Annotated in this window: 50 protein-coding genes (2 of these 50 cut by a window edge); 26 read left to right on the forward strand and 24 right to left on the reverse strand. The window is 70.9% G+C overall.

Annotation, left to right across the window (positions count from 1 at the left end; genetic code table 11):
- From BN4251_RS14465 to BN4251_RS14505, 9 genes are all read left to right on the forward strand, one after another.
- A protein-coding gene (locus BN4251_RS14465) for a helix-turn-helix transcriptional regulator (RefSeq protein WP_087485742.1) crosses the window boundary here: on the forward strand, positions 1-131 show its 3' portion. The gene continues 124 nt to the left of window position 1, outside the view; only the last 131 of its 255 coding nucleotides appear in the window; the start codon falls outside the window, past its left edge; it ends in the stop codon at positions 129-131.
- Positions 132-210: 79 nt separating this feature from the next.
- Positions 211-390: an HNH endonuclease gene (locus BN4251_RS18065; RefSeq protein ID WP_281255322.1), complete on the forward strand. Its 180-nt coding sequence runs from the start codon at positions 211-213 to the stop codon at positions 388-390.
- Between the two features lie 92 nt (positions 391-482).
- On the forward strand, positions 483-2615 hold the full coding sequence (locus tag BN4251_RS14475; RefSeq protein ID WP_140398450.1) for a terminase large subunit: 2133 nt from the start codon (positions 483-485) through the stop codon (positions 2613-2615).
- A gap of 90 nt (positions 2616-2705) precedes the next feature.
- Positions 2706-3890, forward strand: a complete 1185-nt coding sequence (locus BN4251_RS14480) for a phage portal protein (RefSeq protein ID WP_170931976.1) — start codon at positions 2706-2708, stop codon at positions 3888-3890.
- The gene (locus BN4251_RS14485) at positions 3887-5533 is read left to right on the forward strand and encodes an HK97 family phage prohead protease (protein ID WP_087485746.1); all 1647 of its coding nucleotides are present in this window, start codon (positions 3887-3889) and stop codon (positions 5531-5533) included. The genes BN4251_RS14480 and BN4251_RS14485 overlap by 4 nt, the downstream gene beginning before the upstream one ends.
- 5 nt (positions 5534-5538) lie before the next feature.
- On the forward strand, positions 5539-5883 hold the full coding sequence (locus BN4251_RS14490) for a hypothetical protein (protein WP_140398451.1): 345 nt from the start codon (positions 5539-5541) through the stop codon (positions 5881-5883).
- Entirely contained in the window at positions 5880-6236 is a 357-nt protein-coding gene (locus tag BN4251_RS14495; RefSeq protein ID WP_087485748.1) for a hypothetical protein, read from the forward strand. The genes BN4251_RS14490 and BN4251_RS14495 overlap by 4 nt, the downstream gene beginning before the upstream one ends.
- A gap of 13 nt (positions 6237-6249) precedes the next feature.
- Positions 6250-6669: a hypothetical protein gene (locus BN4251_RS14500; protein ID WP_087485749.1), complete on the forward strand. Its 420-nt coding sequence runs from the start codon at positions 6250-6252 to the stop codon at positions 6667-6669.
- A 2-nt stretch (positions 6670-6671) separates the two neighbouring features.
- Positions 6672-7058, forward strand: a complete 387-nt coding sequence (locus tag BN4251_RS14505; RefSeq protein WP_212647619.1) for a hypothetical protein — start codon at positions 6672-6674, stop codon at positions 7056-7058.
- Between the two features lie 58 nt (positions 7059-7116).
- On the opposite strand, the gene BN4251_RS14510 is transcribed toward BN4251_RS14505, so the two are convergent.
- Positions 7117-8403, reverse strand: a complete 1287-nt coding sequence (locus tag BN4251_RS14510; protein WP_087483965.1) for an ISL3 family transposase — start codon at positions 8401-8403, stop codon at positions 7117-7119.
- Between the two features lie 119 nt (positions 8404-8522).
- Between BN4251_RS14510 and BN4251_RS14515 the strand changes: the two genes are divergently transcribed.
- The 7 genes from BN4251_RS14515 to BN4251_RS14540 all read left to right on the forward strand — a co-directional run bounded on the left by BN4251_RS14515 (position 8523) and on the right by BN4251_RS14540 (position 16073).
- Positions 8523-8783: a hypothetical protein gene (locus BN4251_RS14515; protein WP_087485750.1), complete on the forward strand. Its 261-nt coding sequence runs from the start codon at positions 8523-8525 to the stop codon at positions 8781-8783.
- Between the two features lie 354 nt (positions 8784-9137).
- Positions 9138-11201: a phage tail tape measure protein gene (locus BN4251_RS14520; RefSeq protein WP_425426216.1), complete on the forward strand. Its 2064-nt coding sequence runs from the start codon at positions 9138-9140 to the stop codon at positions 11199-11201.
- On the forward strand, positions 11201-12439 hold the full coding sequence (locus BN4251_RS18070; protein ID WP_140398452.1) for a hypothetical protein: 1239 nt from the start codon (positions 11201-11203) through the stop codon (positions 12437-12439). The genes BN4251_RS14520 and BN4251_RS18070 overlap by 1 nt, the downstream gene beginning before the upstream one ends.
- Before the next feature lie 10 nt (positions 12440-12449).
- Positions 12450-14555, forward strand: coding sequence for an SGNH/GDSL hydrolase family protein (locus BN4251_RS14525; RefSeq protein ID WP_140398453.1), 2106 nt, complete (start codon positions 12450-12452; stop codon positions 14553-14555).
- Entirely contained in the window at positions 14552-15451 is a 900-nt protein-coding gene (locus BN4251_RS18500) for a peptidoglycan recognition protein family protein (protein ID WP_212647620.1), read from the forward strand. The genes BN4251_RS14525 and BN4251_RS18500 overlap by 4 nt, the downstream gene beginning before the upstream one ends.
- The gene (locus BN4251_RS14535) at positions 15451-15840 is read left to right on the forward strand and encodes a hypothetical protein (protein WP_087485753.1); all 390 of its coding nucleotides are present in this window, start codon (positions 15451-15453) and stop codon (positions 15838-15840) included. The genes BN4251_RS18500 and BN4251_RS14535 overlap by 1 nt, the downstream gene beginning before the upstream one ends.
- Complete coding sequence (locus BN4251_RS14540) at positions 15837-16073, forward strand: phage holin (RefSeq protein ID WP_087485754.1); 237 nt, start codon at positions 15837-15839, stop codon at positions 16071-16073. Before BN4251_RS14535 ends, BN4251_RS14540 begins: the two co-directional genes overlap by 4 nt.
- Before the next feature lie 213 nt (positions 16074-16286).
- On the opposite strand, the gene BN4251_RS14545 is transcribed toward BN4251_RS14540, so the two are convergent.
- Positions 16287-17111, reverse strand: a complete 825-nt coding sequence (locus BN4251_RS14545) for a tyrosine-type recombinase/integrase (protein ID WP_087485755.1) — start codon at positions 17109-17111, stop codon at positions 16287-16289.
- Between the two features lie 223 nt (positions 17112-17334).
- On the reverse strand, positions 17335-17682 hold the full coding sequence (locus BN4251_RS14550; protein ID WP_087485756.1) for an ArsR/SmtB family transcription factor: 348 nt from the start codon (positions 17680-17682) through the stop codon (positions 17335-17337).
- 56 nt (positions 17683-17738) lie between these two features.
- On the opposite strand from BN4251_RS14550, the gene BN4251_RS14555 reads away from it, so the two are divergent.
- Positions 17739-18890 carry a cation diffusion facilitator family transporter gene (locus BN4251_RS14555; protein ID WP_245810371.1) on the forward strand — a complete coding sequence of 384 codons (1152 nt, stop codon included), beginning with the start codon at positions 17739-17741 and terminating at the stop codon, positions 18888-18890.
- A 25-nt stretch (positions 18891-18915) separates the two neighbouring features.
- Here BN4251_RS14555 and BN4251_RS14560 read toward each other — a convergent pair whose 3' ends face one another.
- Together BN4251_RS14560 and BN4251_RS14565 are read right to left on the reverse strand one after the other, a co-directional pair.
- Complete coding sequence (locus BN4251_RS14560; protein WP_087485758.1) at positions 18916-20127, reverse strand: Gfo/Idh/MocA family protein; 1212 nt, start codon at positions 20125-20127, stop codon at positions 18916-18918.
- Complete coding sequence (locus BN4251_RS14565) at positions 20117-20881, reverse strand: ThuA domain-containing protein (protein ID WP_087485759.1); 765 nt, start codon at positions 20879-20881, stop codon at positions 20117-20119. The genes BN4251_RS14560 and BN4251_RS14565 overlap by 11 nt, the downstream gene beginning before the upstream one ends.
- A 542-nt stretch (positions 20882-21423) precedes the next feature.
- On the opposite strand from BN4251_RS14565, the gene BN4251_RS14570 reads away from it, so the two are divergent.
- Positions 21424-22542: an alpha/beta hydrolase gene (locus BN4251_RS14570; RefSeq protein WP_170931977.1), complete on the forward strand. Its 1119-nt coding sequence runs from the start codon at positions 21424-21426 to the stop codon at positions 22540-22542.
- A gap of 92 nt (positions 22543-22634) precedes the next feature.
- On the opposite strand, the gene BN4251_RS14575 is transcribed toward BN4251_RS14570, so the two are convergent.
- Genes BN4251_RS14575 through BN4251_RS14595 form a run of 5 tightly spaced genes read right to left on the reverse strand, consistent with a single transcriptional unit; the run spans position 22635 to position 27009 of the window.
- Entirely contained in the window at positions 22635-23024 is a 390-nt protein-coding gene (locus BN4251_RS14575) for a hypothetical protein (RefSeq protein WP_087485761.1), read from the reverse strand.
- 32 nt (positions 23025-23056) lie between these two features.
- Entirely contained in the window at positions 23057-23650 is a 594-nt protein-coding gene (locus BN4251_RS14580) for a histidine phosphatase family protein (protein WP_087485762.1), read from the reverse strand.
- 5 nt (positions 23651-23655) lie between these two features.
- The gene (locus BN4251_RS14585; RefSeq protein WP_087485763.1) at positions 23656-25359 is read right to left on the reverse strand and encodes an FAD-binding oxidoreductase; all 1704 of its coding nucleotides are present in this window, start codon (positions 25357-25359) and stop codon (positions 23656-23658) included.
- On the reverse strand, positions 25356-26228 hold the full coding sequence (locus BN4251_RS14590; RefSeq protein WP_087485764.1) for a lysophospholipid acyltransferase family protein: 873 nt from the start codon (positions 26226-26228) through the stop codon (positions 25356-25358). The genes BN4251_RS14585 and BN4251_RS14590 overlap by 4 nt, the downstream gene beginning before the upstream one ends.
- A gap of 4 nt (positions 26229-26232) precedes the next feature.
- Complete coding sequence (locus tag BN4251_RS14595; RefSeq protein WP_087485765.1) at positions 26233-27009, reverse strand: SDR family NAD(P)-dependent oxidoreductase; 777 nt, start codon at positions 27007-27009, stop codon at positions 26233-26235.
- 146 nt (positions 27010-27155) lie between these two features.
- Here BN4251_RS14595 and BN4251_RS14600 point away from each other — a divergent pair, with 146 nt between their 5' ends.
- Positions 27156-29438, forward strand: coding sequence for an HAD-IB family hydrolase (locus BN4251_RS14600; protein ID WP_087485766.1), 2283 nt, complete (start codon positions 27156-27158; stop codon positions 29436-29438).
- Positions 29439-29684: 246 nt separating this feature from the next.
- On the forward strand, positions 29685-30413 hold the full coding sequence (locus BN4251_RS14605) for a hypothetical protein (protein ID WP_087485767.1): 729 nt from the start codon (positions 29685-29687) through the stop codon (positions 30411-30413).
- An 81-nt stretch (positions 30414-30494) separates the two neighbouring features.
- On the opposite strand, the gene BN4251_RS14610 is transcribed toward BN4251_RS14605, so the two are convergent.
- The 5 genes from BN4251_RS14610 to BN4251_RS14630 all read right to left on the reverse strand — a co-directional run bounded on the left by BN4251_RS14610 (position 30495) and on the right by BN4251_RS14630 (position 37151).
- Positions 30495-31307, reverse strand: a complete 813-nt coding sequence (locus tag BN4251_RS14610) for an amino acid ABC transporter ATP-binding protein (RefSeq protein WP_087485768.1) — start codon at positions 31305-31307, stop codon at positions 30495-30497.
- The gene (locus BN4251_RS14615) at positions 31307-32284 is read right to left on the reverse strand and encodes an amino acid ABC transporter permease (protein WP_087485769.1); all 978 of its coding nucleotides are present in this window, start codon (positions 32282-32284) and stop codon (positions 31307-31309) included. Before BN4251_RS14615 ends, BN4251_RS14610 begins: the two co-directional genes overlap by 1 nt.
- Entirely contained in the window at positions 32281-33213 is a 933-nt protein-coding gene (locus BN4251_RS14620; protein WP_087485770.1) for an ABC transporter substrate-binding protein, read from the reverse strand. The genes BN4251_RS14615 and BN4251_RS14620 overlap by 4 nt, the downstream gene beginning before the upstream one ends.
- Before the next feature lie 105 nt (positions 33214-33318).
- Positions 33319-35415 (reverse strand): ABC transporter ATP-binding protein, encoded by a 2097-nt coding sequence (locus tag BN4251_RS14625; protein WP_425426205.1) that lies wholly within the window; start codon positions 35413-35415, stop codon positions 33319-33321.
- Positions 35415-37151 (reverse strand): ABC transporter ATP-binding protein, encoded by a 1737-nt coding sequence (locus BN4251_RS14630; RefSeq protein ID WP_087485771.1) that lies wholly within the window; start codon positions 37149-37151, stop codon positions 35415-35417. The genes BN4251_RS14625 and BN4251_RS14630 overlap by 1 nt, the downstream gene beginning before the upstream one ends.
- A 179-nt stretch (positions 37152-37330) precedes the next feature.
- Between BN4251_RS14630 and BN4251_RS14635 the strand changes: the two genes are divergently transcribed.
- Together BN4251_RS14635 and BN4251_RS14640 are read left to right on the forward strand one after the other, a co-directional pair.
- Positions 37331-37972 carry a DUF6318 family protein gene (locus BN4251_RS14635; RefSeq protein WP_170931978.1) on the forward strand — a complete coding sequence of 214 codons (642 nt, stop codon included), beginning with the start codon at positions 37331-37333 and terminating at the stop codon, positions 37970-37972.
- Between the two features lie 294 nt (positions 37973-38266).
- Positions 38267-39232 (forward strand): PDDEXK family nuclease, encoded by a 966-nt coding sequence (locus tag BN4251_RS14640; RefSeq protein ID WP_087485773.1) that lies wholly within the window; start codon positions 38267-38269, stop codon positions 39230-39232.
- A gap of 280 nt (positions 39233-39512) precedes the next feature.
- Here BN4251_RS14640 and BN4251_RS14645 read toward each other — a convergent pair whose 3' ends face one another.
- From BN4251_RS14645 to BN4251_RS14660, 4 genes are read right to left on the reverse strand one after another with little or no spacing between them, the layout of a single operon-like run.
- On the reverse strand, positions 39513-40379 hold the full coding sequence (locus BN4251_RS14645) for a class I SAM-dependent methyltransferase (RefSeq protein WP_087485774.1): 867 nt from the start codon (positions 40377-40379) through the stop codon (positions 39513-39515).
- 14 nt (positions 40380-40393) lie between these two features.
- Positions 40394-42265: an ABC transporter ATP-binding protein gene (locus BN4251_RS14650; RefSeq protein WP_087485775.1), complete on the reverse strand. Its 1872-nt coding sequence runs from the start codon at positions 42263-42265 to the stop codon at positions 40394-40396.
- Positions 42262-44328 carry an ABC transporter ATP-binding protein gene (locus BN4251_RS14655; RefSeq protein ID WP_087485776.1) on the reverse strand — a complete coding sequence of 689 codons (2067 nt, stop codon included), beginning with the start codon at positions 44326-44328 and terminating at the stop codon, positions 42262-42264. Before BN4251_RS14655 ends, BN4251_RS14650 begins: the two co-directional genes overlap by 4 nt.
- On the reverse strand, positions 44325-44834 hold the full coding sequence (locus tag BN4251_RS14660; RefSeq protein ID WP_342744531.1) for a DUF456 domain-containing protein: 510 nt from the start codon (positions 44832-44834) through the stop codon (positions 44325-44327). The genes BN4251_RS14655 and BN4251_RS14660 overlap by 4 nt, the downstream gene beginning before the upstream one ends.
- 151 nt (positions 44835-44985) lie before the next feature.
- On the opposite strand from BN4251_RS14660, the gene BN4251_RS14665 reads away from it, so the two are divergent.
- Positions 44986-45651 (forward strand): VanZ family protein, encoded by a 666-nt coding sequence (locus BN4251_RS14665; RefSeq protein WP_087486403.1) that lies wholly within the window; start codon positions 44986-44988, stop codon positions 45649-45651.
- Between the two features lie 6 nt (positions 45652-45657).
- Here BN4251_RS14665 and BN4251_RS14670 read toward each other — a convergent pair whose 3' ends face one another.
- The 3 genes from BN4251_RS14670 to BN4251_RS14680 form a co-directional block, all read right to left on the reverse strand.
- The gene (locus tag BN4251_RS14670) at positions 45658-48726 is read right to left on the reverse strand and encodes an AAA family ATPase (RefSeq protein WP_087485778.1); all 3069 of its coding nucleotides are present in this window, start codon (positions 48724-48726) and stop codon (positions 45658-45660) included.
- Positions 48723-49886, reverse strand: a complete 1164-nt coding sequence (locus BN4251_RS14675) for an exonuclease SbcCD subunit D (protein WP_087485779.1) — start codon at positions 49884-49886, stop codon at positions 48723-48725. The genes BN4251_RS14670 and BN4251_RS14675 overlap by 4 nt, the downstream gene beginning before the upstream one ends.
- A gap of 165 nt (positions 49887-50051) precedes the next feature.
- Positions 50052-51821 carry an HNH endonuclease signature motif containing protein gene (locus BN4251_RS14680; protein ID WP_087485780.1) on the reverse strand — a complete coding sequence of 590 codons (1770 nt, stop codon included), beginning with the start codon at positions 51819-51821 and terminating at the stop codon, positions 50052-50054.
- A gap of 437 nt (positions 51822-52258) precedes the next feature.
- On the opposite strand from BN4251_RS14680, the gene BN4251_RS14685 reads away from it, so the two are divergent.
- The 3 genes from BN4251_RS14685 to BN4251_RS14695 all read left to right on the forward strand — a co-directional run bounded on the left by BN4251_RS14685 (position 52259) and on the right by BN4251_RS14695 (position 55602).
- Positions 52259-53854: a dihydrolipoyl dehydrogenase family protein gene (locus BN4251_RS14685; protein WP_087485781.1), complete on the forward strand. Its 1596-nt coding sequence runs from the start codon at positions 52259-52261 to the stop codon at positions 53852-53854.
- 212 nt (positions 53855-54066) lie between these two features.
- Positions 54067-54762 carry a hypothetical protein gene (locus BN4251_RS14690; RefSeq protein ID WP_087485782.1) on the forward strand — a complete coding sequence of 232 codons (696 nt, stop codon included), beginning with the start codon at positions 54067-54069 and terminating at the stop codon, positions 54760-54762.
- 66 nt (positions 54763-54828) lie between these two features.
- Positions 54829-55602: a class I SAM-dependent methyltransferase gene (locus BN4251_RS14695; protein WP_087485783.1), complete on the forward strand. Its 774-nt coding sequence runs from the start codon at positions 54829-54831 to the stop codon at positions 55600-55602.
- A gap of 47 nt (positions 55603-55649) precedes the next feature.
- Here the strand turns inward: BN4251_RS14695 and BN4251_RS14700 are convergent, their stop codons facing one another.
- Entirely contained in the window at positions 55650-56321 is a 672-nt protein-coding gene (locus BN4251_RS14700) for an SRPBCC domain-containing protein (RefSeq protein WP_087485784.1), read from the reverse strand.
- 67 nt (positions 56322-56388) lie between these two features.
- On the reverse strand, positions 56389-57671 hold the 3' portion of the coding sequence (locus BN4251_RS14705; protein ID WP_087485785.1) for an APC family permease. 130 nt of this gene lie beyond the right edge of the window; only the last 1283 of its 1413 coding nucleotides appear in the window; the start codon falls outside the window, past its right edge; the stop codon is at positions 56389-56391.

Below are 57671 nucleotides of genomic sequence, written 5' to 3' on the forward strand. Positions count from 1 at the left end.
GAGGGGGTGGCCCCCGGTACCGGCAGCTCTCCCCCTCCCGGATCGGGTACACAGTCGGCGATGTCGTCGCCTACCTAGAGCAGTGCTCGGTGGAGCCGAAGGGGAAGGGCAAGCGCAGTGGGAGCGCGTGATGCCTGGTCCTCGATCCCGTACCGGCAGCGGCAAGCGATCAAGGGAGAGCTGCTCGCACGCGATGGACTCGTGTGCTGTGTGTGCAAGACACCGATCGCATCGATGAGCGTCGCAACGATCGAGCACAAGCGTGAGCGCAACGCAGGAGGAGCACTGCTCGACTACAACAACCTCGGCCTCGCGCACCCGCGATGCAACTACGGCCGGCACGGATCGTCGCAGCGGACGCGAGTGATCGACGCGCGCGCGTTCTTCTGACGTGGCGACACACAGAACACCCCGCGCCCCGCTTCTTTTTCCCCGACCCGCCCACCAAAAAACGGCTCTGACCAGGAGGGATGCGGACCCGCATGGCACGCTCCACCACCACCCCGACGCCCCCCGAGATCGGGGCAGATCAGCCTCGATCGTCCGTGATGTTGCCCGGTCTGGACCCGAAGCAGCCCGATCTCGCCGAGCTCGAGCTCGCCACGCGCCGAACGATCGCGGCACGCGAGGCACAGGGGCTGCTCGATGACCTCGACGCGGCGATGATCGCTCTCGCGATCGCTGACGCGCGCAAGCTGGACCTCACGATCGACCAGGGACGGCCGTCCGGGCGCGCCAAGCTGATCCAGGCGATGAGCGACGTTCTCGAGGGCATCCCCGCACCGGATGACGAGTCCCACGACGCGCTCGACGCCTTCCTGGCCGCGATTATGGGCCACCAGCTCGAGGACGAGGACGAGCAGCGCGACCAGTACCTGCCGATGGTGGAGCCGCCCGAGCCGGGGACCGGGATGCAGGAGACCGGCGTTCGGTGGACGCTCCGCGCCCGCGCCGAGGCCGGACTGTCCCTCGCCGCGTGGGAGGCGCACGAGCGGCTCGCGCTCATGGCCGCGCACGACCTCGACCGCGCGCTGACCGTCGGCGCGCCGTCCGGGTACGCGCTGCTGGCCGGCGTGATGCAGACCGTGCTCGAGCGGCTGCCACGCCCCGAGACCGTGGACTCGACCGCTCTCGATGAGCTGCTCGCCGCCGTAGTCGAGCCGCCCGAGGCGAACCCGTTCACCGCGCTGCCGCCGGCGAAGCACCACCCCGAGCGTGACGAGTCCTGGCTCTCCGAGGGCGAGGAGATCGCGGCGCTGAACCGCGCCCGTGGCCGGCACCTGATGCCGTGGCAGCGTAAGGCGATCGACGTGGCGACCGAGTACCGGCTCGATGACAAGGGCCGTCGCCGGTACCGGTACGGCGAGGTGGTCATCACCGTGCCCCGGCAGTCCGGCAAGACGGATGTCGTCGGCCCCGTCCAGCTGCACCGCGCGATCACCCGCGGCGAGCCGACCGCGTGCTGGTACACCGCGCAGACCGGTGCCGACGCGCGCAAGCGCATGATCGATCTGATCCAGGCCGTCGAGGAGTCCCACCTCCGCGTGCTGTTCACCTCGACCCGCGCCGCCGGCGCCGAGGGGCTCAAGGTCAACGGCCGCCCCGGCTCGCACGTCTCCCGCTTCTCGCCCACGTTCTCGGCGCTGCACGGCGAGCACCCGCACCTCGTGACGATGGACGAGTTCTGGCACTACCGGAAGGATCTGGGCGACGCGCTGGACGGCGCGATCGAGCCGGGACAGATCACCCTCGGATCGCGCGCGCAGACGTGGCGGATCTCCACGATGGGCACGCACGCGAGCGACTACATGAACGAGATCGTAGAGCGCGGCCGCGCCGGCACCGACGAGAACATGTGCTACATCGAGTACAGCCTGGCCGACGGCGCGGATGCGTTCGACCCCGAGGAGTGGCCCCGCTTCCACCCCGCCGTGGGAAACACCATCTCGGTCGGCGACCTCGCCAAGCGCGCCGAGCGCGCGCAGCAGTCCCCCGCCCGCATCGCCACATGGAAGCGCGCCTACTGCAACGTGGTTGTCGCCTCGGACGGCTCCCTGATCGACCTGGCACGGTGGGACGACCTGCACGAGGAGGTGCCCTCGCCGCCCCGCGGCACCGTCACCTACGCGCTCGAGGTCGCCCCCGACGCCGTCTCCGCCTCGATCCTCGCCTGCTGGCGCGACGCCGACACCGGCCGCCGCTGTGTGCGGATCTTCGAGCACCGCCCAAACCCCGGCGAGTGGCTCGTGTCCCGCGTGCACGAGCTGTTCGACCAGTACGAGCCCCGCGCAGTTGCTGCCGACGCCGCCGGCCCCGCATCCCGCTTCGTCAAGCAGCTCACCGATGCCGGGCGCGAGATCCGCACGCTGAGCTATGACGAGTACGGGCAGGCTACCGAGGGGCTGCTCGAGGCCGTCGGCGAGGACGGCGACCTGATCCAAGACGGCACCGACGAGCTCCGCGGCCAGGCCGCCGTCGCCGAGGTCCGCAAGAGCAACGGCGTGCGCCGATTCTCCCGCGACGGGGACCGGCCGATCCCCTCGATCATCGCCGCCGCCGTCGGCCTGTACGCGCACGAGTACCCCGAGCCGTCTGCCGCCTCGATCGTGCTCTGACCGCCCCCGCTGTCACGCCCTGTCACGCCCTGTCACGCAGTGCCCACCGCGCCGTGACGCCGCCCCAGCCCGTCCCGGATGCTCCGGGGCATGAACTTCTGGCAGCGGCTGACCGGCAAGACGCCCGCGCAGCATGCCGCCCGCGCCGTCGAGGACAACTCCCCGATCGTGCGCCTGCCCTCCCGCGAGTCACTCCCCGACGCCTCGGACGATCAGGCGATCGGGCTCATCGGCGTGTACCGCGCGCTGCAGGTGCTCACCACCTCCGCCGGGCAGCTCCCGCTCCGCCTCGAGCGCGGAGGGCAGACCATCATCGACACCGCGAAGCTTCCCCGGCTGGTCAAGCGGCCCGATCCTGAGATGGACCGCTCTGACTGGATCGAGCAGGCCGTCCTCTCCCTCGCTCTCGACGGGAACCTGTTCCTCCGCAAGGTCACCGATCGCACCGGCACGCTCATCGCCGCCCGCATCCTCCCGCCGGCCGAGGTCACGGTCACCCGTGACCCCCGCACCCGCGTGCTCCGCTACCACCACCGCGGCGAGAAGCTCACCACCGCCGACGTGTACCACCAGACGCTCATGCGGCTGCCCGGCCGGGACCGTGGCATCGGCCCGATCCAGGCCGCCCGCAACGAGATCGGCGCAGCCGCCGACGTGCGCGACTACGCCTCGAACTGGTTCCGCGGCTCCGGCCAGCCGTCCGGGCTGCTCAAGTCCAAGGGCGCCAAGACCGCCGAGGAGGCCAAGGCACAGCGCGACCGCTGGAACGAGGCCGCGATGGACGAGGACAACCCCACCGGCATCCGAGTGATCGGCGGGGACACCGAGTATGAGCCGCTGCTGCTCTCCCCCGAGGACGCGCAGTGGCTCGAGGTCCGCAAGTTCTCGGTGACCGAGTTCGCGCGCCTGTTCGGCATCCCGTCCGGGCTGATGCTCGTCACCCTCGACGGCAGCTCCATGACCTACTCAAACGTGGAGCAGGAGTGGCTCGCCTTCACCAGGTTCACGCTCATGTCCTACCTCCGCAAGATCGAGGAGGCGCTGACCGACCTGTCCCCGCTGGGCCAGACGATCCGCGTGGACGTGGACGTGCTGCTCCGCTCCGACACCACCACCCGGTACGGCGCGCACCGGATCGGGCTCGAGGCCGGCTTCCTCACCCTCGATGAGGTCCGCGCGATCGAGAACCTCCCGCCCCTGACCGATGAGCAGCGCGCCGAGGTCATGGCCCGGCTGCTCTCCGCCGCACCCGCACTCGAGGAGCAGCCGGCATGACCACCACCACCCTCACCCGAGACACCGTGACCTCTGACCGGCAGCTCGCCGTCGAGGTCCGCGCCAAGGACGACGCCGGCCGCACCTTCACCGGCATCGGAGTGCCCTACGACGAGGAGATCGACCTCTGGGGCATCCGCGAAAGGTTCGAGCGCGGCTCCGTCGAGCTGAACCCCGACGGCGTGCCCTCGCTCGTCCTGTGGCGGCACGACGAGCCGATCGGACGGATCACCGCCGGCCGCGACACCGATGCCGGGTTCGAGATCGACGGCGCACTGTCCGACACCGAGCGCGGCCGCGAGGTCGCGACGCTGCTCCGCGACGGCGTGATCTCCCGCCTCTCGATCGGGTTCCGCCCCGAGGAGTACCGGATCGAGACCAACGAGGACGACGACACCGAGACCGTCATCCACACCCGCGTGCGCGCGCACGAGTTCTCGCTCGTGCCGTTCCCCGCCTACTCCACCGCGACCGTCACCAAGGTTCGCCACCGCACCGCCCCGACCGACCCGCCCCAGCAGGAGGACACCATGCCCACCGACACTCTCACCCGCGATGACCTCGACGCCCTCTCCGAGACCGTCACCGACAAGCTCTCCGACATCGAGCGCCGCTTCTCCGAGTACACCGCCGGCCCCGGCACCGACGAGCTCGCCGCCCGCGCCGAGGCGTTCGGCAGCTTCGGCGAGTGGGTCGCGGCGATCGCGAACGAGCGCGCCGCCGACCACGAGCAGGCCGTCGAGCTGTACCGCGACGTGACCACCTCCGACGTGCCCTCCAAGCTCGTCAACACCCCCGGCTTCATCGGTGACCTCACCAAGCGGATCACCGAGCGCCGCCGCTGGACCAGCCGCTTCAAGTCCCGCGCCCTGCCCGCCAAGGGCATGAGCGTGGACTACATCAAGACGCTGCTCACCGCGACCATCGCCGAGCAGACCGAGGAGTTCGAGGCCCTCGCCAAGGGCGCCGGGTTCTCGGTCACCTCCGACAGCGCCCCCGTGCGCACCTTCGGCGGTGCCGAGACCGTCTCCCGGCAGGTGATCGACCGCTCCGAGGCGTGGGCGCTGACCGGAATGTTCGAGGCGTTCGGCATCCAGTACGCCCGCGAGACCGAGGCCGCCACCAAGGCGTACATCGTCGCGAAGATCGACGAGATCATGGCCAGCGGCGAGGCGGGCAGCGTGGTCGAGGTCCCCGAGGGCTTCGGCGCGTTCGACTGGATCGACGCGATCGTGGACTCCGCCGGGATCTTCGAGGACCGCGGCTACACCCTCGAGGAGCTCGCCGTCTCCCCCGACGTGTTCAAGCGCCTGGCCGCCGAGGCCGGCACCGACGGCCGCCCGCTGCTGACCGTGTCCAGCTCCGGCACCGGCAGCAACGTCGTCGGCACCGCGAACCTGCCCGCCGGCTCCGGCGAGCTGCTCCGCGTGCCCGTCTCCGTGCTGCACGGCTCCACCGGCCGCGCCCTGTTCTACGATCCCATCGCGATCGAGACCCTCGAGAGCCCGGGCGCGCCGTTCTGGCTGCAGGAGGACAACGTCCTGAACCTCTCCCGCGACTACGCCTGCTACGGGTACATGGCGCACATCACGCCGCACCCCGGCGCGCTGCTCCCGGTCAACTTCACCACCACCGCGGGCTGATCGCCATGAGCGAGAGCACGGCACAGGACTGGCCGGCAGGCATGCCGGCCGTGGACCTCGGCAGCTACGTCAGATCGAGCGGCCGCGAGAGCGAGCTCGTGAACGAGCTCGCCACCGCTGCCGCGACGATGGTCGCCAGCAGCATCGGCAGCGCCGAGGTGCCCGATGCCGTGCTCTCGCAGGCGATCCTCGCCGTCGGCGCGAACCTCTACCAGAAGCGGACCTCGGCGACCGGTGCCGGTAGCTACGACTCGTCCGAGCTGGTCGGCAACCCGATGCGCCCCGCCCTCGACCCGATGACGCAGGCGTGGCCGCTGCTCCGGCCCTACGTGGGAGTGGCGATCGCATGATCACCGCCACCCTCACGCAGATCACCGCCGAGGCCGCAGCGGCACTCGACGGGCTCGAGGTGACCGTCACGGACCAGCCGCACGACGCCGCCGGCGCAGTCATGGCCGGCGTGCCCGCGCTGCTGATCCTCCCCCCGTCCATCGAGTGGCTGACCCTCACGCACCGCACCGCGACGTGGACGGTCTACGCGCTCGCCCCGACCACGGACCCCACCGAGGCTGCCGGGATCTTCGAGCCGATCCTCGACGCCCTCGCCGAGCCCCTCGGCCTCGACTCCGCCGAGCCCGAGACCTACACGATCGCCGATCGCACGTTCCCCGGCTACACCCTCACCCTCACCACCGAACACTGAAAGAAGGCCCGTCATGGCTGTCACCGCCCACAAGCTCGGCCCCGGCGTCCTCACCGTCGGCGAGACCGGCACCCTCCGCGAGTTCACCTCGCAGATCACCAACGCCCGCTGGACCCCGAGCGTCGATCAGGAGGACCCGATCGACGTGCTCTCCGGCGAGCAGATCGCCGACGACCCCAACATCACCTCGGTCATCGCCGGGACCTTCCTGCAGGAGTACGGCTCCGAGGCGCTCGTGACCTGGTGCTGGGAGCACCGCGGCGAGGTGCTGCCGTTCAGCTTCCAGCCCCGGTCCGACCAGCAGCTCGCGATCTCCGGCCAGTGCCAGGTGCTCCCCGTCGAGGTCGGCGGCGACGTGAAGGCACGCAACACCACGGACTTCGAGTTCCCCCTGATCGGCGATCCCACCTTCGGGACCGAGCCCGCGGTCTGATCGTGGCGGGGCGCGAGGCAGGCATCCGGATCGAGGGGCAGCGCGAGCTACGCAAGTCCCTCCGCCAGGCCGGCGACGACCTCGAGGACCTCAAGGCGGCCCACAAGGCCGCTGCCGAGGTCGCCGCCGGCGGCGCCAAGCCGCTCGTCCCCGTCCGCTCCGGCCGCCTCGCCGGCACGATCCGGCCCGGCGGCACCAAGACGCAGGCCGTCATCCGCGCCGGCAAGAAGGCCGTCCCCTACGCCGGCCCCATCCACTGGGGCTGGGAAGCGCGCGGAATCGAGCCCTCGCCATTCCTGGCAGACGGCGCGAAGAATACAGAACCACAATGGGTCGAGTTGTTTTATCAAGAGCTCGACAAAGCACTCAAGAAAGTTAAAGGCAAATGAACAAGACCTATGTGGGCTCTTCGCGGTTCGTGGTGAATGACCCTGCTGTAGCGGGTATTCACGCTACGGTTCTCGCGGCGCTGGCTAACAGGATACGGGTCCGGTAGTTCTCCGCGTTACGGAAGCCGCGGCCGGTGCGTTTGATGTTCTTGATGCCGGTGTTCGCTGCCTCGACTCGGGCGGTGGTCGCGCCGGTGACGATGAGGACCTCGATCGCGTCCCACCAGGTCACGACGGTGTCGTAGAGCTTGGTCGCCTCGGGCATGTTCGCGAGCTGGGCGAAGTAGCCCATCCGCATCCGTTCGTCCCAGGCCTGGGCGAGGGTGTCGGTGGCCAGCAAGCGGCGGAGCTGCTCCTTGATGCCCCAGGCGGCCGAGAGCTCGTCGGTGGGGTCATCGGTGCGGAACACCGACTCCAACCGCTCCCAGGCCCGTGGAGTGAGGGTGTCAGCGCCGCGTAGCAGCAGCATCCGGTGGGCCCAGGCCGGGTCGTCCTTGCGGCCGCGACGACCGCGATGGGTGCGGGCTAGGCGTTGACGGACGGTGGTGACCATGTCGTTTCCGAGCTTGACGAGGTGGAACTTGTCGACCGAGACCGCAACGCGGGGCAGGTAGGTCCGCAGTGCTTTGCGGAACGCGGCCGAGGGATCGATGGCGACGATCTCGATCCGCTCCCGCCAGAGCTCGGAGCGCTGGGCGAGCCAGTCGCCGACGGCGGTGGAGTCCCGGCCGTCGACGATACCGAGGACCTGCCCGGTGGAGAGGTCGACCAGGGTCGTCATCCAGGGCTCGAACCGTCTCCAGGCACCGTCGTCGGTGCGGAACCAGCGCACCGACCGGTAGCGGTGCTCATCGATGCCCAGGCGCGTCACTGACACGTCCTCGGCGGTGGGCAGGACCACGGCGGCAGCCGCCAGCGCGGCCTGGACCAGCCACCACGAGACGCCATGGGCCCGGGCGACTTCCGAGGCTGCCCGGCCAGAGGTGATCACCGCGGAGACGACCTGATCCCGCAGCCGGGTCGTCGAGCGCGCGCGGTGCGGGACCTGGTCGGTCGCTTCCCAGAACGTGCGCCGGGCGCAGGCCGACTCGAGGCAGAACCAGCGCCGCTTGGCCCACACCACCGCCATCGCCCCGGCCACGGGCACGTCTCGCACCTTCTGGGATCGGCGGGAGTGGACCTTGGTCGCGAGCACCCCGCACGACGGACAGCCCGGCGGCTCGATGGATTCGATCACCACCCGCCGGCCTCCATCGGGCAGGTCGATCGCGTCGATGACGCGGTAGTCGGGCAGGTTGAAGATCGTGCTCGCAGCATCTCGCTGCGAACCCGTATTCTCATGCACAGGCTCGTGGTCCTCTGGGATGTGGCTGTCTAGACAACACCCATCACAGCAGGACCACGGGTCGTTCTACGCCAGCGACGCGACGCTCTCCTTCACCACGAGCCGCGAAGAGCCCCTATGTGACGTTCGAGCTGCTCGACGGGACCGTGCACGACAAGGTGCGCGTGCTCGCTGCCGACAAGGTGCGCGCCGAGGGGATCTGCCGCGACAACGGCTGGCCGCTGGTCGAGGGCCCCCGGTTCCATGTCGCACTGACCTACGCCACCGCCAAGCGCGCCGAGCACACCGACGCCCCGAACGTCGCCGCGTTCATGGACGACCTCGCCGATTACGCGCTCTCGACCGACGAGACCGAGGACGGCGAGCCGGACCCTACCTGACCGGCTGGCGAGCGCACCTGGTCGCGCTCGCTATCCGCTCCGGCATCCCGGTCGCCGCATGGCTGGACGGCGACCCGCACGACCTCGAGACCGCCCTACTACTGATCGACCGAGAAAGCGAGGATAGTCATGGCAGGTAAATCCGCGATCCTCGCTGTGAAGATCATCGGTGACGCTTCCAACGCGATCGGCTCGATGGGTAAGGCCGGCCTCGCCGTCGCTGGCCTCGGCACTGCAGCTGTAGCTGCCGGCGCGCTGGTCGGCAAGGCGCTGTATGACATCGGCGCTGCCGCGACCGACATGGACAACGAGATCCGGATCGGCACCGGCGCTACCGGCGAGGCGCTCGAGGGCATGCAGGACACCGCCCGCGATGTGGCGCGCAAGGTCCCCGCCTCGCTCGATGAGGTCGGCACCGCCGTCGCCGACCTCAACACCAACCTCGGCCTCACCGGCCCGGTGCTCGACACCGTGGCCTCTCAGGTGCTCGAGGCCGGCCGCATGCTCGGCGAGGACATCGACATCAAGAACGCCGCGAGCACGCTCAACGGCTTCAACGTCGCCGCCGAGGAAACCCCCGACGCGCTCGATGACATCTTCCGCGTCTCGCAGGCCACCGGCACCTCGATGAACGACCTCACCGGGCAGCTCTCTACGCAGTCCGGTGTGCTCTCCGAGCTAGGGCTCGGCCTCGGCGACTCGGCCGCGCTCATCGGTGGTCTGTCCAAGGCCGGCATCGACTCCAACGCCGTGCTCAAGGGCATGGGACGCTCGATGACCAAGCTCGCCAAGGACGGCGAGCCCACCGCCGACACCTTCAATCGCGTCATGGGCGAGCTGCAGGGGTTCATCGACACCGGCGACACCGCTGCCGCGATGGACCTCGCCACCGACCTGTTCGGCACCCGCGCCGCCCCACAGTTCATCGCCGCGCTCGAGTCCGGCGTGCTCAACATGGAGGATCTGATGGGCGCCACCGGCGCCACTCAAGACACCATCCTCGGTCTCGCCGATGAGACCCGCACCGCCGGGCAGCAGTGGGACATCCTCAAGAACAACGCGATGCTCGCCCTCGAGCCGATCGGCACGGTCATCTTCGGCGCCGTGGGCGATGCGCTCGGCGCGCTCGCGCAGTGGATCTCTACGATCGACTTCACCCCGATCCAGACGTTCGCCGATCAGATCGGGCCTGCCCTCGGCGAGCTCGGCGGGCAGCTCGGCGAGCTGCTGCTGCCGGTCCTCGAGCGCATGGGCCCCGCGCTGACCGGCATGCTCGAGGGCGGCATGCCGCTGACCGGCATGCTCGATCAGCTGTGGCCGGCCGTCGAGAGCATCGGGCAGGCGTTCATGGACGCCATGCCGGTGATCCTCGAGTTCGGCGAGTCCCTGCTGCCGCTGATCGGCGGCGCGGTCGAGGCGATCATCCCGCTGCTCATGGACATCGCCGAGACCGCGATCCCCGCCGTTATGGGGATCATCGAGGAGGTGCTGCCGATCGTGCAGAACATCCTCGAGACCGTGGTGCCCGCCGTGATCGGTGCCGTCGAGGAGCTGGTGCCTAAGATTCTCGAAATCGTTGATCCTGTAATGGAAATAGTTTCGACGCTGCTGGATTATCTCGCGCCGGCGGTCGAGTTCATCCTGCCGATCGTGGTCGGGATCTTCGATGCGCTAGTCACGCAGATCAGCGGCGCGATTGACATTATCGTGGCCGTGCTCGAGACCGTCTCCAATCTGCTCAAAGGCGATTGGTCCGCTGCCTGGGAGTCGATCAAGGGCGTCGTGGACGGCGCGATTACTTTTGTGCAGGGAATCATCGATCAGGGCATGGCGATCATCTCCGGGATCACCGGGCAGACGATTGACGACATCAAGCGCACCTTCCGCGACGGATGGGCGCTGATCGTGGACACCGTGAAGACCAAGGCCGGCGACCTGATCGGCGAGGTCAAGGCGCTGCCCGGCAAGATCAAAGACGGGCTCGGCAATATGGCGAACCTGCTCAAGCAGGCCGGCAAGGATCTCATTCAGGGCATGATCAACGGGATCGGCTCGATGGGGCAGGCACTCAAGGACAAGGCGAGCGGTCTCGCCGGCGGCGCTGTGGACGCGATCAAGGGCAAGCTCGGCATCGCGTCCCCGTCTAAGGTCATGCAGCAGGTCGGTGTGTGGACCGGCGAGGGTCTGATCCAAGGCGTCGAGAAGATGCAGCGCGGCGCGGCCGGTGCTATGGCGGATCTCGTCACGGTGCCCGACGCGCCGCGGATCGGTGTGCAAGCTGCCGGCCGTTCGGCGCGCTCCGACGCGCAGCACCTGCACATTCACATCGAGGGTGCTTTTGTCGGTGACCGGATCGGGCTCGCCCGCGAGATCGAGCAGATCCTCGCCGACCGCCGTGCACTGATCGGGGCGGCGTGATGGCCTACACCCGCCCCGGTCGCCTGTACCGCAAGCTGCAGCCCGATCAGCCGCTGTTTCGCCTCACGGTCGAGGACGGCACCGACCTCCGCGACAGCACCCTGACCGGAGTGACGATCAAGCGGGGCGACGGCTCACCGGACGGCGGCGTGACTCCCTCGACGCTCGAGGTCGGCCTGTCCGCCTACGCCTCTATCCGTTCTGGGCTGCACTGCTCGCTGTCCCTCACGGACTACGGGGCGCAGCTGATGAACACTCTCGTGGGCGCGTCCGCGAGCGTGATACAGCCGCGGTTCGCCGGCAGGATCGGCCGGCAGCACGTGGACGACCGCGGGCGCCGGCAGCAGACTACGCTCATGGCCGCGTCGTGGACCGCGCAGCTCGGCCGCGTCCGCAAGACCTACACCCCCGCGGTCGGCACCAACATCGCTACGGTCATCTCCGAGCTGATGACCGCCCCGGCGCTGCCGCGGCTGTCCGGCCCGACACGCCTCGCAACCTTAGACCAGTACGGAACGGTGCACCAGGCGCAGGACCCGCAGACCTACGGCGACATTGGCAAGTGGACCAGCGACCTCGGCATCAAGGCGATCGAGACCCGCGCTGGCTCACAGCAGATCACCACGCACGCCGCACGGTGGGCCGACGCTCTCGCCAACATGGATTACTGGCTTCCGGTGATCCGCTCGCAGGCCCTCGCGCCCGCGAAGTGGCAGCAGGACTCCGAGGGCATCCCCCGCAACCAGCGCCTCACGTGGGGAGTCGGTGCCAGTACCAACACCGCAACGTGGGGCGACGTGGACGACCCCAACGCCGTCGTGGTCGATCACGACCTCACGCACGCTCGATTCAACAATGAGGACCAGGTGCGCGCCGAGGGGTTCCGACTCCGCGCTCTCGAGTGGGAGTCCGCCTACTCGATCCCGAACGTCGAGATCGACCTGTTACACCTGCTCACGTCGCCCCGAAAGTACGATCGAGACCAGGCAGCGCGACTGCTCCGGCTCGAGGACGGCGACCCCGTTTACCTGTCTGGAGACTGGCATCATCAGTTGCAGGGCATCCACTTCGTCACGGGGATCACCGAGACGATCACCGGCACCGGCTGGACGCTCGCGCTCTCCCTCGCGCCGTCGCAGATCGTCATCGGCAGCGTCTCCCCCACCGTCCCCGCCCGCGTGTGGGACTCCGCGACCTATCCCTGGTCGGACGAGTCCCGCACCTGGAACGCCGCCTGAAAGGTTCATCATGGCTACAGACAACGAGATGCGCGCAGCCGGTATCCACCTGCCCGGCGGCTCCGACTACATCAAGGACGGCGACGACGCGATCAGCGCGAACGCCCGCGTGCTGTGGGATCGGATCGAGGCCGCCCGTTTCGATCAGACCGCCGTGCCCCTCGGTGCATCGGACGTGTTTGACGACCTGCCGACCAACATCTACACCTGGTGGTCGGGCGAGTCTGCCGAGGCGCTCGGCATGCCGTTCGTCGCGCAGGGCACGATGATCATGTCCCGCTGGGGCAGCGCCGGCGGCGTTGCTCTCGCCGCCTCCCGATCCACGACCCCGACCCTGTGGATCAACTCGCGCCTATCCGGCGGCTGGTCCGGCTGGACGCAGATCGGCGGCACGCCCGAGCCTGTCCAGCAGCTCAAGACCGCCGGCCCCGCCGGTCTCAAGACCGCGCCCCTTGCACTCACCACCGGGTACGGCGGTGCCCGCACCTCCGGCACCGGCACCACCTCGGTGATCCAGCACCTGCCCGCCGCCACCACGCGCCTGCAGCTCCGCATGCGGAACTGGAACCCCCGATACACCAACAGCGACCGCGCCGCCGTCACCCTCACCGGCGTGCGGATCGGCCGGCACACCAGCGGCGGCAACGGCACCAATTGGATCAACCTGCCCGCCGGCTCGACCGAGTACGCCTCGCAGTGGATCGACGTGCCCGCCGCGCTCCGGGGCGGCGAGATCGTCGTGCAGTACACGTGGTCGGGTTCGGACGTGACGCAGTGCCTCGGCACCGCGTGGACTGACGGCAGCACAGACCAGCGGCCGCCGCTGTTCGTGTGGCTCGCGCTCGAGGTGCCCTCGACCACCCCCGTAGTCGCCGCGTTCGGTTCCTCGACCGCGGCCGGCGTCGGCGCTGCCCGCCCCCTGATCGACTCATGGCTCGCACAGTGGGCACGCGCCAACGATGCCGTGCCGGCGTTCTGGGCGCACTCCGGCGACTCCGCCTCGTCGTGGACCGAGAAGGCGAACAGGAAGTGGGAACTCTACGGCGACGGCATCAACGCGCCCGACGCGATGCTGTACGCGATGGGCTCTAACGACTGGGCCGGCGGTGCCTCCCTCGAGGAGCTGCAGACCAGGATCGCATCGACCGTGGCCGAGATCCGGCGCCGCATCGGCGGCACGCTCTACGGCACCACCATCACGCCCCGCGCCACGCCGCCGAGCAATGACAACACCCGCCTCGCACTGAACGAATGGATGGAAACCTCCGGCCTGTTCCACGGCGTGCTGGACTTCGCCGGCGCCGTGGCGCTGCCTGACGGCACACTCGATCCCGCTGTGGATGCTGACGGCGTGCACGTCACCACCGCCGGGCACGCCCGCCTCGCCGCGGCGATCACCTACCCACTGGTAAGTGACCCCAATGCGATCACCTACGGCTGGTCTGGCACCCCGCACGCTTCCGAGTCGATCAAGTATGTCGGCGGTCGAGAGGTGGCCCGTAACCGGGCGATCAATCCCAGCTTCGAGGTGAGTGCAAGCACTGGCCTGATCGTCGGTTCCGAGGTCACCTTGAGCGGTAGAACGTCCGTGGCTTCGCGTGTCTCGCAGGGCACCCACTCGACGATTCTGTCGTGGGTAGATGACGGCAGCACGTCCGAGGTGCAGGGCATCGTGCAGCAGGACACCGCAGTGTCGCCGGGGCAGTGGGTGGCCGTTTCCGTGGACGTGGCCACCGCCTCGAGCGGGGTGCTGTACGCGGCGGGGATCATCACCGAGCGTGGCGACTCCAACAACCACATCACTCATCACTACCCCGGTGAATACGCCCAGGTCGGACAGAACGTGATGACGACGTTCACCTACGCGGTCCAGGTGACTGACCCGGACGTTGCTGTCGCCCGTGCCGGTCTCCGCTTCTCCGGCACTCCGGGCACCTACTCTCTGCCGAGGGCGTGGGGCTACATCGACGGCTTCCACATCGCGGTCGCAGACACCGAAGCTGCCGCCCGCGCCCAGGTCGCCGCCTACTTCGACGGCGACTCGCCTACCCAGAACCGACTCGATCTGCTCGAGGCCCGCCTCGACGCCCTCATCGCCCAGGAGGCCACGCCGTGAGCATCCGCTACGATCACCCCCGCTCCGCGTGGACGAGCAAGGCAACGCGCTCGCACCGGTTCAACACCCGCGTGCTCGGCGCTTATCTGCACTGGCCCGGCACTCCCGAGAACAGTCTGCACGGCGAGAGCACCGCGCAGATCGCGGCCCGGCTCCGCGGATACCGAGACGACCACGTGAACCGCCGGCGCTGGAAAGATATCGCCTACGGCGCGGCCGTGGACTGGCGCGGGCAGACGTGGGAGCTCCGCGGGCTCGATCACGAGTCCGGCGCGAACGGTGGCCCCGTGAGCAACAACAACGGCGCCGGGATTCTGATGCTGCTCGGTGCCCGCGAGGTGCCGACGCAGGCGATGATCGACGGCGTGCTCCGGCTGCTCGCGCAGCTCAAGGCGACGTATCCCACCGCGTCGTGGGTGCGCGGTCACCAGCAGTCGCCCGAGGCCGGCGGGCAGTGCCCCGGCCCGGCCGTGATGGGTCTGCTCAAGGCCGGCCGGTTCCACTACCGCGGGCCGATCGCGGTGCCGGGCGGCGGCACGAGCGTGCCGGCAGTGCCGAGCGCCGAGACCGCGCCGGCGTTCCCGCTGCCGCGCCGCAAGGGCGCGATGTGCTACTACGGCCCGCCGGACGGTCCGCGCACCAGCGTCTCCGGTCGCGGCCTGAACACGTTGGTGTCCGGCGATGTGCAGCGCGTCGGAGGGCGGTGGCGCTCCCACGGCCTCGCCCGGTGGCAGCAGCGTATGCGCGAGCGCGGCTACACCATCACGGTCGATGGGCGCTACGGCGACGAGACCGAGCGGATCGTGCGCTACTTCCAGCAGCTCATCGGCCTCACGGTGGACGGGAAGATCGGCCCCGCCACGTGGGCCGCCGCGTGGGAGGAACCGATCCGCTGATGCCTCCCTGGCTCACTGACCCCGAGGGCGTCGCCGCGTTCGTCGCGGCGCTGCTCGCGCTGCTCGTCACGATCGCCGGCGGACTGCTGGCCGCGATCGCCGCGATCGTCGCGGTCTGGCGCGCCAAGGTCAAGCCGCTGCTCACCGACACCAGCAAGGCGGCGCGCACCGCCGCCGACCAGCTCACCCCGAACCACGGTTCGAGCGCCCGTGACTCGCTCGGCAGGATCGAGAACACCCTCGACCGGCTCGACCGCTCCATGTCCCGCCAGATCGGCGAGATCCGCGCCGACATGAACCGCACCACGCAGCACAACGACCGCCAGCACAGCGAGATTTTCCGCAGGCTCCACGCACTCGAAACCCCGATGGAGGACACCCGACCATGAACAAGTACCGCGCCGCCGGCCCCGCCGAGATCAACCTCGGCCGCATCATCCGCTCCCCTAAGGCCCGCCTGTACGTCTACGGCGTGCTTGGCGCAGCGGCGCCGCTGCTCGTTTCCTACGGCATCGTCACCGACAGCGAGGTCGCCCTGTGGCTGTCCCTCGCCGGGACTATCCTCGCCACCGGTGGGCTCGGCCTCGCCTCGGCGAACGTGCCTACCGCGTCAGACGACTGAGTCGCACGCGTTCCGGCACTGAGAGTTCGCGATCTGCTGCCGCGGGTTTCCCTCGAGGGTGTACTCCGTGATCAGCACTGCGATCAGATGCTCGCCACACTTCGGGCAGGGCTGCTTATCAGTGAGCTCAACCCACTTCTTCGTATCGGCAGGCCTCGAGGGCGGCTGAGGAGGAGTGGGGATTGGGCCGTGGTAGTCGCGCATTTCCTCAGCTTAGGCCGCGAGCCGCTCGACCGTCGAGCGCATGCTCGAGGTGTCCAACGCGACATAGCGGCGCGTGGTCGCCGGTGAGGCGTGCCCGAGCAGCTGCTGCACCGTGAACACGTCACGATCGAGGCTGTAGGCCCGCGTGGCGAACCGGTGCCGCAGCGCGTGCAACGTCCAGTCATCCGGCAGCGCCCGTGAGGCGAGCTTGCCAACGTACCGGGGCGAGAGATGCCCGCCGTCGTCTCCGGGCAGCATGTACCCCCACCGGCGGCACTGCTCGCCGATCTCGGCCGCGAGCCCCGCCGGCAGCGGCACTACGCGAGGCCGCTCGCCCTTGCCGTGCACGATCAGGGACCAGCCCCCGAGATCCTGCAGCAGATCCCGCCGGTGAATCTGTGCGATCTCGGCGCGGCGCAGCCCTACCTCGGCGGCGCAGCGCAGGATGAGCCGCACCCTCGGCGCGGCATCGCGCAGCGCTGCCCGGTAGGAGATCTCATCGACGGGGCGCGGCACGCCGGCGCTCGCTTTCACGCGGGGCAGCGCCTCGGCGGGGTTCACCTCGCCGCGGCCGGTGAGCGTCCACCAGGCCCAGAACGCCCGGTGTGTGTTGCGGTGCGAGCGCCTGGTCTCTGCCGCCCAGGACTGGCGCGAGAACCATCGCACGAGGCCCTCGCCGGTGACGAGCGCGGGCGATGACCAGCCGCCCACCCTCGCGCACCGCTGCATGTGCTCGCGCCGCGTGCGCTGTGTCGTGGCCGGCACTCCGGCCGCGTTCATGCTGTCGATCCAGTCGGTGATCGCTGTGTTCCAAGACTCATTGATGGTTGCCATGCCACACCGCTACCTGATCAGGCAGCGGCCGGCACGCGACGTGACCGAAGCGGTATCACCGCAGGCCGCGAGCCCGTCGATCCCAACCAGAAGGTTGGGGGTTCGAATCCCTCCGGGCGCGCTTTCGGGAAAAGCCCCTCACCGCACACGCGGCGAGGGGCTCTTCCGCATTCCGGGCTCGCCCGCGGCCTTCTGGCCGCACCGGGAACCCTCCCCGCTCGTGTCAGTAGCGGTGAGGGTCGTCGCCGGAGGCGGCGCCGGTGACATGCTCGGCGTGCGAGAGCGTCTCGGCCAGCAGTCGGCGCACGTGGGCGTCCGAGGCGCGGTAGTAGGCGTAGGTCCCCTCGCGCCTGCTCTCCACGAGTCCCGCCAGCCGCAGCTTCGCCAGGTGCTGGCTCACCGCCGCAGGGGTCGCCCCGACGGACTCCGCGAGCGCGTTGACGCTGGACTCCTGGGCGAACAGCGCCCAGAGGATCTTCACCCGGGTGGGATCGGCGAGCATGCGGAAGGTGCTCGCGGCGATGCGCGCATGCTCGTCATCGGGAACCGGGTTCACGGGCGCGGGATGCATGTGCTCATGCTACGCAGATCTTGCTATCTGCATGTCTACGCAGATACATTGCTAGCGTGAACAGCTCCCCCGCGCAGCACGGACCGGTGCACTCCAGCGCTGACCCGCACCCGCACCACGACGGCCATCCAGGCAGCCACAGCCACCACCACAGTCACGACGGCGGGCACCATCATGACCACGACGACCACCATGACCACCATGACCACCATGACCACCACCACGACCATGGCGGCTCCCGCTGGGCGCGGCTGCGCCATGCGCTGACCCCGCACAGCCACGACCACGGCGAGGCGATCCGCACGGCGGAGGAGTCCAGTGCGATCGGCATCCGGGCGGCGTGGGTGAGCCTGGCGGGGATGGGCGCGACCGCGTTCCTGCAGATCGTGCTCGTCGCGCTCAGCGGCTCCGTCGCCCTGCTCGCTGACACCCTGCACAACCTCGGCCATCTCGCCACGACCATCCCGCTGATCATCGCGTTCCGCCTGGGGATGCGAGCACCCACGCGGCGCTACAGCTACGGATTCCGGCGCGCCGAGGATCTGGTGGGGCTGCTGATCGGTGCGGTCATCGCGCTCTCGGCCGGGCTGATCGTGTGGGAGTCCGTGCGAGCGCTCACCGCTGAACGGGACATGACCCACCGCGGTTGGGTGCTGGCCGCGGCTCTCATCGGCGCCGCAGGGAACGAGGTGGTGGCGCGTTACCGGATCCGGGCCGGTCGGCGCATCGGCTCCGCCGCCCTGATCGCCGAGGGACAGCACGCGCGCACCGACGCCCTGACCTCCCTCGCCGTGGTGATCGGGGTGCTCGGCGCCTGGCTCGGCCTGCGCTGGATCGATCCGATGATCGGGCTCGTGATCGCTGTGATGGTGGTGCTGGTGCTGATCAGCTCGATGCGCACCGTGATCCACCGCCTGATGGACGGGGTGGAGCCCGGGGTCCTGGATGCCGTGGAGTCCGCGGCCGCGGGGGCCGACGGGGTCCGCGCTGTGCGGGACGTCCGAGCGCGCTGGATCGGGCATCGCCTCGAGACGGAGCTCGTCGCCGTGGTCGACCCTGCGCTCGAGGTGGCCCGCTCCGCACAGATCGTCGACGCGGTCGAGGACCGGCTCCGCCAGGCGCTCCCCCACCTCGACCGCATCGTCGTGAGGATCACCGGCGCCTCGGCATCGGCCGACGCGGACGGGGCGGGCCAGGGTCGCCCCTGAACCCGCCCCCGCGGCGCCCGCACGGTCAGCGGCCGGTGAGCGCCGCCTCCCGCACGGAGGTCCAGGACTGCATCCGCTCGCGTGCGTCGGCGTCGGGCTCCGCGGCGATCGCCTCGAGCCGCGCCTGCTCGAGCAGCTCGTCGATCTCGACCCGCTGCCCGCGCTCGACGGACGCGACGGCCGCCTCGACCATCGCGAAGCTGAGCAGGTTCTCGTGCACCTCGCACAGGGGCGTGCGCCCCTCGCGCAGGGCGCTGACGCATTCCACGAGCGAGGCCGCGATCTGGTCCGGCTCCGGGGCGGTCTCGGCGTCCACCTGGGCCTGCAGCTGCGCGGTGGTGGCCTCGTCGTCGGTGCCGAGCACCGGGGCGCCGGTGCCATCCCACGTGGCCGAGCCGTGCTGGGCGGCGATCCGCCACTCCGAGTTCCAGCCGGTCGAGAGCCCGCGCGCGTTCCAGGTGCCGTGATACGCGAACAGGGAGTCATCGCTCATCTCGAAGGTCGCGCTCACGGTCGCATCGTGCGAGTAGACGCTCCAGTCCGGGCGGGTGCCGCGGGCGGTGACGGCCACCGGGTCCGCGCCGGTGATGTACCGGGCGGCGTCGAAGGCGTGGATGCCCATGTCCCGCAGCATCGGGTGCTGCTGGGTGCGGCGGTAGCCGTCGTGCTCGACGAACAGCGAGAAGAAGGCGCTGGTCATCACCGTCGGCCCGTGGGCGGCGACGAAGCTGCGCAGCTGGCGCACCTGGCGGAAGAAGCGCCGCGACTGGGAGACCATGAACGGCACCCCGGTCAGCTCCGCATGCGCCATCAGGCTGATCGCCTCGGACAGGGTCTCGGTGACCGGCTTCTCGCCCAGGACCGGGATCCCGGCGTGCAGGGCCTTGACGGTCACCGGATGGTGGGCGACCGGCACGGTCGGGTTGATCAGCAGGTCCGCGCCCAGCTCAACGGCGAGGTCGACGCCGTCGGTGCCCGCACGCACCGTCGAGGGGTCCGCGCCGGACTGCTCGATCACGCGCTGCGGGGCGCCGTCGACGAGGTCCGCGACGCCCACCAGCTCGGCGACCTCGCTCGCGACCACCTCGCGGGCCCACCAGCTGCCCATCCCGCCGGCGCCGACGATCACCACGCGGGCGGGCCGGTCCGCGGGCAGGCGCGGGAAGCCGGTGAGCTCAGGGCCGGGGGCGGGCGCGGCGGAGGTGTCGGTCAGGTGCTCGGCGACCTCAGATGACACGGGTGACCTCGTCACCGCGGTACCAGTCGCGCGGGGCGTTGGCGATCTTGACCGGCGCGGCCTCGCGCTCCTCCGGGCGCGCCCACACCACGGCGTTGGCGAGCACCCGCTGGATCTCGGCCTGGTGGTAGACGGGGTACTCCTGGTCGCCGGGGCTGAAGTAGAAGATCTTGCCCTTGCCGCGACGGAAGGCGGCACCGGAGCGGAACACCTCTCCCCCGGCGAAGGAGGAGACGAACACGAGCTCATCCGGCGCGGGGATGTCGAACATCTCCCCGTACATCTCCTGGGCGGGGATCACGATCGGGTGGGGCACGCCCCGGGCGATCGGGTGGGAGCCGTTGACGGTCCACACCCGCTCCTCCTCGCCCTCGTTGCGCCAGAGCAGGTTGCAGGTGGTGCCCATGAGGGCCTTGAACGGCTTGGAGTAGTGGGCGGAGTGCAGGGGCACCAGGCCCATGCCCTCGTGGACGCGGCGCACCACGCGCTCCACGATGTGGTCGGGGACGTCGTCGTGGGCCATGTGGCCCCACCAGGTGAGCACGTCGGTCTGGGCGAGTGCGTCCTCGGAGAGGGACTCCTCGATGTCGTCGAGCAGCGCGATGCGCACCTCGGCCTCGACCCCGTCGGCCGCGAGGAGGCTGCGCAGCCCCTCGGCGATCGTGGTGTGCATGCCCTCGGGGTAGATCTCCTGGACCGTCCGGTCCACCTTCTCGTGCCGGTTCTCGCCGAAGACGGCGATGCGCAGTGCCATGGTGCAGTTCATCCTGTCGCTGGTGGGTCGCGGACTGGGCCGCGGTGACGTGCATCCCATCGTAGGGGCGCAGGCCGACGCCGCGCACGACCATCCCTGCGCGCGCCCTGCCGGGCCCGGACGACACCGGCAGGCGCGGCGCCGAACGGGACGAAATGCTCGCCCCGGCCGTGAGCGCTCACGGAATCCGTGACCCGCATGTGATCTGATTCTCACCGTCTGCGCACTATGGTCTGGGACAGGCTCCTTCAACGGCGAAGGAGCCTGCACCTCTCGAGACGGAGGGCCGTCTCGGGATCGTCGCGGGGGCCCCGTGCCCCGCCCGGGCCGGGCCGATGCCTCCTTCCGGACTCAGCACCATCGGCCCGGCACCGACGATCCGCTCTGCGCCGCGCACTTTCGTACTTCCGTGCCATCCCGGTACGGAGGTGCTGATTGCACGCACCCCCCGAATTGCAGGTTTGACCTGCGGTTCTTGCAACCCTCGCGGACGCGGGCGACTGTGTGAGCGGACACATCGACATCTGCTCCCTGGAGGACCCATGTCCCAGCACGTCTCCGACTCCCCCGCCCCCACTGGCCTCTCCCGACTCTCCCGGATCTCTCCCTCTCGCCGTTCGCTGCTCCTGGGCGCCGCGGCCGCCGCGCCGATCGTCGCCCTGGGCGCTGGCAGCGCCTCCGCCCTCGGCGGATACCGCGACGCCGGCGGCCTGCACATCACCCACGAGTGGATCCACGAGGACATCCGCTCCGTGGACTTCCGCTTCGACACCGGCGGGCAGGTGCAGACCTTCCCGCCCTCGCTGCGCGTGACGGTCCCTGCCGGGTACGACGAGAACCCGGACCGCCATTACCCGGTGGTGCTGCTCCTACACGGGGGCGGCGGTATGTACCAGGACTGGACCAATCACGGCAACGTCATCGAGCAGACCGAGAAGCACGAGGCCATCGTGGTGATGCCCGATGGCGGCGGCGGCTCCTTCTACTCCAACGCGAACTTCCCCCGGGCCGGGCTCGTCGCCAACTGGGAGACGTTCATCATGGAGATGGTGCTCCCGTTCGTGCACGCGAACTTCCGCACCGCCCCGGACCGGATGGCCATCGCGGGGCTCTCGATGGGCGGCTTCGGCGCCCTGGCTCTCGGCCAGCGCTACTGGGGCCACTTCCGCTCCGTCAGCTCCTACTCCGGTCCCGCCGACTGCGGCGCCACCCCTCACGGCCTGCTGGTGGGCACGCTGATCATGGTCTCGCCCCTCGGCGACGTGCCCCGCTACGGTCTGCGTGCGAACGGCCCCGGCGCGATCTGGGGCCTGGAGCCCTACCCGGAGATCGCGCGCGGCTACAACCCGATGGAGAACATCGAGACCTACCGCGACAAGCGCGTCTTCCTGCGCACCGGCAACGGCCCGCTGCTGGACCTGCTGGGCTTCGACGGGATGGACGATCTGGTGGGCGAGTACCGCAGCCGCCTGGCTGAGTTCGGCATGGACGTCCAGGAGAACGTCGTGATGCACACGCAGGAATCCTTCTCCAACGCCCTCTCCGACGCCGGGATCGAGCACGACTTCCGCGTCGACGACGGCGAGACCCACGAGTGGGGACTGTGGAACCGCAGCTTCGCCGAGGACCTGCCGGGAATGATGAAGGTGCTCAACTCCTGATCGACGTGCTGTGAGCGCGCGAACGGCAGGAGATCAGGCAAGAAAGCACCGCCTGATCGACGTGCTGTGAGCCCGAGCCCCTGAGCCCTGGCTCAGCTCCTCCGCACCCGCACCAGACGGCCGTCGGCCTCGAGCTTCCTCTCGAGGGCGGCGGCCGTCTCGCCGTGGGTGCGGGCGGCGCGGGCACGGCCCCGCAGGCCGCCCAGGGCGCGCCCGGCGGAGTCGCCCCACAGGTAGCGGATCTCGGTGACGCCGGGGCCCTCGCGCAGCTCGAGCGGGGCGGTGAGGTGGAAGGCGGAGCCGGCGAGTGCGCCGAGGAACACGGTGCGGCGCCTGCTGCCGATCTCGTAGGAGACCCTGCCCGGGCCGCGTTCCGCGACGCTCCAGCCGCGCCCGGTGAAGAACTCCTCGAGCAGGGCCTCCGCCGCGTCGGGCTCCGCCCGCACGGTGAGCACCACGCCCGAGCCCGGGTGAGTGCGCATGCCCCCGCTCACACTCCGGCCCACGCCCCCGCTCACGCCTTGGCGCCCTGCCGGGAGGGGCCCAGCTCGCGCAGCTCGGCGTTGCCCAGGTGCGGGACGTCGCGGTGGTCGTGCGGGTCCATGCCGACGCCGAGCGCGAGCGCGATCTGCAGCACGTCCCCGTGCGCGACCAGCACCGCCGGGGCGGTGCGGGCGATCTCGTCGGCCTCGCGCAGCACCTCGAGCACGCGTGCGGCGACCGCCGCGACCTGCTCCACCTCGCCGTCGTGGGCGCCGCGGGCGCGGTCGATCCGCCAGATGCCGTCGTAGGCGCTCGCGGGGCCCTCGTCGTGCGTCCCGAAGCTGCGCTCGCGCAGGCGCTGATCGATGCGGGGCGGGCCGGCGCCGAGCGCGGCGGCGAACTCCTGCGCCGTCTGCAGGGCGCGGGCGAAGTCGCTCGAGAGCACCACCGTGTCCGGTCCGAGGCCCTGCTCCGCACCGAGCCTCCCGGCCTCGCGGGCCTGGTCGCGGCCGAGCGGGGTGAGGCCCACCTCGGTGAGCGCGCGCGGGCCGGGGACCGAGACGATCAGCCCCTCGACGTTCGCGGTGGACTCCCCGTGCCGCAGCACCAGGACCGGGTGGGACACGGGGCTCAGCGGGTGACCTTGCCGGGGTTCAGGTTCCGGCCCGGGTCGTTGTCCGCGAACAGGCCCTCGAGCATGCGCACACCCACGTCGCCGATGTCCTCGGTGATCCAGGGCTGGTGCTCGGTGCCCACCGCGTGGTGGTGGGAGACGGTCGAGCCGAGGTCCACGAACGCCTGCTGGACGGCGTTCTTGGCGGCGTAGTACTGCTCGAGCGCCTGCTCCTCGGAGGAGTAGGGGAAGGCGAAGGTGAAGTACAGGCAGGCACCGGCGTGGTAGCTGTGCGACATGTGGCAGAACATGAAGCCGGGCAGGCCCTGCTGCTCCTGCGTCCTGTAGAAGGCGTCGTAGACCGTCGCGTGGACCTCGTTGAGGTTCGACCAGGTCGCGCCGGTGTCGCACACGTCCCCGAAGACCTGGTAGTTCATCAGGAAGTCGCGCAGGTAGGGGGTGTCGAACTTCTTCTGGTCGTAGATCGCGCCGGGGCCCGCACCGAGGGTGATGCCCCCGTTGTTCTTCACGATCTTCTTCACGATCGCCTTCTGCTGCTCGACCGACTCCTTGGAGCCCTCGAAGCAGACGTAGCTGATCGACATCTCGTTGGTGGTGTCCCAGCCCTTGGAGCGCAGGTAGGCGAACAGCCCGTCCTGCACCTTCGCGGCGACCTTCCCCTTGGTGGAGGTGGGCTCCTTGACCATGGCGAGGCTGAACTCGGTCTCGGGCCCGTCGGACAGGCGGGTGAAGGTGGGGGTGACGTCGGTGGAGCGGGCGATCGCGTGCATGCCGCGGATGCCGTGCTCCCAGTCGGGGTACATGTAGGCGATCACCTGGCGCACGGGGGCGATGCGGTGCACCTGCACGGTGACCTCGGTGATCACACCGAGACGGCCCTCGCTGCCGAGGATCATCTCGTGCACGCTGGGGCCGGAGTCGCGGCCCGGGATCGGCTTGGTGACGGCCACGCCGTCGGGGTGGACCATGCGCAGGCCGCGCACGATGTCCTCGATGTCGCCGTACTTGTCGGACTGCATGCCGGAGGAGCGGGTCGCGGCCCAGCCGCCGACGGTGGAATAGGTGAAGGAGTCCGGGAAGTGGCCGACGGTCCAGCCCTTCGCGTTCAGCTGCTCCTCGAGGTCGGGGCCGTAGACACCGGCCTCGACGCGGGCCAGGCCCGCGGTGTCGTCGATCTCGATGACCTCGCGCATGCGGCCGAGGTTCATGGTGAGGATCGGGCGCTGCTCGGCGACGTCGGGCGTGACGGAGCCGGAGATGCACGAGCCGCCGCCGTAGGGGATCAGCACCAGGTCCTGCTCGAGGACGATCCGCAGCACCGCGGCGACCTCCTCCTCGGAGGCCGGGTACACGACGGCGTCCACGAGGCGCTCGAAGTGGCCGTTGCGGGCGCGGAACAGGTCCGGCAGGGAGCGTCCGAAGGAGTGGACGACGCGGTACTCGTCGTCATCGGCGAGGTTCTCCTCGCCCAGCGCGTCGGTCAGCAGCGAGCGCACGGCGGCGGGCAGACGGGAGGCGGGGACCTCGTGGTCCGAGAGCACGGGCTCGATCGGCTGCTTCGAGTCCAGGTCCACGCCCACCTTGTTGCGGGCCAGGGCGGGGAAGGCGGGCTTGTTGTCGTAGCGGAAGGTGACGTCGTCCAGACCCCAGCCCCACCACTTGTGCCGCTTGACCTCGCGTGCGCTCAGCCGATCGCTCATGCGGATTCCTCCTCGTCCCGGGCGGCCTCGCCCAGGACCTCGTCGTGATGCTCGTCGTACAGGCTCTTGACTCGCTGCTGGATGCGGCCCGAGAACTCGACCGCGGACTCCTGCTCGTCCGAGATCATCGGCTCGCCGAAGACCACCCGCACCGGGGGCCGGCCGGGCCGGGGCCAGTAGCGGCCCTTGGGCATCGCCTCGTAGCCGCCGACGATCGCGGCCGGCACCACGGGCACGCCCACGCCGATCGCGAGCGCCGCGGCGCCGGGTTTGAAATCGGACATCCGGCCCGTCTTCTGCCGGGATCCCTCGGGGAACACCAGGATCGGCACGCCCGAGCGCAGCAGGCGGCGCGAGGTGCCGGAGTGCTTGCGGGAGCCGCCGCGGTCGATCGGGAAGGCGTTGAGCATGGTGCGCACGAAGATCCGACGGTGCCAGTGGTCGAACCAGTAGTCCGCCGCCGCGCCCGTGCACAGGTAGCGCGCCTGCGTCCAGGGCAGGCTCATCGCCAGCAGCGGCCCGTCGACGTGGCTGGTGTGGTTCGCGACCAGCACGAACGGCCCGCGGATGCTCTTGACCCGGCGGTGGACCTCCACCTGCGGGGTGACCGCGGAGTTCACCACGACGCGGAACAGGATCCGCTGCAGCACGAAACGGGCGCCGGCCCGCCAGGCAGAGCGGTACTTCGCCAGCTCGCCGGTGGGCTTCTCCCAGCCCTCGCCGCGCGACCGGGCGGACAGCGACTCGATCAGGCGCCGGCCCCGGCCGGGCTCCTTCGAACGGGCAGGACGCCCGGCCTGCTCAGCGCCGTCGGCGCCGGCGGGCTCGTCGGCGTCGGCCGGATCGTTCGCGGCGTGCTGCGGGCTCATGCGATCACTTCTCTCGGCTGCGGCGGTGGCTGAGCACGGCGCTCAGCCTCGCCACGATCCCACGCGGAGTGGTGCGCAGCACTGCGGCGATCAGCTTCCAGCGTTTCGAGGGGATGGAGACGGGCTTGCCGCGGGCGACGTCCCGCAGGCAGTCCTCGACCAGGCGGTCCGCGTCCAGCCACAGCACACCGGGGATCGAGGAGCCCTTGATCCCGGCGCGCGAGTGGAACTCGGTGCGCACCCAGCCGGGCATCAGCGCGGTGACCTGCACCCCAGTGCCGTGCAGCTGCACGCCGAGGGACTCGGAGTAGTTGCCCACCCACGCCTTGATGGCGGAGTAGTTGTTCTGGGTGACCAGCGCGGAGACGGAGCCGACGTTGATGATCCAGCCGCGGCCCCGCTCGCTCATGCCCCGCCCGGCGGCGCCGCCGAGCTTGAGCACGGCGCGCACCATCACCTCGAAGCCGAGGTCGTGCTGGGAGAGGTCGGGGTCCAGCAGGCTCGCCTTGACGGAGAAGCCGGCGTTGTTGACGAACACGTCCACGGGATCGACGGAGGATTCGAGGCGGTCCGCGACGCGCTGCTGCGCCTCGCGGTCCGAGAGGTCCGCGACGATCGTCTCGACCTCGACGCCGTGCTCGGCGCGGAACTGGGCGGCGGTCTCCGCGAGGCGCTCGGGGTTCCGCGCGACCAGCACGAGAGCGGTCCCCCTGCCCGCGAACGCTCTGGCGAACGCGGCCCCGATGCCTGCGGTGCCGCCGGTGATCAGGGCCCTATGCATGGCGGCTACGATACACTAGCGCCGCCCTGACCAGCGCGGAGAAGCTCCCTGGTGGGAGCCCTGCAGGGCCGTCCGTGAAGTCCGCGGGCGCGCAGGTGCCGAACATCCGCCCCGCGCCCCGCAGTCCCCGTTCACCAGAGGATCCCATGACGCACACCACCTCCCCCGCAGCACAGTCCGCGACCGGCGGCACCACCCGCGGGGGGCGTCGGATCCTGCTCACGGGCGTGACCGGCTTCCTGGGCCAGGCGGTGCTGCGCTCACTCCTGGAGACCACCGAGGACGTCCACGTCACCGCCGTCATCCGCCCCAAGGGCTCGGTCACCGGCCGCAAGCGCCTCGAGCAGCTGCTGCGCAAGCCCGTGCTCTCCTCCTGGGCGGAGCTGCTCGGCGCCGACGGGTCCGACGGCGCGGCGCGGCTGAAGGAGATCTTCGATGCGCGCGTCGGCGTGCTCGAGGGCGACCTCACCGACATGCCCGCGATCACCGACCCGTTCGACGTGGTGATCCACTCCGCTTCCTCGGTCTCCTTCGACCCGCCCATCGACGAGGCGTTCCGCACGAACGTCGGCGGCGCGAAGAACCTGTACGAGGCGCTGCTCGCCTCGGGCCAGGACCCGCACGTCATCCATGTCTCCACCGCCTACGTCGGCGGCATCTCCAAGGGCCTGCGCCGGGAGGGCTCGCTCGGCGCAGACGTCGACTGGCGCGCCGAGTACGAGGCCGCCCTGCAGGCCCGAACCAGGGTCGAGGCCGAGTCCCGACGCCCCGAGACGCTGCGCAGCCAGATCCGCGCCGCGACGGACCGCCACGGCCGGATGGGCCCCAAGGCCGTCGCCGCTGCTTCCGAGGAGGCGCGCCGCGAGTGGGTGGACGAGCGCCTGGTCGACTTCGGCCGCACCCGCGCCCAGTCCGTGGGCTGGACCGACATCTACACCTTCACCAAGGCGATGGCCGAGCAGGTCGCCGAGGAGTTGTGGGCCGCGAACGGCCACCGCGTCTCCTTCGTGCGCCCCTCGATCATCGAGTCCGCGATGAAGAAGCCCTATCCGGGCTGGATCGACGGCTACAAAGTCGCCGACCCGCTGATCATGGCGTACGGCCGCGGCATGCTGCCCGAGTTCCCGGGACTGGCCGATTCGATCCTCGACGTGATCCCCGTGGACCACGTGGTCAACGTGATCGTCGCCCTCGCCACCCAGGACGTCTCCCGGCGCGGGGACGACGCCTACTTCCAGGTGGTCTCCGGCGCCTCGAACCCGCTGCCCTTCCACGAGATGGTCACCGCGGTGCGCGAGTACTTCCTGGAGCATCCGCTCGAGGATGACAAGGGCCGCCCGATCCAGGTGCCCGAGTGGTCCTTCCCGGCTGTGGAGCTGGTGGAGCAGCGCTTCCGCGCCAAGGAGCTCTCCGCGCGCCTGGGCTCGGCCGCGGTCGCGTATCTCCCGGCCACCAAGCGCACCCGCGGCTGGACCTCCGAGCTGCACAAGGCCAGCTCCGGCCTGACGCTGCTGCGCAAGTACATGGAGCTGTACCGCCACTACACCAAGACCGAGATGGTCTTCGACGACGCGAACACCCGCGCGCTGCGCGAGGAGCTGCCGGCGGAGTTCCTGGAGACCCACGACTTCGACATCACCCGGGTGGTGTGGAAGGACTACTTCCAGAAGCAGCACCTGCCGGCCGTGACCGAGCTGACCAAGGCGTACTCACGGGCGAAGTCCGCGCAGAAGCGTCGCGCCTCGCGCCCCACCCCGGAGCTGAAGGCCTCGGACAGCGCGCTGGCCGTGTTCGACCTCGACGGCACCGTGCTCGCCACCAACATCGTCCAGCAGTACTTCGCGGTGGTGCGGGCCACGAAGCCGCGCCGCACCTGGCCGAAGGAGATCGGCGGGCTGCTCGCCTCCGTGCCCGGCTACCTGCGGGCCGACAAGCGCGACCGCTCCGAGCTGATCCGCCTGGTCAACCGCCGCTACAAGGGGTACCGCAGCGCAGACCTGCGCGCGCTGATGCAGGGTGAGGCGGGCCGACGGATCCGCGCCTCGATCCTGCCCGAGGCGCTCGAGACCATCGAGCGCCACCGCGCCGCCGGGCACCGCACGGTACTCGTCTCCGGTGCGCTGGATGTGCTGGTCGAGCCGCTCGCGGACCTCTTCGACGAGGTCATCGCGACCCACATGGACGAGGACGCCTCGGGCGTGATGACCGGCTACCTCGCCACTCCCCCGCTGGTGGACGAGGCCCGTGCGAACTGGCTGCGCAAGTACGCCGACTTGCACGGCGCGGACCTCTCGGCCTCCTACGGCTACGGCGACTCCCACGCGGACGCCGCCTGGCTCTCGCTCGTGGGCACGCCCGCCGCGGTCGCACCGGACCTGGGCCTGTACGCGGTGGCGAAGAAGAAGCGCTGGCAGATCCTGGAGTGGTGAGCCGGCGTCGGCCGCGACCCGCTCCCCCGCGCACTGGCACGGGCGCGACCACTCCCACGGGGAGCAGGACCGCTCGCGCAGCCGGAGGATCGAGGAGCGCCTGGCGCGGTTCTGAGCGGTGCGCGGGCACCCCTGCCGCAGCCCATGGGGAGTCCTCCCCATGCTCCTCTGACCGGGGAGTGCTCCCCATCGACTCTGGTCGCAGACCCTTCTACAGTCTTTCCATCGACTACAGAAGGGGACACAATGTCACGCACCATCATCGCCCGCGGCGCCGCCCTGGCCGCCGCCACCATGCTCGCGCTGACCGCCTGCGGCGGCACCGACGAGACCACCGAGACGCCTGACGCTCCGGCCGCCGGGGTGGAGGAGCAAGAGGACGACGCGGCCGCGGAGGACGCCGACACCGAGGAGGCCGACGGCGCCGACGAGGACGCCGAGGCGGACGAGGCCGACGACAGCGCCGCAGAGGACGGCTCGGAGGACGACGCCGCCGAGAAAGATGCCGAGGGCGCTGACGCCGCCACCGAGGGCGCCGTGGTGGAGATCGGCACCGAGTTCACCGACGAGGAGACCGGGGACGTCATCACCATCGTCTCCGCGGTGCGCCACAACCCCACCGAGTACTACATGGCCAGCGACAACCCCGACGGGGAGATGATCTACCTCGAGGTGAAGGTGACCCCCGGCGACATCTACGGCGGCGTCATCAGCCAGAGGGACTTCCTGCTCGATGACGACGGCGAGGAGGTCAACTACGCCGCGAGCGCCGACGACGAGATGATCGAAGCCGGCTTCGAGTACTTCGACGGGCCCTCCCGCCGCGACGGCGAGGCCACCGGGTACATCCCGATCTACGTCGAGACCACCGGCGACACCCTCCAGGGCGCCTACGTGCGACCCGAGATGAAGATCCTCGGCGAGAACGAGACCGTCCCCGAGTTCCGCGGCGAGTTCGAGATCCCCGCCGCCTGACCCGGGCCCCGACGCAGCGCGCCCCCGCCCCGATGCCGGTGCGGGGGCGCGCTGGGTTGTGCCGGTGCTGCCGGCGGGTGCTCACAGCACCGAGGCGAGGAAGCCCTTCAGGCGATCCGACTCGGGGTGGTCGATGACCTGCTCGGGGGTGCCGCGCTCGAGGATGCGGCCCTCGTCCATGAACACCACCTGGTCGGCGACCTCGCGGGCGAAGCCCATCTCGTGGGTGACCACGACCATGGTCATCCCGTCGGCCGCGAGGTCCTTCAGCACGCTGAGCACCTCGGAGACCAGCTCGGGGTCCAGGGCGCTGGTGGGCTCGTCGAAGAGCATCAGCTCGGGGTCCATCGCCAGGGCGCGGGCGATCGCGACGCGCTGCTGCTGCCCGCCGGAGAGCTCGGAGGGGTAGTGGTCGGCGCGGTCGCCGAGGCCCACCCGCTCGAGCAGCTCCCGTGCCTTCTTCTCGGCCGCGGCCTTGGGCAGCCCGCGCACCTGCACGGGCGCCTCCATCACGTTGCCCAGCGCCGTGAGGTGCGGGAAGAGGTGGAAGCGCTGGAAGACCATGCCGATGCGGGAGCGCTGGGCGGCGATCTGGGCGGAGGAGAGCTTCTGCCAGCGACCGTCGGGCAGAGGGTCGGGCTCGTAGCCCTGGACCACGCCGTCGATCAGCACCCGCCCGGCGGTGGGCTCCTCGAGCTGGTTGATGCAGCGCAGCAGGGTGGACTTGCCGGAGCCGGAGGGGCCCACCAGCACGGCCACCTCGCCCGAGCGCACGGTGAGGTCGCAGTCCTTGAGCACATGCAGCGCGCCGAAGGACTTGTGGACGCCCTCAACCCGGATCACGGCGTTCTCGACGGGCTGAGTGCTCTGGGTGTTCTGGGGATCGGTGCTCATCACAGCTCCACCTCCGGGAGCGGGTTCTGCGGGGTGGTGCCTGCGCTGTTCACGGCGGCCTGGCGGGAGCGTCGGCCCTGCCCGGCGGCGGGGGTGCGATCGTCGAAGCCGCGCCCGAAGTGCTTCTCGAGGAAGTGTTGGCCCACCATCAGCACGCTGGTGATCGCGAGGTACCACAGCGCGGCGACGATCAGCAGCGGGATCGGGGTGAACAGCTTGTTGGCGATGCCGTTGGTGGCGAAGGTGAGGTCGAGGGTGAAGGGCACCGCGAGCACCAGCGAGGTGGTCTTGAGCATGCCGATGGTCTCGTTGCCCAGCGGCGGCACGATCACGCGCATCGCCTGCGGCACGATGATGCGGCGCAGGATGGTGCCGTTGCCCATGCCGAGCGCCTTGGAGGCCTCGGTCTGGCCCTTGTCCACGGAGTTCAGGCCGGAGCGGATGATCTCGGCGAGATAGGCGCCCTCGTTCAGGCCCAGGCCGATCACGGCGGCCCAGAACGCGGTGAGCAGGTCACGGGTGGAGAAGCTCAGAAGCTCCGGCCCGAAGGGCACACCGATCACGATCTTGGGCACGATCACGGTGAACAGGCCCCAGAACACCAGCTGGGTGTACACCGGGATGCCGCGGAACACGAAGATGTACGCCCAGCTCACGCCGCGCAGCACGGGGTTCTCGCTGCGGCGCATCACCGCGGCGGTCAGCGCCACGACGGTGCCGAGCACCATCGACAGCAGCGTCAGCAGCAGCGTCCAGCCCACGCCCTGGACGACCTTGATGTCGAACAGGTAGGTGGCCACGGTGCCCCATTCGAGCACCGGGTTGGTCACCAGGAAGGAGATCAGCGCCAGCACCAGCAGGGCGACGATGACGGCGGAGATCCAGGTGCCGGGGCGCGGGGCGGCCTTGGCACGGATCGGGGTGAATCGCTGCTCCGCCGCGGGGCCGGAGGGGCTGGGGGTCTGGGTGGTGCTCACGGCTGGGGGTTCACTTCCGCGGTCGGGATCATGCCTGCTTCATTGCCCCATGCAGCGAGGATGCGCTCCATGTGGCCGGAATCGATGAGGTGCTGCACGGCGGCGCGCAGCGCCTCGGCCAGCTCGGGCTGGTCCTTGGCGACGACGATGCCGTTCAGCGCCGACTCCTCGATCTCGCCGATCCCCTCGAGGGTGCCGCGGGAGCGAGCGATCGCGTAGGCGGTCACCGGGGAGTCGGCCATGAGGATGTCGCCCTTGCCGCCGGCGACGTTCGTGGCGGCATCGGAGTTGGAGGCGTAGGCGAGCAGGTCGTAGGCGCCCTCGCCGGCGTCGCGGCACTCCTGGGAGCGTTCGATGGACAGCTCCTCCTGGTAGGTGCCCACCTGGAGGGCGACGCGCTTGCCGCACAGGTCGTCGGGGTGGATGTCATAGGGGTTGCCGGCCTTGACGGCGTAGGAGATGCCGGCCTGGAAGTAGGAGACCATCGAGACGGCCTCGAGCCGCTCCTCGTTGACGGTGAAGCTCGAGATGCCCACGTCATAGGTGGAGCCGACGGCGGGGATGATCTGCGCGAACACCGCGGCTTCGGTGCGGGTGGACAGCCCCAGCACCGCGCCGATCGCGGCGAGGATGTCGATGTCGTAGCCGATCGCCTCACCGGTCGAGCCGACGAACTCGCCGGGTGCGTAGTTCAGGGCGGCGCCGTTGATCAGCTCGCCGCGCTCGCGGATCTCCGCCGGCACCAGCGCGGCGATCTCGGGCACCTCGGTGATGTCGGCGAGGTCCACCTCGGGCACGGCATCGGATTCGGCGTCGAGGCGCTCGGAGGCGCGGGTGCACGAGGCCAGCGTCGGGGCGAGCAGGCCGGTGGCCAGCGCGAGCGGCGCGGCGCGCAGCAGGCTGCGGCGGCGGGGTCGGAGGGAGGTCACCGATGAATAGTATTCACTGCACTGCATGAGAACAACTTGCTGTCGTGCGTCTCACCGGCGGCTCCCTGCTCTGCGGGTTCCGGCACGGAGCGTCGCACCGCCGGGTCAGCTGCCGAGCGCCATCGGTCCGGTCGTCGTCTCGACCTCGTCCGCGGGCCCGTCGGCCGCCTCCTCCGCGTCGATGTCCACCGCGGCGCCCTCGAACTGCGAGCGGTACAGCCGTGCGTAGGCCCCGCCGAGCGCGAGCAGCTGATCATGATCGCCCTGCTCGACGATGTCGCCGTCCTCCATCACCAGGATCAGGTCCGCGTCGCGGATGGTGGAGAGGCGGTGGGCGATCACGAAGGAGGTGCGACCCTCGCGCAGCGCGTTCATCGCCTTCTGCACGAGCACCTCGGTGCGGGTGTCCACGCTCGAGGTGGCCTCGTCCAGGATCAGCAGGCTGGGCCGGGCCAGGAACGCGCGAGCGATCGTGACCAGCTGCTTCTCGCCGGCGGAGAGGGTGGACTCGTCATCGTCCACGATCGTGTCGTAGCCCTCGGGCAGCTGGCGGGCGAAGTCGTCGACGTGCGTGGCGCGGGCCGCTTCGATCACCTCGTCGTCGCTCGCGTCCAGGCGGCCGTAGCGGATGTTCTCCCTCAGGGTTCCCTTGAACAGCCAGGTGTCCTGGAGCACCATCCCGGTGCGCTCGCGCAGCTGGGCGCGGGTGAGGTCGCGGATGTCGATCCCGTCGATCGTGATCCGGCCGCCGTCCACCTCGTAGAAGCGCATCACGAGGTTCACCAGGGTGGTCTTGCCCGCCCCCGTCGGCCCCACGATCGCGACCGTGTGCCCGGGATCCGCCACCAGCGACAGATCCCGGATCAGCTCGCGCTCGGGGCTGTAGGAGAAGGCGACGTGCTCGAACTCGACACGGCCCTCGCGGATGCCCGCCGCGGCGGTGTCCACGGTGGTCTCCAGCTCCTGCTCCTCGGCGTCCAGCAGCTCGAAGACCCGCTCGGCGCTGGCCACGCCGGACTGCAGCATGGTCGCCATCGAGGCGACCTGGGACAGCGGCTGGGTGAACTGGCGCGAGTACTGGATGAAGGCCTGCACGTCCCCGAGGGTGAGCTGGCCGGAGACGATCCGCAGACCGCCCACGATCGCCACGGCCACGTAGCTGAGGTTCCCCACGAACATCATCAGCGGCATGATCAGCGAGGAGACGAACTGGGCGCCGAAGGTGGCGCGGAACAGGGTCTCGTTGCGCTCCTCGAAGCGGGCGGCGACCTCGTCGCGCCGGCCGAACACGGTCACCAGGCCGTGGCCGGTGTAGGCCTCCTCGACCTCGGAGTTGACCACGCCGGTGGCGTCCCACTGCTGGGCGAACAGCTTCTGCGCCTGCTTGCCCACCATGCCGGTGACCACGAGCGCCACCGGGATCACCGCGAGCGCGATCAGCGAGAGCTGCCAGGAGATGGTCAGCATCATGACCAGCACGCCGACCACCATGAGGATCGAGTTGACCAGGCCCGTGACCGTGTTCATCAGGGTGTTCTGGATGTTGTCGATGTCGTTGGTGACGCGGGAGAGGATCTCGCCGCGCTTCATCCGGTCGAAGTAGGCCAGCGGCAGGCGGTGCAGCTTCTCCTCGACATCGCGGCGCAGGCGCGAGACCATCCGGTAGATGATCCGGTTCAGGGCCAGCCCCTGCAGCCACATCAGCAGCGCGGCGATCGCGAAGAGGCCGACGGCCAGGCCCAGGGTCTGGTAGAGCGCCGCGAAGTCGATGCCCTCGCCGGGGGTGAGGGTCATGCCCGAGAGCATGTCGGCGAACTGGTCCTGCCCGTCGGCGCGCAGCTGGGCGATGACGTCGGCCGGATCGGCGCCGGCCGGCAGCTCCTTCGAGATGATGCCGGTGAAGATGAGGTCGGTGGCGCGGCCCAGGATGCGCGGCCCCACCACGCTGAAGGCGACGGAGATGACGCCGACGGCGATCGCGAGGAACAGGTAGGTCTTCTCCGGGCCCATCTCGCGCACCAGGCGCTTGGTGGAGGGCCAGAAGCTCTTCGCGCTCTGGCCGGGGCGCAGCCCGCGGGCGGCGTCCTTCTCGGAGGCGATCTCGGCGGCGGCGGAGGCCTCATCGCCCGCAGCGGGCACGGTCTCCGGGGTGGTCTCGGGCGTAGTCTCCGAGGTCATGGACTCGTCCTTGGAGGCGGTCATCAGGACACCTCCTCCTCGACGCCCTGGGAGCGCACGATCTCGCGATAGGTCTCCGAGCTCTCGAGCAGCTCGGGGTGGGTGCCCTGGCCGACGATCCGGCCGTTGTCCAGCACCAGGATCAGATCCGCCGAGGTGATGGTCGAGACCCGCTGGGCGACCACGAGCATCAGCGCGTCCTCGACCTCAGGGGCGAGCGCCGCGCGCAGGCGGGCGTCAGTGGTGAGGTCCAGGGCGCTGAAGGAGTCGTCGAACAGGTACAGCGAGGGCCGGGCGACCAGGGCCCGGGCGATGCACAGGCGCTGGCGCTGCCCGCCGGAGACGTTCGTGCCGCCCTGCGCGATCGGGGACTCGAGCTCGAGCGGCATCGAGGCCACGAAGTCGCGTCCCTGCGCGACGGTCAGGGCGTGCCACAGCTCCTGCTCGTCCGCGCTCGGATCCCCGAACCGCAGGTTCGAGGCGACCGTGCCGGAGAACAAGTAGGGCCGCTGCGGCACCAGGCCCACCCGGTCCCACAGCACCCGGGCGTCGAGCTCGCGCACGTCGTGCCCGTTCAGCAGCACCCGCCCCTCGCTCACGTCCATCAGGCGCGGCACCAGGTTGATCAGCGTCGTCTTGCCGGCGCCGGTGCCGCCGATGATCGCGACGGTCTGCCCGGCACGGGCGGTGAAGGAGATGTCCTCGAGCACGGGCCGCTCGGCACCCGGATAGGTGAAGGAGACGCGGTCGAAGGTCAGCTCGACCGGGCCCTCGATCTCGCGGATCCCATCGGTGCGCTGGTGGACGCTGGTCTCGGTGGAGAGCACCTCGGTGATGCGGTCGGCGGAGACCATCGCGCGCGGGATCATCATCGTCATGAAGGTCGCCATCATCACCGCGATGAGGATCTGCATCAGGTAGGCGATGAAGGCGGTGATCGAGCCGATCTCCATCTGCCCGGCCTCGATGCGCGGCGCCGCCACCAGCAGCACCATCACGCTGGAGACGTTGAGGATGAACATGATGATCGGGTTGATCAGGATCATCAGCAGGCCGATGCGGCGGTTCAGATCGGTCAGCTCATGGTTGACCACGCCGTAGCGCTCGCGCTCGCGGTCCTCGCGCACGAAGGCGCGCAGCACGCGGATGCCGGCGATCTGCTCGCGCAGCACCCCGTTGATGTCGTCGATCTTGCCCTGCATCTGCTTGAACAGCGGCGCGGCCTTCAGGATCAGGATCCCGACGGCCACCAGCATCACCGGCACCATCACGGCGATCAGCCACGCCATCCCCGGCTCGACCCGCAGCGCGAGCACCACCCCGCCGATGCCGGTCACCGGGGCCTGGACCAGCATGTTCAGGGAGAAGAAGATCAGCATCTGCACCTGCTGCACGTCATTCGTGGAGCGGGTGATCAGCGAGGGCGTGCCGAACTCGGCGAGCTCGCGCGGGGAGAACGAGCTGACCTTCGCGAACACCTCGGAGCGGAGGTCCTTGCCGGTCCTCATCGCCGAGCGGGCGGCGAAGAAGTTCGCGGCGACCAGCGCGATGATGTTCCCGAAGGAGATCAGCAGCATCAGCTGGCCGAGCTCCCAGATGACGGGCACGTCGGCCTTGGCGACACCGTCGTCGATGATGTCGGCGTTGAGGGTGGGCAGGTACAGGGCGGCCAGCACGCCGACGATCTGGAAGAGCACCACCATGAGCACCCAGATCCAGTACGGCTTCAGGCCTCGCAGCACCAGACGCAGCAGGGTCACGAGATTCCTTCCGAAGTGCCGACGGTCCCCGGCACGGATCCCTCGACCCGGAAAGCATAGGCGCAGAGGCCGACGGATGGCATCCGACTTCCGGAGGGCCCGCGCAGGGCGGAATCACGGGGAGCGGAGAGATGGGAGCGCGCCGATCGCGCGCAGGCGCGTCGTCTACCGTGGGGCGCGTGAAACGTCCCGTCCAGCGCCTGATCGTCGTCGCCCTCGCCCTCCTGCTGGTGGTCCCGCTGGGAGCGGTGGGCCTCAGCCAGCTGCTGGGCCCCGGCCCCGAGGAGCAGGCGGTCGAGAACCCGGAGAACCGGCCGACGGCGGACCCCGCCGAGCAGCCGCCGCGCCCCGAGCTGCCCCGTCCCGAGGAGCCTGCCGGTCTCACCGAGCACGACGGCGCGGGCGCCGAGGCCACGCTCACCTACCTGCTCGAGTCCTACGACTACATGATGAGCAGCGGGGACGTCTCCGTGTGGGAGGGCTCGGTGGATCCGAACTGCCAGGTGTGCGTGCGCTTCCTGGACAATGCCGAGGTCCTCGCGGAGCAGGGCGGCTACCTCGTGGACGGCGCCTTCACGGTGCACTCCACCTCCTTCGAGGGGACCGGCGAGCCGCCCGCCACGGGCACGGTCGTCGCCCAGTTCACGCAGGAGGAGTCGATCCTGGTGGATGACCCGTCGCTGCAGGCCAACCAGCTCAGCGAGGAGACCGGTCAGATCATCGCGACCGTCGCCTGGGACGGCGAGCGCTGGCGGGTCACCGACATGACCATCGCCCCGCCCGAGGGCGAAGCCTCCGACGCCGGCGGCGCCACGGGCTGAGCCCCGGGCGGGGCGATGGTCATGTCCCGTTGCGCAGTCGGCGTTCTGAGCCCGCAGAGCACCACGTGCGCAACGGTCGACGAGCTGAGCACCACTGTGCAACGGTCGCTGCGCTGCGGACCCCTGTCGCAACGGACTTCGGCGCTGGGGCGCGCATCCCATCCGCGCCCTCCTCGGGCGCTCATCCCTCGACGTCCCCACCTCTCATCCCCTTCCTCACCCGTCCCACCGGCCGCTGAGCTGGGCGTTGTGGACAACTCCAGCTGTCCTCCCCGGCGCACTCATGCTGGGGGCATGGTCCGCCGTCCCGCCGAGCTCCCCGCAGCGCTCCCCTGGCCCGTGTTCTCCCGGGCCGAGGCGCTCCGTGCCGGGGTGTCCGCTGAGCGCCTGCGTCGGCCCGATCTCCGCCGGCTGCGCCGAGGGCTCTATGCCCGCCGAGATGCACCGCTCGAGGAGGCGAACGTCGCGGGAGCGCTCTGCCGCCACGATCCCGACCTCGTGATCGTCGGCCTCTCCGCGGCGCGGCTGCTGAAGATCCCCCTCACCCGTCACCTCGAGCGCTGGAATCCCGAGATGCCCGTGGAGGTCACGAGCTTCCGCGCGCGGGGTCGCTCCGACAACGTCATCCGCTGGCATGATCTGTCCCTGACCTCGGCGGACGTCCACTCGACGAGCTACCACCACATTCCCACCGGTCGCACCTCTCCGATGCCGATGACCACCCGTGCGCGGACCTGGCACGATCTCGCCGCGCATCTTTCACCCTCCGCGCTGATCGCCGCCGGGGACCATCTGCTCCGCATCCCCCGCCCGGCGCTCGAAGGTCGGAAGGAACCCTGGTGCACGCCCGCCGAGCTTCGCGATGTCGCCACGGGCAGGCACGCCACCGTGCTCCGTGCGGCGCTCGACCGGATGCGAGTGGGCGCTGACTCCCCGAAGGAGACGATGCTCCGTCTCGCCTTCCAAGACGCCGGCTTGCCAGAGCCGGACATCAACGTGCCGCTGCTCGGCTCCCGGAGCGAGTCCGGGCACTCCCCCGACTTCCAATGGCCGCAGTTCAGGCTGTGCGCGGAGTACGAAGGGGCGGGGCACAACGACCCGAGGCAGGTCGAGCGCGACATCCGGCGGGCACGCGCCGTGAAGTCCGCAGGGTTCACCGAGGTCCGTCTCTACAAGGATGACCTCCGCCAGGAGTGCGCGCCGGCCATCCGCCTCGTACGCGAGGAGCTTCTGTCCCGAGGGTGGCGCTCCGGCACATGAGCGCAGAAGCCGTAGATGGCGACGCCACCTCCAGCTTCCGCCCCCCGGACCGTGCCGGACCCCGCCCAGCACCGCGAGGTTCCGTCGGGAGTCACGAAACTCCGCCTGATGTCGCGAGAATCTGCCGGGTGCCGCGAGAACCCGCGCTTGCTCCGGCTCCGAGCGTTGCGTAGATGGAGTTCTGAGTCCCCGAACGTTGCGTAATCGGCGTTCTGAGCCCTCAAAGCACCGACTGCGCAACGGTCAACGAGAGAACGCCAACTGCGCAACGGTCGACGGGTCAGGAAGGGCGGGGCCGGGCGTCGGCGTCGGGGCCGATCCCCACCCCGGCGGCGCGGTAGAGGAACAGGTCGGTGCGGTAGGGGACGCCGACGGTCGCACCGGGCGTATGCCCGAGGTGCTCGTGCAGGTACCAGTCGAGGTTCGCGAGCACTCTCGCGCGGCGCTCCTCGGGGGCGGTGATCACGTAGCTGCGGGTGCGGGCGAGGTCGATCACGTCCCCGGTGGGCATCGGATCCTCCCACTGGTGGACGCTGCGGGCGGTGAGCTCGAGGCCGGCGCCGACGGTGGGCAGGAAGTCCTCGCGGTGGATGTCACCGGCGTGCATGATCCGCGAGAGGCGGTGCACCCACGGGATCGTCACATCGAGCATGTTCCACACCAGGGCGAGCACTCCGCCGGGGGCCAGCAGCCGCACCGCCTCGGCCGACGCCGCCTGCGCGTCGAACCAGTGCCAGGCCTGCGCGACGGTGACCAGCTCCGCGCAGCCCGCCGCGAGCCCGGTGTCCTCGGCGGGTGCGAGGTGGGTTCTCAGCGTGCCCGCCGGACCGCCGCGCCTCGCGGTCTCGAGCATCGCGGCGCTGGTGTCCACGGCGGTGACCTCGAGTCCGCGTGCGGCGAGGGCCCAGGAGAGCTTGCCGGTGCCGGCGCCGAGATCGATCGCGCGCCGGGCGCGCCCGTCGGCCTCCGGAGCCTGCGCGAGGATCTCCTCGAGCGCCGCCGCGGGGTAGCCGGGGCGCAGCCGGTCGTAGTCCTCTCCCTGGTCCTGGAAGGCGGCGGCCAGGGCGTGCTTGCGCTCGGCGGTGCGGAAGCGCGGCTCGTGGCGCGCGGAGATCGGAGGGATCGGCGGGTGCAGCGGATCGCTCATGTCAGGGCCCGTGCTCAGCGCTCGCTGCGGTGCGCGATCCAGGAGCGGTGCAGCCCCGCGTAGATCCCGCCCTCGAGCGCGACCAGCTCGGCGTGGGTGCCGTGCTCGACCAGGTCTCCGCGGTCGAGCACCATGATCCGGTCCGCGCGCTCGGCGGTCGAGAGGCGGTGGGCGATGGTGATCGTGGTGCGGCCGCGGGCCAGGCCGTCGATCGCCTGTTGCAGGCGCACGTCCGCCGCGGGGTCCACGGCGCTGGTCGCCTCGTCGAGCACGATGATGTCCGGATCGGCGAGGTAGGCGCGGGCCAGGGCCACCAGCTGCCGCTCCCCCGCGCTGAGGGATTCGCCGCGCTGGCCGACGGGGGTGTCGAGCCCCTCGGGCAGCTCGTCGGCCCAGGTGGCCAGGCCCAGCTCCTCGAGCGCGGTGCGCATCTCGGCCTCGCTCGCCTCGGGCCGGCCGTAGCGGAGGTTCCCGGCCACGGAGGTGTCGAAGAGGAAGCCCTCCTGCGGCACCATGATCACGCGCTCGCGCAGGGAGGAGTACGGGATCAGGTGCAGCGGGATCCCGCCGATCAGGATCTCGCCGGAGGCGGGGTCCATCATGCGAGTGAGCAGCTTGGCGAAGGTGGTCTTGCCACTGCCGGTCTCGCCCACGATCGCAATGCGGGAGCGGGCGGGGATGTCCACGTCGATGCCGTGGAGCACCTCGGGCCCGGTGGGATAGGCGAAGCGCAGCGCACGGATCTCGATGTCGAGCAGCCCCTCGGGCAGCGGCGTCGCGCCCTCGACGGGCTCGCGGTGCTTTCCGGTGTGGGGGTCCATGGCACCGGCGGGGTCGGCGACGTCGGCCGGGGTGTCGAGCACGCCCAGCACGCGCCGCCAGCCGGCCACCGCGTTCTGCGCCTCGGAGAGCATCTCGATGCCCATCCGCACGGGCTGGCTGAACAGGGAGACGAGGAACACGAAGGCGATCACGCCGCCGGCGGTGAGGTCCGCACCGGGCAGGTCCAGGCCCAGCGCCCCGGTGCCCAGCAGGATCCCGACCACGACCACCACCGCGGTGGCGAGACCGTCGGCCGTCTCCGAGAGGAAGAACGACGCGGACTGGGGCTTGAGCACCGCGAACTGCGCATCGCGCACCTCGCCGATGCGGTCCACCTGCCCGCGGCGGGTGCGCTCCTCGGTGCCGTAGGCGCGCACGGTGGCGGAGCCGACGAGGGACTCGGACACGGCGCCCAGCATGCGGCCGACGTTGGTGCGCACCACCTGGTAGCGGGCGCGGATCCGCTTCTGCAGCGAGCCCATGATCAGCAGGATCGGCAGGTAGCAGATCCACACGGCCAGGGCGAGCGGCCAGGAGTAGAAGAGCATCACGGCGGTGGCGAGCAGGAGCTGGAAGCTCATCACCACCAGCATGATCCCGCCGAAGCTCATGAACTGGCTGACGGTGTCGACGTCGCTGGTCACGCGGGAGACGAGCGCGCCGCGCTGCTCGGTGCCCTGGGTGAGCAGGGAGAGGTCGTGGATGTGGCGGAAGGCGCGCTTGCGCAGGGTGGCCAGCGACGTCTCCGCGAGGCGGAACAGGCGCCGGTTCATCAGCACGTTGCAGGTCGCCGTGACCAGCAGCACGAGCGCGGCGAGACCGGCGGCGCCGGCCACGAAGGCGATGTCCGGGGTCTCGGGCGCGATGATGCCGCGGTCCAGGATGGACTGCACCGCGATCGGCACGACCACCTTGCCGGCCGTCGCGATCACGGCCAGCAGCAGGGTGATCCACAGTCCGCGCAGCAGGTCGGGGGTCAGGGCGAGGCCGCGGCGGATGGTCGCGAGCGCGCCCTCGTCGGTGGTCGTCTCGCCGCCGAGGGCGGAGGAGGTGGGGGCGGTCATCGGTCGTCCTCCTGATCGGCGCCGACGGCGGGCACGGCACCGGTGCTGGTGGGCACCTCGCACTCGCCCTCATCGGCCCCGGACTCCTCGTGGCGGTGGCGGCCGGCGCCGCGGCGCTCGACGGCGACGGCGACCATGCGCTCGCTCTCGGCGGGCACACCCACGGCGGGGTCGGGGCCGTCGCTGGGCTGCGGGGAGGAGGCCTCGAGCAGGTTGTGGGAGATCGCCGCTTCGTCGTAGGCGTCGACCAGCGCGAGGTAGCCGGCGCTGCGGGCGCGCAGCTCCTCGTGGGTGCCGGTGTCCGAGACCCGCCCGTGGTCGAGGAAGACCACCTGGTCCGCGAGGGAGATGGTGGATTTGCGGTAGGCGATCAGCAGCAGGGTCGAGTCGGTCATCTCGCGGCGGATGCCGTCGAGGATCGCGAGCTCGACGCTGGGATCGCAGGCGCTGGTGGCGTCATCGAGGATCAGCAGGCGTGGCCTGCGTGCCAGTGCCCGGGCGAGAGCGATGCGCTGGCGCTGGCCGCCGGAGAGGGAGCCGCCCCGCTCCCCCAGCTCGGTGTCCAGGCCCTCGGGGAGGGCGTCGACGAACTCCTCGGCCTGGGCGACGCGCAGCGCCCAGCGCACGGTGGCCTCGTCGATGTCCTCGCCGAGGGTGACGTTCTCGCGCACGGTCGCGTCGAACACGAAGGCCTGCTGGAGCACGAGGGCGACGTCCGCGGTGAGCGCGTCGGCGGTGAGGGTGCGCAGCTCGGCGCCGTCGAGGCGCACGGTGCCGCGGGTGGGCTCGACCAGGCCGGCGGCGAGCAGGGCGAGGCTGGATTTGCCGGAGCCGGTCGCGCCGACGACGGCGAGCACGCGGGTGCCGGCGCGGGGGTCGGCGCGCAGGCTGACGTCGTGCAGGGCGTGGCCCTCGCGCACGGCGAGGTCGGCGGTGCTCTGGCCGCGGCCGAGGATCACCTGGGAGGGGTCATCGAGGTAGACGAAGGAGACCGCGTCGATCTCGAGCACGCCGGGGCCCTCGGGCAAGGGGTCGGGGCCGTAGGTGCGCTGATCGGGGACGTCGAGGATCTGCTGAACGCGGCCGCCGCCGACGACGGTGCGGGAGAGGTCCCCGAGCACCCAGCCGAAGGAGCGGATCGGCAAGGACATCAGGGTGAAGAGGTAGGCGACCTCGACCAGCTGGCCGGTGGTGAGGTGGCCGTCCCCGATCCGCCAGGCGCCGAGCACGGCGACGGCGAGGATGCCGAGGTTGGGCAGGGCGTCGATCGCGGGATCGAACCATCCGCGGATGTAGCCGAAGCGGATGCCCGTCTCCCGCAGATCGTCCGCGGCGCGGCTGAACCGCTTCTCCTCGACGTCCTCGCGGCCCAGCGACTTCACCACGTTCGCGCCGTCGAAGGACTCGTGGGCGATCTCGGCGACCTCGGCGCGCAGCTGCTGGGAGCGCATCGCGATCGGGGTGGCGAAGCGCTGCAGCATCACGTTGAGGATGATCAGCAGCACGATCAGCGCGAGCATGACCAGCAGGATCATCGGGTCGATACGGGCCACGACCACGGTCGCGTACACCAGCATCACGATGGTGGACAGCGCGAAGGGGAACGGCGCCATCGCGAAGAAGGTCGCCTCGACGTCGGAGTAGACGGAGCTGAGCAGGGTGCCGGTGGCCTGGCGGCGGTGCCATAGCAGCGGCACCTTCGCGTACACCTCGACGATCCGCTCGCGGTAGAGCCGGAACAGGTCGAACTGGGTGGCGGCGGCGAAGATGCGCCGCGCCATCACGGTCACGGCGCGGGCCACCGCGATGCCGAGGATCGCCAGGCCGCCGCCGAGGATCAGCACCGGGGCCGCCTCGCCGCGCTGGAAGGACGGCACGATCACCTCTTCGGTGACGCGGCCGATCACGGCGGAGGTCGCGATCTGCAGCAGCGCGAAGGCGATCGCGCCGATCACGGCGAGGAGGAACCAGCGCTTCTGCTCCCAGGAGCCCTTCAGCAGGCGCTTGAGGCCGGGCAGCAGGACGGCAGGGTGCTGCCGGGTCAGCGGGTCGGGGGCGCTCATGCGGTGACGAAGTGGACGACGACGGCGACCGCGAAGGTGATCGTGGAGAGCATCGCGAGGGAGAACTCGATCATGATCCCGATGCCGAGCGCCTTGACCGCGACGACCGCGGAGTTCACGCCCTTCCTCCAGTCCTTCTGGCGGATCGCCTCGGAGATGTACAGGCCCAGCAGGAACCCGATCGGCAGGCCCAGGAAGGGGATCACGAAGATGCCCACGATGCCGGAGGCGATCGCGACGTACACCGGCCACATCGGCACCTCGGCGGCGTGCAGGCGACGCCCGGTGAGGACGTAGCTGCTGGTCATCCCGATCGCGCCGAACACGAGCACGAGCCCGAAGGCGACCCAGGCGGGCCAGCCGCCCACGACGATCGCCCAGATCAGGGTGGCGATCACGAGCGTGATGGTGCCGGGCAGCACGGGCACGATGATGCCCGCGAGGCCTACCACGTAGGCCAGTCCGGCGAGGACCGTCACGATGATCTGGACGGTCAGGGAGTCCACCACGGTCGTCCTCCAAGGGGGTTGTGGGGTGTTCGGCGGTGCGGTGCAGAGCGGTGCGCCTGCGGGAAAGCGTCTGCTGGGCCGGGTCCATCCTATCGGTGGGTGGGGATGGCTCTGGCCGCGCCCAGCATCGGGTCGTAGCGTGCGGGGCGTGAGCGAGTTGATGCGGCTGGCGCTGGTGGGCATCGCGGGCGGACTGCTGGTGTTCGCCCTGATTCTGCTGCCCTCGATCTGGCTGCAGCGCCGACGCTTCGGGCGGGTGCGGCCCGCTCGGCTGGTGGGGGTCGCGGTGATCTGCGTGTACACGATGTCGCTCGCGGGGCTGACGGTCGCTCCCGCCTATGACGTGGAGGTCACCTGTCGCAGCCGCTCGGGCGGAGTGGCGCGGTGGGATCCCTTCCATTCCGTCGCCGAGGTGCTGGGGATGCAGCGCGGCGGGGCGGGTCTGCTCGAGCTCGCGACCAGCTTCCCGGTGCTGCAGGTGCTGATGAACATGGCGCTGTTCGTGCCGCTGGGGATGATCCTGCGGGGCGTGTTCCGGCAGGATGCGACCACCTCGGTGGCGCTGTCGATGCTGCTGTCGGCGCTGATCGAGGTCACCCAGTACACGGGCGCGTTCGGGCTGTACCCGTGCGGGGTGCGGATCGCGGACATCGAGGACCTGATCGCGAACGGGATCGGTGCGTGGATCGGCGCGCTGCTGGCGCCGCTGCTGACGCGCTGGCAGGTGCCGCTGTTCGCGCGGGAGGAACGACGGCTGGACGAGGACCCCGACCCGCGGGACGGCGTCGAAGACCTGTTCCGTCGGGGGTTCTGAGCCGGTTCAGGCGGTCACGGTCAGGCTCGAGCGGGCGTCGGCGCCGCGGCGCACGTGGATCTGTTCGGCGATCTGGGCCTTCATGTCGCCGACGTGGCTGACGATACCGATCACGCGCCCGCTCTCGGCGAGGCGGCCGATCTCGCGCACCACGGTCTCGAGGGTCTCGGGGTCGAGGGAGCCGAAGCCCTCGTCGATGAAGAGGGTCTCCATCTGCACTCCCCCGGCCTCGCCCATGACGATGTCCGCCAGGCCCAGCGCGAGGGCGAGGGAGACGAAGAAGGTCTCGCCGCCGGAGAGGGTCTCGGGCACGCGCCGCTGATCGGTGCGGCGGTCCAGCACCAGCAGGTCCAGCCCGGTCTTCTTCGCGCCGCGGGCACCGGTGTCGCGCAGCAGCTCGAGGTCGGAGCCGGAGAACAGGGCGAGGCGGGCGTTGGCGGCCTCGATCACGGCGTCGAGTCGCCACATGAGCACGTAGGTGGACAGCTGCACGCGCTCCCCGTCGCTCGAGCGGCCGGTGGCGAGGTCGGCGACGCGCACGGTGATGCCGGCGGTCTCGCTGACGGTGCGCACCTGCTCGGAGGCGGTCTCGAGCGCGGCCCGGGCGGCGGTGCTGCGCTCGGCGATGCCGCGGAGACGGGCGGCGTGCCCGGCGGCCTCGCGGGCGGCGGCCTGCGCGGCGGTGAGCGTCTCGGCGGCGGCGTCCACGGCGGCCTGGGCCTGCGCGCGGGCCTCCTCGGACGCGTCCGCCGCCGCGATGCCCTCTTCGGCCATGCCGTCGCTGAGTCGGGATTCCTCGACGGCGCGGGCCTGGACCTGCTTCTGCAGACGGGTGCGCTCCTCGGCGGGGAGCACGGCGGCACGCACCGCCTCGGCAGTCGCGAGGCCGCTGCTGGCGAGGCTCTGCTCGGCCTCCTGGGCGAGCTCGGCGTTGCGCTGCTCAGCCTGGGTGCGGGTGCGCAGCGCTTCGCGCAGGGCGGTCGCGGCGCGGGCGCGAGCGGTGTGGGCGCGGCGGCGCGCGGCGATCGACTCGTCCTCGCCGCGGGCCTCGATGATCGTGGTGCGGTCGGTCTCGAGGGCGTCGGCCGCGGCGGTGAGCGCGGTGCTCTCCCGCTCGACGTCGAGGGCGCCGGTCTCCTTGCGGCGGATGAGGCGGGCCGTCTCCTCGTCGAAGGCGGCCAGGGCCTGCTCGAGCTGGACGGCGCTCTGCTCGGCGCGGCGCGCGGCCTCGACCTGGGCGTGCGCGGTGTCGACGGCGCTCTTCGCGGTCTCGGGGGTGAGGTCCCCGGCGGCCTTGCGGAGCCGGGTGAGCTCCTGGCTGGCGAGGGCGTGGTCCTGCTCGGCGCGGGCCTGCGCGGTCTCGGCGGTGCGGCGCTGCTTCTCCGCGGCCTCGACCTGCTCGGGGCTCACCGCGTCCTCGGCGGCTCCTGCAGGGTGGGGGTGCTCGACGGCGCCGCACACGGGGCAGGCCTCCCCGTCGGCGAGGTCCACGGCGAGTTCGGCGGCGATCCCGGCGAAGCGCCGACGCCGCAGCTCGGCCTCCGTGGTCGCGGCCTCCTGCGCGCTGCGCAGCGTCGCCGCGGCCTTCTCTCGCAGCGCCGCGACCTGCTTCTCCTGCTCGACGGCGGCGGTAGTGGCCCGCTGCCGCTCCTGCGCGGCGTGCAGTGCGAGGCGTGCGTCCCCGAGCGCGGCGGCGTCCTTGCGGGCGGCGTCGCGCGCGGCGACCTGCTCGGTGCGCTTCATCGGGCGGGCCGCGAGCTGCTCGGTGAGCTCGGTGAGCGCGGTCTTCGCGGCGTCGAGCGTCTCTCGCCGTGCCTGGAGCGCCTGTTCCCGTGCGGGCAGTCCGGTCTCGAGCTCGGCAAGGGCGGTGAGGGAGCCGGCGGCGGCGGTGGCCTCGTCCGCGGCGGAGGCGAGGTTCTCGTCGGCCTCCTCCCCCTCGAGCAGGTCCACCAGATCGCGGTGCTGCGCCGGGGTGGTGCTCGCGCGCTCGGCGAGCGCCTCGACCGCGGCGGCGACCTGTGTCGCGGCGGTGTCGCGGCGGCGCAGGACGTCGAGGACGGGCCGCGCGGTCTCGTCGCGCTGCAGCGAGGTGCGGGCCGCCTCGAGCGCGGGCCTCTCCTGCTCGAGCCGCTGTGCGAGGGCGTCGAGCTCGCGGCGGCGGTCGATGCGTTGTCGGGCGGCGGTCGCGGCCTCGGCGGCGGTGCGGGCGACCTGTTCGGCGGTCCCGGCCTTCTGGGCGGCGGCGTCAGCCTCGTCGGCCCGGGTGGTCACGGCCTCGACGTGCTCCTCGGCGAGCGCGGCCAGCGGCTCGAGACGCAGCGCGCCGGCGTGGTCCTCGAGGGCGCGCACCTGCTCGTCCTCGAGGGCGGTGGCCTCGGTGAAGCGGGCCAGCGCCGTGCTGAGGGTCTGGTGGGCGGCGTCGACCTCGCGCTTGGCCTGCTTGCGCATCTCCTCGAGCTGCTTCTCCACCGCGGCGTAGGTCTCGGTGCCGAAGACGCGTTGGAGCACGGCCTGGCGCTCCCCCGTGCCGGCGCGCAGGAAGCGGGCGAACTCGTTCTGGGGCAGCAGGACGGTCTGGGTGAACTGGTCGCGGCTCAGGCCCACGGCGCGCTGGATCTCGCGACCCACCTCGTCGATGCGGGTGGCGATCGCCTCGAGGCCCGGGGCGTTGCCGGCGGTGTCGGCGATGACGCTCTCGATCAGCTGCGGGGAGCCGATCCGCCACAGCACCGCCTTGGCCTGCTCCTTGGTGGTGCCGGTGCCGCGCAGCTTGGGGCGCTGGAACTCGGGCTGGCGGCGCACCCGGTAGATGCCGGAGGCGGTCTCGAACACCAGGTCCACCACGCTCGGCTCGGTGGGGGCGGCGAACTGGGAACGGATCCGGTCACCGCTCGCGTCGCTGCCGGCGACCTGGCCGTACAGCGCGTAGACGATCGCGTCGAGGATCGTGGACTTGCCGGAGCCGGTGGGGCCCTCCAGCAGGAACATGCCCCCGGCGCCGAGGGCGGCGAAGTCGATCTCGACCGTGCCGGCGAAGGGGCCGATCCCGGTCAGTCGCAGGTGGTGGAGCTTCACGAGGCCTCCTGCTGCCGGCGCACAGCGGTGTAGGCGCGGTCCAGGACGGCGTGCTCGGCGGGGGTGGGGGCGGCGCCGGTGACGTGGGCGAGGAACTCGTCCATCACTTCGAGGGGGTTCTGCTCGCGGCGCACCACGGGGGTGCCCTCGCGGGCCGCGCGGCCCTCGGGTGCGTACTCGGTCAGCAGCAGGTGCGGGAAGGCTTCGCGCAGTCTCTCCTGCAGGTGGGCGGGGCGTGCGGGGTCGGTGACGATCGCCTTCAGCCAGTCCCCGCCGTGCTCGCCCGCGTGCTCCAGGATCTGCTCGAGGGTGCCGCGCAGCTCGGTGAGCGGCCGCGGGACGGGGGTCTGGACGCGTCGCACCTGCGTCTGGGTGCCGGGGGCGCCGAGCTCGACCATGAGCACGGCTTTGCGGTGGTGGCGCTCGGAGAAGGAGAACGCGAGCGGGGAGCCGGAGTACCAGGCGGGGGCGCCGACGGTCGCGGTGAGGTCCTGGCAGCCGTGAAGGTGGCCGAGGGCGAGGTAGTCGATGCCGCCGAGCACTCCGGCGGGCACGGAGTCGACGCCGCCGACGGAGAGGTCGCGTTCGGAGTCGCTGCCCTCGCCGCCGGTGACGAAGGTGTGGGCGAGCACGACGGTGCGGGCGCCGGGTCGGGTCGCGGCGCGTTCGCGCACACGGTCCAGGGCGGCGCGGGTGACGGCCTCGTGGCTGCGGGCCAGGGGGGCCTCGTCCTCGCCGACCAGCTCGATGCGGGCACGGTCCGGCTCGAGGTAGGGCAGACCGAAGAACAGCACCTCGCCGTGCTCGTCGCTGACGGAGACAGGATGCTCGATACCGGGGACGTCGGTGAGCAGGTGGATGCCGACCTTCATGAGGCTGCGGCCGAAGCCGAGACGCTCCGGGGAGTCGTGGTTGCCGGAGGTGAGGACCACGGTCGCGCCCGTCGCGGCGAGGCGGGCCAGGGCGCTGTCGAGCAGTTTCACGCTGGTCACGGCGGGGACGGCACGGTCGTAGACGTCGCCGGGGATGACCACCACGTCCACCTGCTCCTCCTCGACCAGGGCGACCAGCCAGTCGAGGAAGGCGGCCTGGTGCTCGTGCAGGTCGACCTTGTGCAGGGTGCGCCCGAGGTGCCAGTCCGAGGTGTGCAGGATCTTCATGGGCACGACTCTACGAGCGAGCACCGACAGTCGACGCCGCCATGCACATCCCGCTGGTCGCAGGCATGCCGACGCCCCGACGCACAGGGTGGTGCGCCGGGTACGGCGGGGTGCGGGCGGGACCGCGTGGTGAGGCTGCCCGGTCAGAGTGGTGCGGCTGCCCGGTCAGAAGGGTGGCGGGCCCTGGTCGTCCCACGGCCCGGGTGGGATCTCGGGTCGCGTCGGTGGGGTCTCGGTGTCACGCCGGGCAGGGTCGGGCCGGCCCGATGGCGGGTCTGCCCCTTCTGTGGGGCGACTCGTTCCGGTCGCGGAGGAATCGGTATGGCTCGGGGGCCGGGTTACCGGCGACTGTCCGGGCGGTTCGTGCGAGGAGGTGTCCCAGCGTTCGAGGGGTATCACCCGGCCTGCCCTGGCCTGATCCGCGGGTTCGGCGTCGGTGGGCCATGTGGCGGGCTCCCCGGCGTGGGTGCCGCGGAGGAAGCAGGCCCAGGCCACGGCGAGCTCTTCGGCGATGGTGATGCTCGCGGTGTCGAGGTCGTCGATCACGGTGACCACGTCCGCGCCGTCCCGGCCGACGGCCCAGCGGGTGCGGCCGGGCTCGGTGGGAGCGGTGGGGAGCCGGGTGGGGTCGAGGAGTCCGTTGGTCTTGTCGAGGTGGTGCTGCCAGCACAGCAGGTGGAGGTTCTCGATCTCGGTGAGCGCTCCGGCGCCAGGGGTGCCGCGGCGGCATTCCTCGATGTGGTCGCATTCGGAGGCCCAGGAGGTGGGGCGGGTGCAGCCGGGCACCGCGCACATGCCGTTGCGCAGGCGGAGGTGCTCGAGCATCGCGGCGGTGGGCACGAATCTCTCCGCCGGGAGTGGGAGAAAGGCGCCGCTGGCCGCGCCGGTGAGCACGCGGTGCCACACCTCGGAGTCCCCGGCGAGAGCGCGGGCCATCGAGGGCGGCAGCGGGATGGTCCCGTCGAGCATGCCGGGCTCGTCCGAGGCGCCGAGCAGGGTCAGGGCTGGGACGGTGACGTTCAGGCGGAAGCGTTCAGCCGGCACCTCGACCCCGTCGGTGTCCAGCTCCGCCGCGGCCAAGAGGGCGAAGCGGAGCGTGGCGAGGGAGAGGGACTTGCCGGTCCGGAGGACCTCACCGTCGGGATCATGCGGGATGGGCGTGCCCTCGCGGAGGGCAGCACGCTGTGCCGCCTGGACCGCTCGGGCTGACTCGTCGAGGCGCTTCCACTGCGCAAGGATCTCCGGGATCGGTCCCGAGATCTGGATCGTGCCCATCCCGGGCTCGATGCATGGCAGCAGTTCGACGCTGCGCGGAAGCGTGCTCGCCGGGTCGGGACGGTCCTCTCGCTCCTGCAGGATGGAGATCAGCTTCTTCAGCAGGGTGAAGAAACGTTCGGGGCTGATATCCGAAGACCAGCTCGCCACGGCGACATCCAGGTTCTTGCGGGAGCTGTCCGACAGCGATCGTGAGGATTTCAGCATCTTCTGGAACCATGTGGACGGCAGTTTCCCGGATTCGAGTGCGTCGAGGCATCGCGGGAACAGATGCACGGCCTGGTAGGCGTCGCGCAGGTGCCAGCCCGCGGCGCTTCCCGTGACTCTCAGGGCGAGCGCTGCACGAGTGGTGTCGACGGCATCGACCTCGGCGACCTCTTCATAGTCGCCGTCGTGCGAGTAGAGCTCGGCGAGGGCGCGGTGCTTCTCCGCCAGGCAGCGGGCCTCGTGCTTCTCGGCATCCCAGACCCGCTGCGCCGCCGCGCTGAGCTGGGGATCATCCATGCTGCCGCCGCGACGAGGAAGGTCCTCTCGGGTGAGCTCCCGGCGGGCGCTGACGTTTCGCAGGTACGCGGGAAGGGAGGCGAGGAAGGCCTCATCCGCTACCTGCTCCTCGCCGTCCTCGTCGGAGGGAGGGAAGGCGATCGCGGCTGTGCTCATCGCCCTCCACCTCCTCTCGGGTGTGCTGTGCGGCCACGATCATCGGTGATCGTGAGCGGCGGGTCCTTGCGCCTGTCCAATACCTCGAGACTATCGAGAGGGTCCGACATTCGACAGTCCCGACGGAGATTGTGGATAACTTCGTGGAGTTCTCCGCGAGACCTGACCGAAGAGGTCAGCAGACGATTCTCCCGGACATTCTTTCCTCCACAGACGTGGGTTATCCACAATGCCCAGAGAGACGGGACATGGAGCGCCCGCGAGGAGACGATGGCTGAGGCGGAGTGCAGCGCCGCGACAGAGGGAAGCCGGCAGGGGTGGAAGGCAATCGTGGAGACGGCAGCGGGAACAGCGGGCAGAAGAGACGCAGCGGACGGAGCGGTCGGAGTGTGCGTCGGCCCCGTGACGGCGCGGCCGCAGCGGCGTAGCGTGCGGACATGGGAACCGATGCCCCGTCCACGCCCACCCCTGCTTCCGAGATCACCGCCGACGTCGTCGTGCTCGGCGGGGGTCCTGTCGGAGAGAACCTCGCCCAGTACGCGATCGAGGGCACCGACCTCTCCGCTGTGATCGTCGAGTCCGAGCTGCTCGGCGGCGAGTGCTCCTACTACGCGTGCATCCCGTCCAAGGTGCTGCTGCGGCCGACGGCGGTCGCGGACACGGCGGCCCATCTGCCGGGGCTCTCCGCCCCCACTCTCGAGCAGGAGAAGCTGCTGGCGAGCCGGGATCAGTGGGTCTCGCACTATGACGACTCAGGCCAGATGGAATGGGCGGCGAGCGCCGGTATCCAGGTGCTCCGGGGTCATGGCCGGCTGGTCAGCGAGCGAGAAGTGCTGGTCACACCCCCGTCGGAGGCGGGGTCCGGCGACCCCGAGGCCGGGGCGACGCGCGTGCACGCTCGGCGTGCGGTGGTGCTCGCCAGCGGGTCGAGCGCGACGATCCCGCCGGAGCTCGCACAGCTGTCCCCCTGGACCTCGCGCGACGCAACCGGGGTGCAGGAGGTCCCGCAGCGACTGGCGATCGTCGGCGGCGGAGTGGTGGCCGTGGAGGCCGCGACCTGGATGGCGGCGCTCGGGAGCGAGGTCACGCTGCTGGTGCGTGGTGATGCGCTGCTGCGGGGGTTCGAGCCGTTCGCGGGGAAGCATGTGCTCGATGCTCTGCAAGAGCGAGGAGTCACGGTCCAGCTCAGCATCAGCGTCGTCTCCGCCGAGCGCGAGGAGGCTCGCGAAACGGGCCTCGGCCGCGTCCACGGCGGGGCAGTGACACTGCAGGTCCAGGACGCGAGCGGCACCCGCGAGATCGTGGTCGACGAGGTGCTGGCCGCCACCGGTCGCCGTCCGCGGCTCGATGACCTGGGCCTCGAGGAGATCGGGCTGAGCGGGCAGGACATCACCGCCGCCGCACAGCCCCGGGCCGACGGCACCACTGCGCGGCCGCTGCCGTCGTGGCTGCACGCGGTGGGTGATGCGAGCGGGGAGGCGCCGCTGACGCACTGGGGCAAGTACCGCGCGCGTGTGATCGGGCAGCGGATCCGGGCAGATGCGAGCGGGGAGGCGCCGCTGACGCACTGGGGCAAGTACCGCGCGCGTGTGATCGGGCAGCGGATCCGGGCAGATGCGAGCGGTGAGGCGCTCGAACCGGAGCCGGAGACGGTGCCGGTCCCCCAGGTGGTGTTCACGGAGCCGCAGGTCGCCTCCGTCGGGCTCACCGCGGCTGCGGCCCGCGAGGAGGGCATCGAGGTGGTCACCGCGCAGGTCCCCTTCAACGGCGCCGCGGGGGCCTCGCTGCTGCGCGAGGACGCGCACGGTACCGCCCAGCTCGTGGTCGATGCGCGCACGCACTGCCTGGTGGGCGCGACGTTCGTGGGCCCGGAGGCGTCCGAGCTGCTGCACGGGGCGAGCATCGCGATCGTCGGCGCGGTGCCGGTGCACGTGCTACGGCACGCGGTGCCGAGCTTCCCCACCGTCTCCGAGCTGTGGCTGCGCCTGCTCGAAGGGCTGCCCGCGCAGATGCGACACAGGGGCGGTGCCTGAGCGGAAGGGAGTGCGCGGAAGGGAGTGCGCGGAGTGGTGTGAGCAGCGGAGCTCGATCGGCACCGGTCCCAGCACGCAGCGACCCCGCCGCACGCCCCTCTCCTCCCTTCGGACGAGATGACAGATAGCACTGGTGCATCGGCCGACGGATCCGTTGGAATGGGAACATGTCGCAGATGCGCGGCGTCGCGATGCCACTTAGAGGAGGGCCCATGTTCCAGCGACTGAAGCGCTCCCGGCAGCTGCGGCGGGCGAAGCCCGGTGACGGCAGCGCGCTGAAGCCGCTGGCCTGGTGGCAGCTGCTCACCCGCGCCCAGTTCTTCCTCGACCCGGAGGAGTCCGAGGGCCGCACCGCACAGTACGCGGTCGACGTCCGCCTGCTGGCCACCCCGCTCGAGGGCGGGAAGATCGCCGAGGGCGCGCGCCACGCCCCGGTCGCCCTGTACCAGGACGGATTCCAGCAGCAGATCGCGAACCCGCCGGTGGCGTTCGCCGTGCCGGGCGGTGTGATCGAGGTGGGGACCAGCGACTACGGGCTGACCCGCATCCACCATGTCCGCGAGGACGGCTCCCCGGCGGAGGTGCTGCGGCCGCACCGTCGCTCAGCGGAGGGCCTGCGGGCTCGCTTCGCCCGCCGTCACCCGGCCGTGAGCCGGATGGTGGGCCTGGTCGCGGTGCTGATCCTGCTGGTGGGCCTGGTGCTGATGGTGCCGCAGGCGGTGGAGCTGGTGACGTCCCTGGAGGTGGTCGCCGCGCAGGTGGGGACGTTCACCTCGCCGATTCAGCTGCCCGCATGGCTGAACACCGCATTGCTGGTGGCCGGGATCATCGCCGCCTTCGAGCGAGCGCTCACCCTGCGCAACCACTGGCTGATCGACGCCGACACCACCTGGACGTCCTTCATCTGACCGCAGTGCGCGCCGCCTGGGGAAAACCCTTCGCACCCTGCACGTCCGTCGTCGTACCGTCGGCCCATGCCCCCGCGATCGACCGCCGCCCACCCGCTGCAGCCCACCCAGCCCGCACGACCCGATGCGCTCTACACCGATCCGCGGCTCGCCGCCTGCTACGACACCTTCGACGGCGAGCGCGACGACCTCGACCACTACCGCGCGATCCTCGGCGAGCACGGCGCGCGCTCGGTGCTCGACGTGGGTTGCGGGACCGGCTCCCTCGCCACCTCGCTCGCGCTCGAGGGGCTCGCAGTGACCGGTGTGGATCCGGCGCGGGCCTCGCTCGAGATCGCGCGCGCGAAGCCCGGCGGTGACGCCGTGACATGGGTGCACGGCACCGCCGAGGAGCTGCCGACGCTCGAGGCCGACGCCGCGGTGATGACCGGGAACGTGGCGCAGGTGTTCGTGACCGATGAGGCGTGGGCAGGCGCTCTGCAGGCGATCCGTCGGACGCTCCGCGACGGCGGGGTGCTGGTGTTCGAGTCGCGCCGGCCCGAGCGCAGGGCCTGGGAGGAATGGGCGGCCGACACCGCCGAGAGCGAGCACGAGGTGCAGGGCATCGGTCGTGTGCGCACCCGCCAGGTGGGTTTCGAGATGGCGCTGCCGCTGGTGACCTTCGCGGACGAGTTCCGCTTCGAGGACGGCACCACGCTCACCTCGTCCTCCACGCTGCGCTGGCGCAACGAGGCGGAGCTGCGCTCCACGCTCGACGACGCCGGATTCGCGGTGAGCGAGATCCGGGAGGCACCGGACCGTCCCGGGCGGGAGTTCGTGGTGATCGCCCGCGCCGTGTGAGCGCCAGGGCCGAACCGGAGGGGGCGACCGGGGCTCCTCTTCGCGGCTCAGCTCTCGGGGACGTCCCCGGTCCCGGTGTAGAACCCGTAGGTGGCGTCGGCTCTCTGCTGCGCGACCTGGGCATCCTCGCCCGAGGCGGTGTGGGCGACAGCCCACCCGTCGGCCGCGCCGCGGTAGAAGGAGCGGCCCTCCTCGGTGCCGGCCCAGGCCTCGGCCTCGTCCGGGGCGAGGGAGCCCTCGGTCCCGCCGAGGTGGAGGGCGAGTCCGAGCATGCCGCCGTCCCAGCCCACGCCGGTGGCGCCGGGTCCGAAGGTCTCCCACATCTCGGCGGGGACGTCGGCGACGAGGGAGACGTGCTCGAGCTCGATGCTCGTCGCGGACTCGCCCTCGGCGGCCAGGCGCAGCGTCACCCAGGACACGGCGCCCATCATCTCCCAGGTCACGGCCACTTCCGCGGCGCCGTCGGCCGGTGCCTCGCACACCAGGATCTCGCCGCCCGCGTTGCCCTCGAACTGGTAGCGGCTTCCTTCGCGCAGGTCGCCGCTGATCGGCAGGAACCAGCTGCTGATCCGTTCGGCGGTGGTGACGGCGGACCATGCCTCGGCGAGCGGGACGGGGACGCTTTGCTCGAGGGACTGGACGTGCGCGGGGGCGCCGTCGCGCTCCTCGGTGCGGTAGGTGCGGGTGACGGACTGCAGCTGGGCGGGGACGTCGACCATGACGGTTCTCCTTCGCGGGGGTGCCGGACTGCTCTGGCCCGGGGTGCCGACGATACCGCCGCCGCTCTCACCGCCGCAGGGCCAGCACGATCGCCCGGTACGCCACACCGATCAGCACGAGCACCACGCCGGAGACGACGGTGCTGCCGGGCAGCGCCGCGACCAGCACCACGCAGCCGATCAGGCCCACCACCTGCATGACCTTCGGGAAAAGCCGCCACTGCCCCACCTGGGTGAGGGCGGCGAGGTTCGCGACGGCGTAGTAGAGCAGCACGCCGAAGGAGGACGCGGCGATCGCGACCAGCACGTCGGAGGCCAGCAGCACCAGGAGTACGATCGCGATCCCGGCGACCACCTCGGCCCGCTGGGGCACCCCGTACCGGTTGCTCGAACGGGCCAGCGGCCGCGGCAGGTCGCCGCCGCGCGCCATCGCGAGCATGGTGCGGGAGACCCCTGCCACCAGGGCGAGCAGCGCCCCGGAGGCGGCCGCGACCGCGCCGACGGTGATCACCGCGCCCCATGCACTTCCTGCCCCGACGGCCTGCAGCGCGGTGAGGAACGGGGCGGGCCCCCAGCCCTGCGCGCCGGGTGCGGGGCCGACGAGCACCAGCACCACAGACAACGCCAGGTACAGCGCCGCCACCACGGCGAGCGCCGTGACGATCGCACGGGGGATGGTGCGGCGCGGGGAGAGGACCTCCTCGCCGAGGGTCGCGACGCGGGCATAGCCCGCGAAGGCGAAGAACATCAGCGCCGCGGCCTGCATCACGGCGAGCACGATCCCGGCCGCACCGCCGCTGCCGGCGCCGAGCACGGCGGCCAGTCCCCCGTCCCACAGCGTCGTGCCGGCACCGGCGACGGGGCCGGGCACGGCCCACGGGCCGGTCGTGCCGGTCTCGCCGCTCCCAGCGCCCGACGCCGGCCCGGCGACCAGGCCGATCACCAGTCTCGCCCCGGTGAGCACGAGGGCGAGCAGAGCCACGGTGACCAGCACGCGGGCGAGGGCCGCGGTGCGGGTGATACCCACGAGGTTCACGCCCACCAGCGCCATCACCACGAGCGCGGCGACCAGGCGTTGCGCGGGTTCGGGCACCAGGTAGGCGGCGATGACCAGCGCCATCGCGGCGCAGGAGGCGATCTTGCCGATCACGAAGCACCAGCCGGCGAGGAAGCCCCACCACTGGCCGAGCTGCTCGCGCCCGTAGTGGTAGGTGCCGCCGGAGCTGGGGTGCTGGGCGGCGAGCTGCGCGGTCGAGGTCGCGTTGCACAGGGCGACGACGGCGGCGATCAGCACCGCGAGCGGGGCGAGGGCGCCGGCGAGATCCTGCGCGGCGCCGAGGGAGACGAAGG

The sequence above is a fragment of the Brachybacterium massiliense genome, assembly GCF_900184245.1.
Classification (GTDB): Bacteria; Actinomycetota; Actinomycetes; order Actinomycetales; family Dermabacteraceae; genus Brachybacterium; species Brachybacterium massiliense.

Excerpts from the sequence above, each read along its gene's own strand:
- BN4251_RS14495 (WP_087485748.1), top strand. The coding sequence starts at position 5,880 with ATGATCACCGCCACCCTCACGCAGATCACCGCCGAGGCCGCAGCGGCA.
- BN4251_RS14475 (WP_140398450.1), top strand. The coding sequence starts at position 483 with ATGGCACGCTCCACCACCACCCCGACGCCCCCCGAGATCGGGGCAGAT.
- BN4251_RS14690 (WP_087485782.1), top strand. The coding sequence starts at position 54,067 with ATGTTCCAGCGACTGAAGCGCTCCCGGCAGCTGCGGCGGGCGAAGCCC.
- BN4251_RS14675 (WP_087485779.1), bottom strand. The coding sequence starts at position 49,886 with ATGAAGATCCTGCACACCTCGGACTGGCACCTCGGGCGCACCCTGCAC.
- BN4251_RS14680 (WP_087485780.1), bottom strand. The coding sequence starts at position 51,821 with ATGAGCACAGCCGCGATCGCCTTCCCTCCCTCCGACGAGGACGGCGAG.
- BN4251_RS14645 (WP_087485774.1), bottom strand. The coding sequence starts at position 40,379 with ATGAGCGATCCGCTGCACCCGCCGATCCCTCCGATCTCCGCGCGCCAC.
- BN4251_RS14545 (WP_087485755.1), bottom strand. The coding sequence starts at position 17,111 with ATGGCAACCATCAATGAGTCTTGGAACACAGCGATCACCGACTGGATC.
- BN4251_RS14640 (WP_087485773.1), top strand. The coding sequence starts at position 38,267 with ATGGTCCGCCGTCCCGCCGAGCTCCCCGCAGCGCTCCCCTGGCCCGTG.
- BN4251_RS14575 (WP_087485761.1), bottom strand. The coding sequence starts at position 23,024 with ATGCGCACTCACCCGGGCTCGGGCGTGGTGCTCACCGTGCGGGCGGAG.
- BN4251_RS14540 (WP_087485754.1), top strand. The coding sequence starts at position 15,837 with ATGAACAAGTACCGCGCCGCCGGCCCCGCCGAGATCAACCTCGGCCGC.
- BN4251_RS14535 (WP_087485753.1), top strand. The coding sequence starts at position 15,451 with ATGCCTCCCTGGCTCACTGACCCCGAGGGCGTCGCCGCGTTCGTCGCG.
- BN4251_RS14625 (WP_425426205.1), bottom strand. The coding sequence starts at position 35,415 with ATGACCGCCTCCAAGGACGAGTCCATGACCTCGGAGACTACGCCCGAG.
- BN4251_RS14585 (WP_087485763.1), bottom strand. The coding sequence starts at position 25,359 with ATGAGCGATCGGCTGAGCGCACGCGAGGTCAAGCGGCACAAGTGGTGG.
- BN4251_RS14700 (WP_087485784.1), bottom strand. The coding sequence starts at position 56,321 with ATGGTCGACGTCCCCGCCCAGCTGCAGTCCGTCACCCGCACCTACCGC.
- BN4251_RS14485 (WP_087485746.1), top strand. The coding sequence starts at position 3,887 with ATGACCACCACCACCCTCACCCGAGACACCGTGACCTCTGACCGGCAG.
- BN4251_RS14565 (WP_087485759.1), bottom strand. The coding sequence starts at position 20,881 with ATGGCACTGCGCATCGCCGTCTTCGGCGAGAACCGGCACGAGAAGGTG.
- BN4251_RS14600 (WP_087485766.1), top strand. The coding sequence starts at position 27,156 with ATGACGCACACCACCTCCCCCGCAGCACAGTCCGCGACCGGCGGCACC.
- BN4251_RS14550 (WP_087485756.1), bottom strand. The coding sequence starts at position 17,682 with ATGCATCCCGCGCCCGTGAACCCGGTTCCCGATGACGAGCATGCGCGC.
- BN4251_RS14605 (WP_087485767.1), top strand. The coding sequence starts at position 29,685 with ATGTCACGCACCATCATCGCCCGCGGCGCCGCCCTGGCCGCCGCCACC.
- BN4251_RS14500 (WP_087485749.1), top strand. The coding sequence starts at position 6,250 with ATGGCTGTCACCGCCCACAAGCTCGGCCCCGGCGTCCTCACCGTCGGC.
- BN4251_RS14650 (WP_087485775.1), bottom strand. The coding sequence starts at position 42,265 with ATGACCGCCCCCACCTCCTCCGCCCTCGGCGGCGAGACGACCACCGAC.
- BN4251_RS14480 (WP_170931976.1), top strand. The coding sequence starts at position 2,706 with ATGAACTTCTGGCAGCGGCTGACCGGCAAGACGCCCGCGCAGCATGCC.
- BN4251_RS14490 (WP_140398451.1), top strand. The coding sequence starts at position 5,539 with ATGAGCGAGAGCACGGCACAGGACTGGCCGGCAGGCATGCCGGCCGTG.
- BN4251_RS14520 (WP_425426216.1), top strand. The coding sequence starts at position 9,138 with ATGCAGGACACCGCCCGCGATGTGGCGCGCAAGGTCCCCGCCTCGCTC.
- BN4251_RS14685 (WP_087485781.1), top strand. The coding sequence starts at position 52,259 with ATGGGAACCGATGCCCCGTCCACGCCCACCCCTGCTTCCGAGATCACC.
- BN4251_RS14695 (WP_087485783.1), top strand. The coding sequence starts at position 54,829 with ATGCCCCCGCGATCGACCGCCGCCCACCCGCTGCAGCCCACCCAGCCC.
- BN4251_RS18070 (WP_140398452.1), top strand. The coding sequence starts at position 11,201 with ATGGCCTACACCCGCCCCGGTCGCCTGTACCGCAAGCTGCAGCCCGAT.
- BN4251_RS14570 (WP_170931977.1), top strand. The coding sequence starts at position 21,424 with ATGTCCCAGCACGTCTCCGACTCCCCCGCCCCCACTGGCCTCTCCCGA.
- BN4251_RS14595 (WP_087485765.1), bottom strand. The coding sequence starts at position 27,009 with ATGCATAGGGCCCTGATCACCGGCGGCACCGCAGGCATCGGGGCCGCG.
- BN4251_RS14525 (WP_140398453.1), top strand. The coding sequence starts at position 12,450 with ATGGCTACAGACAACGAGATGCGCGCAGCCGGTATCCACCTGCCCGGC.
- BN4251_RS14610 (WP_087485768.1), bottom strand. The coding sequence starts at position 31,307 with ATGAGCACCGATCCCCAGAACACCCAGAGCACTCAGCCCGTCGAGAAC.
- BN4251_RS14590 (WP_087485764.1), bottom strand. The coding sequence starts at position 26,228 with ATGAGCCCGCAGCACGCCGCGAACGATCCGGCCGACGCCGACGAGCCC.
- BN4251_RS14655 (WP_087485776.1), bottom strand. The coding sequence starts at position 44,328 with ATGAGCGCCCCCGACCCGCTGACCCGGCAGCACCCTGCCGTCCTGCTG.